The sequence below is a fragment of the Bifidobacterium asteroides genome, assembly GCF_003202695.1.
Lineage (GTDB): Bacteria > Actinomycetota > Actinomycetes > Actinomycetales > Bifidobacteriaceae > Bombiscardovia > Bombiscardovia asteroides_G.
Genome location: NZ_QGLL01000001.1, coordinates 1 through 57671, shown reverse-complemented (window position 1 = coordinate 57671; position 57671 = coordinate 1). Strand labels below are relative to the sequence as shown.

The following is a 57671-nucleotide window of genomic DNA, read 5'->3' as shown; positions in this document are numbered from 1 at the left end:
GCCCGCCAGGGTGCTCTTGCCGGAGCCCGAAGCGCCAACCAGCCCCACACGCCCCTTGGCTGGCAGGTCGAAGTTCAGGTCAGTCAGGGCCTGGAAGCCGTCAGGATAGGTGTAGGTCAAATCGCGAGCGCGGATGCCCGACGAATCGTCGTCAGACATATCTGCCTGCGCCGAGCCTGATTGCACAGAACCAGTATTCTGCATCCTGGCATCGGTTGAACCCGATGCAGGAATATCGGCAGAACCCGGTGCAAGAATTTGGACATCACCCAAAGCAGGTTTCGAGACAGATCCCTGTGCAGGCATTTGGACAGTATCCGATGCAGGTTTCAGAGCAGGCTTCGAGGCGGATTCCGTGCCAGACTCCCGAACTGCTTCCTCAGATGTTTCAAGACCCGCTTCCTTAGCCGCTTTCTCAGATGCCCCCAAAATCGTTTCAGAAGCCGCTTCCTCAGATGCATCCAGAATCGGTGCTGGAGTCGTTTCCAGAGCCACTTTCTTGCACGACTCAGGGGTCGTCCCTGGAGCCGTCGACTTCTCGTCGCCCCTCTGCCGTTCTTGGAGAATATCGTCGATGGCCTTGCCCTGCTTGATGGCGACCATGCCGGAATGCATCATGTAGACCAGCTGCCGCTCAGGAGCGAAGAGCCGGACCCCGGTCAAAGCAACAACCAGGCAGGACAGCACTCGAGCGGGTCCGCCCTGCCCGATCAGGACGGTGGTTGCAACCGCCAGAATGAGGCTGGTGTAGATGACTACGTCGGCCTTGATCAGCGAGCGCAGCTGGCCGCCAAGAACCCCCATGGTTATCCGGCGGAACCCCTCGGACTCCTCGGCCAGATCGTCGGCCTGCCGCTGGTCTGCCCCGAAGATCTTCAAGGTGTTGAGCCCCCTCAGGGCGTGCTCGAAATGGACGCCGACCTTGTCGTACTTGCGTAGTTGACCCAGCTGTACCTTGATGTTTTCGCCCATAGTGGGCTTGGAAGCCAGGGGCAGGGCCACCATGCCAATCACGACGATCACAGCAGCCAGCGGGCTGACAGGCAGGAGGACGGCCAGGGTCACGACCAGCATCAGGCCGGTCTGGACCAGGGCCGGAAGGTAGGCCGTGAAGTAAGAGACGACCGATTTGACCCCCTCGGTCGAAAGCCTGGCGAAGGTCTGCGCTGGAACGCCCAGGTCGTCCTCCTGCCTGTTGGGGTCGAACACGGATAGATACAGGGCCTGGGAGAGCGCCTTGCCCATCCCCTCGGCCAGCCGGGCGCTGACGAACCTGGCGACCGCCTGGGTCAGAAGCCGAACCAGGATGAGCCCGCCTATCAAGACCGCCAGGGGTCCGGGCCGACCCGGCACCCAGGCAAGGGCATGAGGAACAGGCAGACCAAGGGAACGGCCCACGGCCGCAATGGCCACCGGCAGGAGGAGAATCTCCGCCAGCGCGCCGATCGTCTGCAGGAAGGCCAGCAGAAGGCTGGCGCCCATCCTGGCTCCCGGTAGATGAAGTAGTCGCTTGCTGATCATGCCTGTCCTTCGTGCCGCCTTTCTGATACGCACCTCTCAGTGGACCCTAACAAAGTCCCTGCGCGCCAGGCAATACCTTTATTGTGAAGCCCTGGCAAGAGACATAAAAAACTATCATTTACTTTCCCGCGCAGTCCTCCTAGAATTGACGGCGCAACCTGACATCGGCGGATATGGCCTAGAGCCGAGCGACCGCCACCCAGACGGGAGCGATCCTTTATGAAAGCACTGAAGACAAAAGACCTGGTCAACGTCGGCATTTTCACGGCCCTCTATTTCGTCAGCATGGCGATAGGCAACTTCATCGCCGTCTTCCTGGCGGGCCTGGTCATGCCCGGCCTGTCCTCCCTCTTCATCCCCGCTGTGGTCGGGCTGGTCTCCGGCCCGGTCTACATGCTGATGATCCGCCGCGTGCCCAGGTTCGGGGCCATCACCATTGTCGGCGTCATCATGGGCCTCTTCCTGCTGGTCTTCGGCCACTTCGCCCTCTCTTTCATCCCCTACGCCTTCTGCGGCCTGCTGGCTGATCTGGTTCAGTCCTCGCTCGGGGAGAGCCGTCCCAACCTGGCCCGTTACCTGAGCTACGTCATCCTCACCTTCGGCTGCACCGGCCCCGTGCTTCCCCTCTGGTTCATGAAGGATGCCTACGTGGCCAGCCTGGTCCGTCGAGGCAAGAGCCAGGAGTACATCGACGGGGTCTTCGCACCCATCACCGGAGCCACCTTCCTGGTCTGCATTCTGGCCACCCTGGTCGGCGCCCTGCTCGGGGCATGGATAGGCGCCCGGATCGTTGACCGGCATTTCAACCGGATACCCGCCAAGCAATGAGGCCCATCTCCATCTACACCAGATTCCTGCTGGTCATCTTCGCCAATGCTCTGATCTTCGTCACCCTGCCCACACCCTTGGTTCTGGCCATCAACATCTACTTCTGCAGCTTCCAGGTCATCGTGGGCAGAGTCAGGAAGGGCCAGGCCTGGCTTATGGTCTGTCTGGTCTTCGCCCTGGGCGCCTCCCTGGCCATGGTCTTTCCCGAGAATCTGCCGGGGCATTACCTGCTCTTCCTCTTCGTCGGCGTGGGCAGGATTCTCCCCTTGATGCTGGTCGCGGCCTTCATGATGGGCACCACCAAGGTCTCGGAGCTGGTCTACCTGTTGCGCAGGATCCATGCCCCCCAGTGGCTGGTCATCCCCGTAAGCGTGCTCTTCCGCTTCTTCCCGACCGTCAGGCATGACTATGCCCAGATCAGACGGGCCATGAAGTTCAGGGGGATCGCGGTCACCACCGGCGATATGGTTCGGCATCCGATGCGAACCATGGAGTACATCTACGTCCCCCTGCTCAACAACGCCACCAATGTGGCCTCCGACCTGACCTCGGCCGCCCTGACTAGGGGGATCGGCGACCCCGGTCCCAAGACCTCCATCGAAAGAATCGCCTTTACCGGGCTGGATGCGCTCATGTGCGCCCTGGGTCTGGTCCTTATGGGATGTGGAGCCTATGTTGCAATGCACCAGGCTTAGCTTCACCTACGAGGATGCCAGCAGACCATCCCTCAAGGAGGTCTCCTGCCGGATAGGCCAAGGACGGCTGACCGTAGTCACCGGGCCGAGCGGCTGTGGCAAAACCACCCTGTCCAGGGTCATCAACGGCCTGATTCCCGAACTTTACGAGGGCAAGCTGGAGGGAGAGTGCCTGATCGGGGATGAACCCACCACGGCCCGGCCCATCTACCGGCTTTCAGAGCAGGTGGGATCGGTCTTCCAGAACCCCAAGACACAGTTCTTCACCACCGACGTCCGCAGCGAGCTGGCCTTTCCCTTGGAGAACACCGGGGTCCAGCCGGAGGCCATCCGGGAGCGCATAGACCAGGTGGCCGACCTCTTCGGCATCGCCCCGCTTATGGAACGGGACATCTTCTCCCTGTCCGGGGGCGAGAAGCAGATGATCGCCATCGCCTCCTCCTGCATGATGGACCCGCAGATCCTGGTCCTGGACGAGCCCTCCGGCAACCTGGACGTCGAGGCAGTGGCCAGCCTGGCGCAGATTCTGCGCCGCCTGAAGGACCAGGGCTTGACCATGGTCCTGATCGAGCACCGCCTCTACTACCTGGACGGCCTGGCCGACGACTTCCTGGTCATGAAAGACGGCAGGCTGGCGGAGCACCTGACCCCGGCCGCCATGAGGGGGCTGGATGGTCCGAGCCGTCAGGCCATGGGGCTGCGGGCGCTGAACCTGGATGCAACCGAGAATGCGAGCGCCCCTGCCAAGGTCATCACCGAGAAGGCCTCCGACCTACTCCGGGTCAGGAATCTTAGCTATGCCTACCACCACGACCGGGCTCCTGCCTTGGATGTGGACGACCTGACCCTTTCCAGCGAGGACATCACCGGCATCATTGGCCGCAACGGAGCCGGTAAGAGCACCTTTGCATCGGTCCTGACCGGACTGCTCAAGCCTGGCGACAGGTCGGAAATCAGCCTGAATGGGACGAAGCAGACAGCCAGGGAGCGCGTCGAAGACTCCTACATGGTCTTTCAGGATGTCAACTACCAGCTCTTCAGCGAGACCGTCGAAGGCGAAATGCTCCTTGGAGCCAGGCGGACCGATCTCTTCAATGAGGTGGCGCGAAAGCTGGACTTGGAGCGGCTCCTGGGCCGGCACCCCAACACCCTCTCCGGCGGAGAAAAGCAGCGGGTGTCCATCGCAGCCGCCATACTCTCGGACAAGCGTCTGGTCGTTCTGGATGAGCCCACCAGCGGCCTGGACCTGCTCCACATGAACCAGGTGACCGGGATGATCCGCTACATGCGCTCCCTGGGGGTCATGGTGATCGTCATCTCGCACGACCAGGAGTTCCTGGCCCAGACCTGCCAGCGGTTCATCACCTTCCGTCAGGGCAGACCGGTCAGAGACAGCCGCAGACTGGGCAACCTCCTGCAAGCCCTCTGAGCCTCCGAGCCTTTGCCAGGTCGGTAAACATGACGCCTCCCGGCAGGCGGTTCTCCTATGCTCCGGACCCCGCAAACGTATACAGTAGTGGGGAACAGAGCATCAGGGGGCGTCCCTCGCGTCGGACGGCCCCGCCGCGCGGCCAGGGTTACGAGAGGGCATGATGGGCTATATCGACGTCATCGGAGAGACGAAGCGGTATGCGACCGGCGAGACGACCATCGTGGCCAACAATGCCGTCACCTTCTCCATCGAGAAAGGCGAGCTGGTGGTCATCCTCGGCGCCTCAGGGGCGGGCAAGTCGACCGTGCTGAACATTCTGGGCGGCATGGACACCTGCAACGAGGGCCAGGTGATCGTGGACGGGAAGGACATCGCCGGCTATGACGCCCGGCAGCTGATCACCTACCGCCGCTATGACGTGGGCTTCGTCTTCCAGTTCTACAACCTGGTGGCCAACCTGACCGCCCGGGAGAATGTGGAACTGGCCTCGGAGATCGTGGACAACGCCGCCGACCCGGTCCAGACCCTGATCGACGTGGGCCTGGGCGATCGGATCGACAACTTCCCCGCCCAACTTTCCGGCGGCGAGCAGCAGCGCGTGGCCATCGCCCGGGCCGTGGCCAAGAACCCAAAGATCCTGCTCTGCGACGAACCCACTGGCGCCCTGGACTACAGGACCGGCAAGCAGGTGCTGCGCATCCTCCAGGACCAGTGCCGCAAGAAGGGCGCCACCGTGGTCATCGTCACCCACAACGCGGCCATCGCTCCCATCGCCGACAGGGTCATCCGCATGCACGATGCCCGGGTCCAGGCCGTGCAGACCAATGACAGCCCTGAAGACATCGAAAACGTGGAGTGGTGAGGATGCAGCCCGTCAGGAAGGTGCTCTGGCACGACATCCGGGTCTCCCTGCGCAAGTCTCTGGGACGGTTCATCTCCATCGTCTGCCTGGTGGCGCTAGGCTCCTTCGCCCTGGTCGGACTGAGCGTGACCGGGCCGGACATGCGGCAGGCCGGCAACGCCTACCTGTCCAGCCACCATCTGGCCGACCTGATGGTCATCAGCAGCTACGGGCTGGACCAGGAGGATCGGGATGCGATCGATACCGCCCCTGGCAATTCGGGAATCGAATACGGGTATCTGAAGGATGTGGTGCTCAAGGGGACCGACGAGAGCCTGCGCATCTACTCCGCCCCCGGCCGGATCTCCACCTATGAGCTGGTCGAAGGATCCATGCCGGCCAGGCCTGACCAGATAGCGGTCGACACCGCCCTGGCCGAAAGCCACCCTATCGGCAGCAGCATCCAGGTAGACGAAAAGGCCGACCAGCTGGGCAGGAAGGTCCTGAGACACCACAGGCTTCGCGTGGTGGGCACAGTCAGGTCAACCGAGATCCTGAGCAAGGTCAACATGGGCCCCTCCACTGCTGGATCCGGGTCCCTGGACTCCTATGCTGTGACCACGCCCGGGGCCTTCGATTCGGACGAGTACATGATCGCCCGCCTGACCTTCAAGGACCTGGACCGGATCAGGGACCACTATTCCGACCAGTACATCCAGGCCCTGCAGACCCACAAGGACGATCTGAACAGGATTTTGTCGGTACGCCCCACCGCGAGACTGAACGCCATCAAGGCCCCTCTCAAGAAGAAGCTGGACCAGGGGCAAGACCAGGTGGATCAGTCCAGAGAGGAGCTCGAAGGGAACCGGCAGCAGCTGGACCAGGCCAAAAAGGATCTGGACCAGGGTGCCCAGAGCATCCAGTCCGCCAAGAACCAGCTAGCCGCCAAAACAGAGCAGGCCCAGGCGGCCATCGACCGAGGGCAGCAGGAAATGGACCTAAGCTCGGCTGAACTGGACCGAGAGCAGAAGCAATACCAGTCCTCCGCCAGTCAATTGACCCAGGGCAGACAGCAAGCCGATCAGGGACAGCAGGCCATCGACCAGGGACAGGCCAAGCTCGATAGTTCCCGTCAGCAGCTGGAGGGCGGCAAGGCCCAGGCTGACCAAGCCGTAGCCCAGGCCCAGGAAGCGCAGAAGCAATGCAGACAGGGCATTGCACAGGTCACCGGCCTCATTCAGACCATTGACGCTCAGCTGGCCACGCCCGGGCTGACCTCCCAGCAGCAGGACGAGCTCAACCGCAAAAAGGCCGAGCTTCAGGCCCAGCTGGCCGAGCTCAACCAGCAGGCACCGCAGATTGATGCCCTGGCAGCCAAGGCCAAGACAGGCCGCGATGCCTTTATGACCAACCAGTACGCCCCCGGCATGGCACAGGTTGCGGCCAACCAGCAGACCCTGGATACAAAGCGCCAGGAACTGAACCAGGCAAGAGCCAAGGTGGATGAGGGCGAGCGCCAACTGGCCCAGGGCAAGGCACAACTTGATCAGGGCTCAGCCCAGTTGGCCCAGGGCAAGGCCAAACTGAACCAAGCCCGGCAACAGCTGGCTAGCAGCCGCACCTTGGCCCAGGAGCAGATCGACCAAGCCCAGGCCACTCTGGACCAGAAAACCGCGGAATACCAGACCAAACTGGACAAGTTCAACAGGGAGAGCCCTGACGCCCAGAAGAAGATCGACGACTCCCAGAAAAAGCTGAATAAGGCGGCCGATCAGCTGAGCCGACTGGAAAAGCCGGTCTACGCCCTGGACTCACGCCGTGAAGCGCCCGGCTCAGAGGGCTACAAGGTCTACGCTTCCGTCTCCTTCATTGTGGACTCGCTGGCCAGGATCTTCCCCTACTTCATGTACCTGGTGGCTGCCCTGGTCACCTTCACGACCATGACGCGCTTCGTGGACGAGGAGCGGATCAACGCCGGAACGCTCAAGGCCCTGGGCTACAGAGATCGGGATGTCATGGCCAAGTTCCTGGTTTACGGTGGCGCGGCCTCGGCCCTGGGCGCTCTTCTAGGCATCATCGCGGGCCACACCCTCCTGCCCTGGATCGTCTACCAGGCCTATGCCCATGCCTTCGATATGCCACCCATCCGCTACGGCTTCCACCTGCCTATCACCCTTCTGGCCTGCCTGCTGGCCTTCCTGAGCGCCGTAGTTCCGGCTTTCCTGAGCGCCTGGCGAGAGCTGCGCGAGAAGCCGTCGGCCCTCCTCCTGCCCAAGCCGCCCAGCGCCGGTTCGAAGATCTTCCTGGAGCGCATCCCCCTGATCTGGAACGGACTCAACTTCACCCACAAGGTCACCGCCCGGAACATCTTCCGCTACAAGCAGCGGATGCTGATGACCATTTTCGGGGTCTGCGGGTCAGTGGCCCTCCTGATGGCCGGATTCGGCGTGCAGGGGTCCATCTCGGCCATCAACGAGCACCAGTTCGGCCAGGTGATCCGCTATGACCTGATCGCTGCCGAGAACAGCCAGGCCACCACCGACCAGCGCCAATCCATCAAAAAACAGCTGGAAAAGCCCGATGTGAGCCGCTCTCTGAACGTGCGCTACGAGGAGATGAACAAGACAGCCGGGCACAACGCCGACAAGCAGTCCATCACCATGATCGCGCCGGCCAGCGCGGACCACCTGGACGGCTTCATCCGCATGGACACCCGGTCTGGGCACAAGCCCCTGAGCCTCAAGGGCGACGGTGTAATCCTCTCCGAGCGGATCGCTCAGCTGACGGGGACCAAGGTTGGCGACAGGATCACCCTGCAGGATTCAGGCGGCAGGGACAGGACCATGCGGGTGGACGGCATCTGCGAGATGTACCTGGGGCACTTCGCCTTCATGAGCCCATCGACCTATAGGACCGTCTTCCATAAGGACTTCTCGCCCAACGCCCATCTGGTCACCTTCAAGGACTCCAGCGCCGAGAACACCAGAAGGCAGGCTGCCTCCTTCATGCGCATCGACGGAATCCAGGGGGTGGTGCAGAACACGACCCTGATGAGCCAGATCGACACCGTGGTCAGGTCCCTGAACATGATCATGCAGGTACTGATCATCGTGGCGACCCTGCTGGCCCTGGTCATCCTCTACAACCTGACCAATCTGAACGTGGAGGAGCGGATTCGCGAGCTGAGCACCATCAAGGTGCTGGGCTTCTACGATCGCGAGGTGACCATGTACATCTACCGGGAGACCATCCTCCTGTCGGCCATCGGCGTCCTGGCCGGGTACGGATTCGGGGCCTGGCTGCACCACTACATCATCACCACCGTTCCGCCGGACAACGTCCTCTTTGACCCCTCCATCAGCTGGGTGGCTTTCGTCGTGCCCTTGGTCATGATTACCGTCATCACGGCCGGCCTAGGCTGGATGGTCAACAATAAGCTCAAGCATGTGGACATGCTGGAGGCTCTCAAGTCGGTGGACTAGGCCATATCGGCATTTACCCATGCTGATGGCGTAAGCTGGCACTTCAAGGGTCCATGAGCCCATGCCATTGAGAATCCAGAAAGCGGAGGACGACGGTGCTGCAGATCGAACACATCTCCAAACAATACAAAACAGGGGACTTCGTCCAGCAAGCTTTGAACGATGTCAGCGTCAACCTGCGCGACAACGAGTTCGTTGCCATCCTGGGCCCCTCCGGCTCCGGCAAGACCACCCTGCTCAACATCATCGGCGGGCTGGATCGCTACGACCAGGGCGACCTGATCATCAACGGCACCTCCACAAAGAAATACAAGGACCGGGACTGGGACTCCTACCGCAACCACACTGTGGGATTCGTCTTCCAGAGCTATAACCTGATCCCCCACCAGAGCATCCTATCCAACGTGGAGCTGGCCCTGACCATCTCGGGCGTGCACCGGCAGGAGCGGCGGAAGCGGGCCAGGCAGGCCCTGGAGCAGGTGGGACTGGGCCAACACGTGAACAAGCGGCCCAATCAGCTCTCGGGCGGGCAGATGCAGCGGGTGGCCATCGCCAGAGCCCTGGTCAACAACCCTCGCATTCTCTTGGCCGACGAGCCCACCGGAGCCCTGGACTCCGAGACCTCTGTCCAGATCATGGACCTGCTCAAAGAGGTGGCCCAAGACAGGCTGGTGGTCATGGTCACCCACAACCCCGAGCTGGCCCACCAGTACGCCACCAGAATTGTAGAGCTGCACGACGGCTCCGTGATCAGCGACTCCGACCCCCTGCCCGAAGACCAGGTGCCCATCCGCGATGCCCGGCACCGCACCTTCGGCAAAGCCTCCATGGGATTGCTGACCTCCCTGTCACTGAGCTTCAACAATCTTCGGACCAAAAAAGCGCGGACTGCCCTGACCTCCTTCGCCGGATCCATCGGCATCATCGGCATTGCCCTGATCCTGTCAGTGTCCACCGGGGTCAACCGCTACATCGACAAGGTGCAGCGGGAGACCATGACCTCCTACCCGATCACCATTCAGGAGCAGTCCTTCGATCTGAACAAGATAGTGGACTCTGCCCAGGAATCCCAGAAGGAGGCCAAGGCTCACAAGGATCTCAAGGCCATCCAGCCGGACGACTCCAGCATCAAGGGGGCCTCCAGCCTGACCAGCAGCATCACCCAGAACAATCTGACAGACTTCAAAAAATACCTGGACAATCCCAAGAGCGAGATTCATCAATACGTGGGATCCGTGGGCATCCAGTACTCCTATGCCACCAAGTTCTCGGTGTTCGAGCACGACCCGGATGGCAAGCTGGTCTCTGCGGACAATGTGACCATGAGCGGGCAGGACAATGCCAGCTCCACCGCCAGCCAAATGGCCACGGCCAACACCGACAGCGACATGGGCGACATCCAATCCATGCAGATGTCCTACCTGACCGGCAAGACCGAGAAGAACAAGGCCCCGGAGATCTTCGGCGAGATCATGCCAGGGGCCGATGCCAAGACCACCATCAGCAAGGTGGTGACCGACAACTATCAGGTGGTGAATGGCACCTGGCCCAAGGCCAAGGATCAGGTGGTCCTGGTGCTGGACAAGAACAACCAGATGCCCGTCACCAGCCTCTACAAGCTGGGCATCCTCCCCTCCAGCCAGTACACCGACATGATGAACAAACTCAACAGCGGTCAGAAGGTCAAGGTCGACACCAAGCCCATCGAATACGCCAAGGCCATGGACCAGAAGCTCTCCCTGGTGCCCGCCGCGAGCCAATATGCCAAGGGGACCGACGGCCACTACCACTACATCGGCGACAGCACCGACCAGATGACCAAGGCCGCCGACCAGGGCCTGCAGCTGCACATCGTCGGCATCGTCCGCCCCAACCAGGGGGCCAAGGCCACGCCCCTCAAGGTAGGCGTCGGGTATACCCGCCAGCTGACCGACTACCTGATCGACCAAGCCAAGACCAGCCCCATCGTCACCGACCAGGAAGCCGATCAGGGCCACAGCGTCCTCAACGGGATGGCCTTCGCGCCTGCCGACGATGCCGCAAAGGCCAATGATGCCAAGGCCTACATCGCATCCCTGGGCGTCAGCCAGAAAGCCAGCATGGCCCAGGAGATCATGAAAGGTTCAGCAGCTATGGCCGGGCAGGAAGCCCAGGGCCGGGCAGGAGCCGCTGCAAGAGCCCAAGGTTCTGCAGGCATCCCCACAGGAGCATCAGCTGAGCAACAGACTGCCCAGGCCTTCGACCAGTACATCGCCACCGCCCCACAGGACGCCCTGGTCGCCATATACAACCAATACGTCTCTACAGGCACCTACGCCGACAACCTGAGCGACTTCGGCCTGATCTCCCGGGATGCCCCCTCCCGCATCAGCATCTACACGGACAGCTTCGAGAACAAGAATTCCGTAGGCGACTCCATCAAGCACTACAACGACAAGGCAGCAGAAAAGAATAGGATCGTCTATACCGACTACGTCGGCCTGATGATGAATTCGGTCACCACCATCATCAACGTCATCACCTACGTGCTGATAGCCTTCGTCGGAGTATCGCTGGTGGTCTCCTCCATCATGATCGGCATCATCACCTATATATCGGTTCTGGAGCGGACCAAGGAGATCGGCATCCTGCGCGCCATGGGCGCCTCCAAGCGCAACGTCTCCAATGTCTTCAACGCCGAAACCGGCCTCATCGGGCTTCTGGCGGGCCTGCTGGGGGTGGGCATCACCCTGCTGCTGATCATTCCGGCCAACAGCATCATGCACCACTTCATGGGTACCACCGAGGTGAATGCGGCCCTGCCTGCCTCAGGAGGGATTGCTTTGGTTATTCTGAGCGTGATCCTGACCCTGATCGGCGGCCTGATCCCCTCACGTAAGGCGGCCAAGCAGGATCCCGCCACCGCTCTGCGCACCGAGTGAAGCTGAGCGACACTGGCAAAAGTAGTGAATTCCCGCACAGTAGGCCCCTAAGGGCGGCCCCTCTTTACTCGGGAATGCCATAATGAACCCCGTGAATGAGCAACCCAATCAGATAACAGATCAAAAGAACAGACAGCCCCTCTTCCCCGGACGGGCCTTCATCAGCACCGTCCTGGATGTGGTCGAGAGCAAGAAGACCATGAGCGGCGCCCTGACCGGCAAGTACATGCAGCGAGCCACCATGGCCGGCCTCTTTGTGGGTATCTTCTTCACGGCCTTCTTCGTCATCATGGGCCAGGCCGGCCAGAATCCCGCCGACCACGGCCTGATCCTGGCAGGCCGGGTCCTGGCAGCAACCACATTCGGCTGGGCCTTGGTCCTGATCTACTACACCAACTCCGAACTGTTGACCTCCAACATGATGGTGGTCACTATAGGCGCCTATCATAAGCGCCTGGGCTGGCTGGCATCTCTGCGAATCCTGGTTCTTTGCCTTCTGGGCAACCTGGCCGGAGCTCTGATTGTGGCCGTCATCCTGCGCTTCTCATCCATCGTCAGCGGTCCGACCCTGGACCAGATGCTGGCGGCCGCGGCGACCAAGACCGGCTACGTCTCCGGCGGCCCTATGGGCTTCGCCGACCTGTTCGTGCGGGGCATCCTGTGCAACTTCTGCATCAACATCGCCATGCTTATGGTCTATAACGGCAAGCTTTCCAACGACTTCACCAAGTGCATCATCATGGTCGTGGCCGTCTTCGTCTTCGCCTTCTGCGGGTTCGAGCATTCGATAGCGGATTCGGCCCTCTTCCTCATCCTGGGCGTCTTCGGGCGGGTCAACGCCTGGAAGGCAATCCTGGTTGTTCTGGTGGCCATGCTGGGCAATTATATAGGCGGCGGCATTCTGATCGGCCTGAATTTCGCCACTATGAACGACGAGCGTCACTTCAAGGCCTGAGAGCCTCCCGTCGGCCACCATCCACCAGCCGACCGTGATCTCAGACGCTCTTACGAGCCTGAGCGAAGACTTCTATCATGAAAAGACTCGAAAACCTATGTACAGACAGAAAGCAGAGGTACATGATGAGCGAGGATAAGACAGCAGCCAACAAGTCCCTGGTGCAGGAATTCTACGATCAGGTTTTCAGCCGGGGAGATACCAGCAATATCGACAGGTTCATGCGAGACGACTACATCCAGCACAACCCCACATGTGCTGACGGGAAAACGGGATTCCTGGAGTTCATCAAGGGGTTTCTGGCTCTGGGACCGCAAATCGACATCATCAGACTGAACGGGGAGGGCGACATGGTCTACGTCTTCTTCAAGTGCACGCTACAGAACGGCCATGTCAACAAGGTTTGCGACATCTACCGGCTGCAGGACGGCCAGCTGGCTGAGCATTGGGACATCATCGAACACAATGTGGAAGACATTCAGTCCCGTAATGACAATGGGCTCTTCTAACCCTCCAATTCGATGAAGGGCCGGCTCTGCAGCATCACTTGCCGCAAGGCTGGCCCCTCCCCATTTGTTTCTGTGGAGACTACACCTTAATCTTCATCAACCACACTGCTTTACTCGAGCCCTATTCCCCTTATCTGATGCATCTGTAGTCTCTCTAACTGCATATCGCCAGATTCGCTCACCAGCTTTAGCGAGCGCAGCCCGGCTGACGGATAGTTATATACGCTGATCGCTTGTCGGCCATTATTGATGAATACTTCGATTGATCCGCGATCTATATACACATGAAGGTCAAGCTTGCCGGAGGCCAGCTCCTCTGACGTAAGCGGTGCGGACCGATAGCCTCGATCGCCTCTGGACACTGCCATCCTATCTACGACGACACGTCGGCTTTGGTCATCATAACCCACGAATACAAAGGATCCGTCCTCAGTTGCGTGCACTTTCAGTCCGCAACGCTCAGCTGTAGACCTTTTCAGGTCGATGGTCAATTCGACCTCTTCTGCCTCGGCATCATCCAGGAGTATTCTCTCCTCATTGGTTGCGAGAGTCGAACCGCCCAGGTCGTTATCGTTGATTCGCAGATGGTCGATCTCCTCTACTGGTACCGTGTGCAAATCTCCATCATCGCCCAGGAAAACTTCACGTGGAAGCGTCAGCTGTCCGCACCAGCCATCACGCTCCATGGGAATCGGTGGAGTGAAAGGACGCATCCACCCATACATGATCCTACGTCCGTCCGGAGCTAGGAATGACTGTGGTGCATAGTAATTCTGACCCCAGTCCAAAGGTTTGAGCTCTGTCTCCGGCTGGAAACGTTCACCAGGCTTCCAGCTGCCAATCATGTAGCAGGCATTACTGGTATTCCGGTTCATATAGCCTTTTGGCTGTGCACCCATGGCGGAACAAACCATAATCCACTTTTCCTGGTCGCCAGGAGTCTTCAGTGGGAAGAAATCAGGGCATTCCAACATGAACACGTCTTCATCCGGGCACTCGAACAGTACCTGATCAAAGGTCCACTCCTCCATGTCCTGAGAATGGTAGAGCCAAAGCTGGCCGCGCTTGTCTGCTGAACTGACGCCATGCACTAAATACCAGACCCCATCCTGTTTCCAAACCTTGGGATCACGAAAGTGCGAGTCCACCTTCTCTCGAGGACAGTCAATGATCATGCCTCGCTTCAGCAGCTCTCGGGCATCGTCATCCACAGCTTCGGCCAACATCTGCACCTGCCATTGGCCACCGCTCCGGTCCTTGCCGTTCACCCAACGATTAGCCGTGTAGTAGAAGCGTAGCTTGCCATCGTCACCTACCACAGCTGAGCCCGAATACACTCCGTTGCGCTCCTCTTCCAGGCTCGGTGCCATGGCGATGGGCTCCCGGCGCCAAGTAACCATGTCAGCACTGGAAACGTGGCCCCAGTGCATTGGTCCCCACTGAGTTCCATAAGGATGAAGTTGATAGAAAACATGCCAGCGGCCGCGATAATAGCATAAGCCGTTGGGGTCGTTGATCCAACCCCCATCTGATGCAATGTGGTACTTCGGGTACCAGCGATCGTTGCGGGTGGCAGCCAAAGCATGGACCCCGGCTTCGGCCTTGGACAATTCTACCTGATGATTCTTGACCGGGTGCAAAGCCGGTTCGTATGTGCTACCCATTTTTATTTCTTTCTGTTAATTAATTTGATTGCGGTTTTGAAATTGCCTGTTGATACAGCAAGGCAGAGCTCAGGCATCGATGCCCTTGGCGTTTTTACTATCCCGGATAAAAGGGTCACCATTTACATCGACGTCATCCTTCTTGAGAATGAAGTAACCATAAATCAGGGCCACCAGTACTATGGCGGCGATAATTAGGAAGGTAACACGATCCCCGGCAGCATCATGAAGCATGCCAAGCGGAGTGGAGAGGATGCTTTCACCTATCTTTGATGCAACGTGGAAACCAACCAAGTAGAGAGTTGCTGACAACTTGGTATCAAAGTGAAGAGTGAAGTAACGGAAGGTAGGCAAACTGAACAACGGTACCTCGATGGCATGCAGCATCTTGACGCAGGACACGGTGTATGGATCGTGGAAAACACCACAAAGACCTATTCGTACGAACATCACTGTGGCTCCCAAGAGCAACGAATTCCTTACTCCAATTTTCCGCATTAGAATTGGAACAAGGCCCATCATCGCCGACTCGCAAAAGACCTGAATGGAATTAAGAATCCCATAAGTCGAATTCCCAGTAGCCTGTGAGGCAAAAAGACTCGTGTAATAAGTCGGGAACATTTGCTGATCGAAGACTGTGTAAAAAGTATAGGTGAACATGATCAGGACAACCATGAGCCACAGAGACGGCATCCGCAGCACCCCCGTTATTTCTTTCAGCGTTGGGGTACTCCTTGGCGAATTCGGATCAGCTTCTTGTCTAAGCACTTCCTTCTGTTCCTGCGGCCGCCAGAAGATATATACAGCAAGCATGCCGCAACCAAAAATCGAGCCTAGCCAAAAATTGTATAGAGGATTCACGTTGAAGAGGAAACCGGCTACTAGAGCCACAATGGCATAGCCGAAAGAACCCCAGGCACGAGACTGACCATATTCGAAGTTAAACTTTCGACTGTAACGCTCAGTAATAGCTTCAATCAATGACGATGCAGACATGAATCCTGCAGACAGCACGATTGACCCAATCACTATGCCTGCCCAGCGATGAGGTCCAGAAATCATCGGAGCGTAGATAAACTGTACGAAAGGCCCAACTAATGCTGCCACGGCAGAGACAAATATAGCCAAATGGCGCTTGATGCCCAATTCATCTTGGGCAATGCCATAGATAAACATTATTATGAGTGATGCAAAGGAGTTAATTGAATAAATCTGACCGACTTCTGTGTTAGTAAGATGTATGTCGGCCACCAGCCAGCGCTGGAAGAAAGACCACCATATACCCCATGCGCAGAAGAACATGAAAATACCCATTGAACTCTGCATATAGGACTCATTCTTAGATAATTGTTTGAATTTATCCATATCGCATCCTAACTGAGCAGGGCTTCTATGACCTACCCCTATAAAGAAAACAACACTTCATTATGTTGTCATATATTATGATATGACATACACAGATAGTACTATTTATTAATGTCCATATTCTGGATTCGGTAGACAATATAGAGTTCAAGTTTATATAAAAATTAGATTTAATAGGCAATAGAAAAGCCCTAGCTGAGAACTATCTCAACCAGGGCTTTGTTAGGTGTTGTGGCGGCGGTGTGCTACTCTCCCACACTCTTCCGGGTGCAGTACCATTGCCGTGCTGGGTCTTAGCTTCCGGGTTCGGAATGGGACCGGGCGTCTCCCCCAGGCCATGACCGCCGCGAATCTTCAATTCTGCCGATCCCCTTGCAAGGATCGGGGGCTTCTGGCGGCTTGGGGACCGGATGGCGGACGCGTGTTTCGTTTCGATCGCCTGCGAATGTTCGTGCTCATTGCCGCAGGCAGGATGCGCAGCAGGGTTGATGCCGCCGCCCCTTACGGGGGCGGGTTGTTGTGTTGTCTTCGACCATTAGTGCCGGTCGGCTTCGCCCCTTGCGGGGTGTCCACGTCCGGTCTATCGACCATGTGTTCTGCATGGGGTCTTCAGAAGCCGTAGGGCTTCATGGAATCCTTATCTTGGAGGGGGCTTCCCGCTTAGATGCTTTCAGCGGTTATCCCATCCGAACGTAGCCAACCGGCCGTGCCGCTGGCGCGACAACCGGCATACCAGAGGTTCGTCCACCCAGGTCCTCTCGTACTATGGGCAGGGCTCCTCAAGATTCCAACGAGCGCAGAGGATAGAGACCAAACTGTCTCACGACGTTCTGAACCCAGCTCGCGTGCCGCTTTAATCGGCGAACGGCCGAACCCTTGGGACCTGCTCCAGCCCCAGGATGCGACGAGCCGACATCGAGGTGCCAAACCATCCCGTCGATATGGACTCTTGGGGATGATCAGCCTGTTATCCCCGGGGTACCTTTTATCCGTTGAGCGATGCCGCGTCCGTACGCCGGCACCGGATCACTATCTCCGACTTTCGTCCCTGCTCGACCCGTCGGTCTCGCAGTCAAGCTCCCTTGTGCGATTGCACTCAACACCCGATTGCCAACCGGGCTGAGGGAACCCTTGGGCGCCTCCGTTACTCTTTGGGAGGCAACCGCCCCAGTTAAACTACCCGCCAGGCACTGTCCCTGGCCGGGATGACCGGCCGAGGTTAGAGGCCAGATGAGGACAGAGCGGTATTTCACATTGCGGCTCCACGGATGCTGGCGCACCCGCTTCGAAGCCTCCCGCCTATGCTACACAGTCCGCACCTAACGCCAATACCAAGGTATAGTAAAGGTCCCGGGGTCTTTTCGTCCTTCTGCGCTTAACGAGCATCTTTACTCGTACTGCAATTTCGCCGAGCTCCTGGTCGAGACAGTGGGGAAGTCGTTACGCCATTCGTGCAGGTCGGAACTTACCCGACAAGGAATTTCGCTACCTTAGGATGGTTATAGTTACCACCGCCGTTTACCGGGGCTTGAATTCACCGCTGCCCCCCCGAAGGGGATGACGGATCCTCTTAACCTTCCGGCACCGGGCAGGCGTCAGTGCATATACAGCGACTTACGTCTTCGCATGCACCTGTGTTTTTGGTAAACAGTCGCTACCCCCTGGTCTGTGCCGCCCCCACCGGCTCCGCGCGCAAGGCGCCTCACCGGCAGGGGCCTCCCTTATACCGAAGGCACGGGAGTGATTTGCCGAGTTCCTTGACCAGGATTCGCTCGATCGCTTTGGTATACTCTACCTGACCACCAGTGTCGGTTTAGGGTACGGGCGGCGCCACTCCTCACGCCGAAGCTTTTCTCGACGGAACGGCACACCGGATTCGGGGCACAAGACCCCCCATCATCACACCTCGCGCTCATGCCGGGCGGATTTGCCTGCCCGACGCGCCGCATGCTTGACCACGGATAACCACCACCGCGGCCCGGCTCCCGTTCCGTGTCACTCCTGCGCTACCCGCCACGCATCCACACGCCGGTCCCGCCACATCGGCAGGTCCGAAGACCAGCCTCCGAAGCAGGTAAGGGCATGCTTCCGCGTCTTGGATTGGACGGCTTGACGCCGGTAGGAGAATATCGACTCCTTCATCCATTCGACTACGCCTGTCGGCCTCGCCTTAGGACCCGACTCACCCGGGGACGACGAACGTGGCCCCGGAACCCTTGGTCATCCAGCGGACGGGATTCTCACCCGCCTCTCGCTACTCATGTCTGCATTCTCACTTCCACGCGGTCCACGGCCGGCTCACGCCGCCGCTTCGCCCCACGCGGAACGCTCTCCTACCCAGCACAGCAAACTGCGCTGCCGCGTCTTCGGTGGCGTGCTTGAGCCCCGCTACATTATCGGCGCGGAACCACTAGACCAGTGAGCTGTTACGCACTCTTTCAAGGATGGCTGCTTCTGAGCCAACCTCCTGGCTGTCTATGCGACTCCACATCCTTTCCCACTTAGCACGCGCTTAGGGACCTTAGACGACGATCTGGGCTGTCTCCCTCTCGACGACGGAGCTTATCCCCCGCCGACTCACTGCCGCGATACACCTCGCACGTATTCGGAGTTTGGCTGCTGTCGGTACCCGATACGGGCCCTCAAGCATCCAGTAGCTCTACCCCATGGAGGCACTCACGCGACGCTGCACCGAAATGCATTTCGGAGAGAACCAGCTATCACGGAATTTGATTGGCCTTTCACCCCTAGCCCCAGGTCATCGGCCCGGTTTTCAACCCAGGTCCGTTCGGTCCTCCACGCGGTCTTACCCGCGCTTCAACCTGCCCAGGGCTAGATCATCCCGCTTCGGGTCCAGGACACGCGACTGGAACGCCCTTATCGGACTCGCTTTCGCTACGGCTGCCCCACACGGGTTAGCCTCGCCACGCACCACTGACTCGCAGACTCATTTTTCGATAGGCACGCCGTCACCCCGAAAGGCTCCGACGGATTGTAGGCACACGGTTTCAGAAACTCTTTCACTCCCCTCCCGGGGTGCTTTTCACCTTTCCCTCACGGTACTCGTACGCTATCGGTCAGACAGGAATATTCAGGCTTACCCCACGGTCGGGGCCGATTCACACGGGATTCCACGAGTCCCGCGCTACTTGGGAACAAGAACCGGCAGGCGGCGCGGCTTCGGCTACGGGGCCATCACCCTCTACGGCCGGGAATTCAATCCCGTTCGCCTCACACGCCGCTTTATCACTGCCGCCGGGCCCGTCGGAGCCCGGACGCCAAGTCCCACAACACCCATGCCGCAACCCCCGACGGGTCTGACACGGCACCGGTTTGGCCATCATCCGCTTTCGCTCGCCACTACTCACGGAATATCCTTTCCTGCAGGTACTGAGATGTTTCACTTCCCTGCGTACCCCCCGCACGAATGCGGTGCCGGCCCATAACAGCCGGCGGGTTACCCCATTCGGACACCCTCGGATCAAAGCCCTGTCGGCGGCTCCCCGAGGCCTATCGCGGCCCCACGCGTCCTTCATCGGTCCTGTCTGCCAAGGCATCCACCATGCGCCCTTGCCGACAACACGACCACAGGCCATGCCACGACAACAACAACTGCGAACTGCCAGACGACAAATCATCACACTAAACGATCACAAAACGATCGACCCGAACCCACTAACAACATAGGCTCGGACGAAACAATACAGCAGACAGCCAGCCCAAAGCCAGCCATCCGCTCGCGTCCACTATCCAGTTCTCAAGCCACCAGCGCGCCGCCAAGACCCGCCACGGGGCAACACCCCACGCAGGAACCAGACGGGCGACGGGAACACCACCCAAACAAGGTGGCGATCCGGGAACCCAACAGCGCATCCATGCCACAGCCTCAAGACCGTTCCACGCCAGCACGCCCACGCCATCCGGCCAGACAGCCGGACCCGCAGACACGACCCCCGCGCAGACCACGCAGAGGAATTTCATAATCTCCGTAGAAAGGAGGTGATCCAGCCGCACCTTCCGGTACGGCTACCTTGTTACGACTTAGTCCCAATCGCGGACCTCACCTTAGACGGCTCCCCCCCAAACGGGTTGGGCCACCGGCTTCGGGTGCTGCCCACTTTCATGACTTGACGGGCGGTGTGTACAAGGCCCGGGAACGCATTCACCGCGGCGTTGCTGATCCGCGATTACTAGCGACTCCGCCTTCACGGAGCCGGGTTGCAGGCTCCGATCCGAACTGAGACCGGTTTTCAGGGATCCGCTCCATGTCACCATGTCGCATCCCGCTGTACCGGCCATTGTAGCATGCGTGAAGCCCTGGACGTAAGGGGCATGATGATCTGACGTCATCCCCACCTTCCTCCGGGTTAACCCCGGCGGTCCCCCGTGAGTTCCCGGCATGACCCGCTGGCAACACGAGGCGAGGGTTGCGCTCGTTGCGGGACTTGACCCAACATCTCACGACACGAGCTGACGACGACCATGCACCACCTGTGAACCGGCCCCGAAGGGAAGCCGCGTCTCCGCAGCCGTCCGGCACATGTCAAGCCCAGGTAAGGTTCTTCGCGTTGCATCGAATTAATCCGCATGCTCCGCCGCTTGTGCGGGCCCCCGTCAATTTCTTTGAGTTTTAGCCTTGCGGCCGTACTCCCCAGGCGGGATGCTTAACGCGTTAGCTCCGACACGGAACCCGTGGAACGGGCCCCACATCCAGCATCCACCGTTTACGGCGTGGACTACCAGGGTATCTAATCCTGTTCGCTCCCCACGCTTTCGCTCCTCAGCGTCAGTGACGGCCCAGAGACCTGCCTTCGCCATCGGTGTTCTTCCCGATATCTACACATTCCACCGTTACACCGGGAATTCCAGTCTCCCCTACCGCACTCCAGTCCGCCCGTACCCGGCGCCGATCCACCGTTAAGCGATGGACTTTCACACCAGACGCGACGAACCGCCTACGAGCTCTTTACGCCCAATAAATCCGGATAACGCTTGCACCCTACGTATTACCGCGGCTGCTGGCACGTAGTTAGCCGGTGCTTATTCGAAAGGTACACTCACTCTCGCTTGCTCCCAATCAAAAGCGGTTTACAACCCGAAGGCCGTCATCCCGCACGCGGCGTCGCTGCATCAGGCTTTCGCCCATTGTGCAATATTCCCCACTGCTGCCTCCCGTAGGAGTCTGGGCCGTATCTCAGTCCCAATGTGGCCGGTCGCCCTCTCAGGCCGGCTACCCGTCGAAGCCTTGGCAGGCCATCACCCCGCCAACAAGCTGATAGGACGCGACCCCATCCCATGCCGGTAAACCCTTTCCCACGCCATCATGCGACAGCGCGGAGCATCCGGCATTACCACCCGTTTCCAGGAGCTATTCCGAAGCATGGGGCAGGTTGGTCACGCATTACTCACCCGTTCGCCACTCTCACCGCCAAGCAAGCTTGGCGGATCCCGTTCGACTTGCATGTGTTAAGCACGCCGCCAGCGTTCATCCTGAGCCAGAATCAAACCCTCCACAAAAAACCATGAAGAAGCCGAAACGACTCACATCAATAATTGACGGGCCAGCTTCCATAAGGAGGAAACCAACCCACGAAAAACCCCGACACCCCTCACAACGCTCCCACGTACCCGACAACAGCCGGGCGGGCATCGGACTGGCAATCAAAAAGCTATAAGTAGCACAAACACGCTCTTGAGTTCTCAAACCACCACCACACCAACAAATCCAAGCACTCCGAAAAGTCCTCATCACTGCCGGGCAGCAAGAGATAAACTTACACGAACCCGAGTTGTTCTGCAAGTTGGCATAGAAAAATCTAGGAGGAGCTCAGTGATTCCGGGGATTCTACGGCGTGTTGATCTTCACCGACACGGTCCCCGTTTCATCGACCTTCGCCTATCCAGGCACCCCGCGCACTCTTCAGCGAGGCTCAAACCAATATCTTCCAATAGTCATATTAGTAGATTCAGCTCCTCGCAGGATGTATTTCCACCATTTGGATGAGCACGGACGACGAGGCAGCCGTTACTTATTAATCAAGCGCTACAGGCAGATGGCTTTAACCGTTGCTGCGAATCGGTCAGGCTCATCCCATTGCGGGCAGTGTCCGGACCGATCAAAACGGATGAACCGATGCGGGCTCTTCAACCCTTCGGCAAACTGCTCAACCAGCTTGCCTGGCAGATGACGGTCATACCTGCCGCTGATGAAATAGACAGGCGCCCCGAAAGAGGTCTGCCCGCTGAAATCGACCTGCTCCAGTTCAGTATTCAAGCGCGCCCGGGATTGAGACACCCCCTTGGCATGGTTGAGCAGACGTGACCAGTTGTAGTACGGCGAGCGCAGGTAGGTCATGATCCGTCCCAGGGATCCGAACAGCATGGCAGCTCCGCCGCGAGACAGCAGTTCATCGACCATCAGCACCATGTCAGCGGCCCCGCTCTCACTACTGACTATCGAACCGAGCCGAGGGCCCAGGCTCTGTCGCCCCCAATTTCGCCGTAACCGGAGAGCGGCACGCATACTGACGACCTGTCCGAGACCGATGTAGCTGCGGATAAGGGAGGGATACCGCTTCACCATTTCCAGTCCCAAGACGCTGCCCCAGGAATGACCGATAAGAATCAGGGAATCCTGCATGTAGGCATGAAGAAGCTCTAGCACAAACTGGTGAACATCTTCGACCATCGAATCGATGGTCACTGTCTCGTCAGGCGCAAAAGGATGGTAGGACAGCCCACTGCCCCGCTGGTCCAGGTTGATAAAACGAAAATCACGTTCCAAGGCCGCGTTGTACTGCATGGTCAACGGAATGCAGGCATCGCCTGGGCCACCATGCAAATAAAGAATGATGGGAGCACGGCGAGGCGCCGGATTCATCGAGAAAACCAGGTGCGTGCCATTGATCTGCGCCCTATACAGACGGGAGCTGCTGGGAACTGCCATGGTGCGACCAGTCATGGAATCATTCTATCTATATCTCATCCAGCATGCTGAAATCACCTTCAATAAGATGAAACCAGGCGTATAACGTGCACAGTCCGCATATTTCTTGATTCGCCTATTAATTTCAATATTAATGACCATTGCCTGAGCATATTCGTAAACCAGCGGATCAATCATCGTCGAAGCAGAGCTGGCTTCCTTCCCTGAAATTACCTAATCTTCCTTCCTCTCCTCCCTCCAATGGCTTCGCAAATAGCTAGCTGCATCTAGATAGTGAGAACGTTATCCAGATGTTGAGGACTCGATACAGAACGTGATATATTTTAGGCGACATAAGGCTTTATCATCTACGAATATTTGACGATAGAACGTTTTCATAATATGCTATTTCCTGTCGTGTCGATGATGTCACCGGCAAAAATCCACTAAGAAGGACGAGCAATAAAACGAAAGGAGCCTTGTACTTATCAACGCACCCCAGCCGATTATGACCTTGCTGTTGAGGATCAGACGGCCAACGCGTGAACAATGAAGTTCTTGGCATCGCTCACTCGGATCCTGAACCGTCCGAATCGAGCAATTGCCTTGCATTCCGATGGAAGAAACGCATTATGGGAAAATACCAGACATTTTTAGCATTGGCAGCAAGCGCAAGCCTACTGGCCGGAACATGCGTCCTGCCGGCAGCTTACGCCGATGAAGCCAAACCAGCACAAGTCCTCAAAGTCGATATGGGCAAGACAACTGGAAAGTTCCTCGGCGGAGCCTCGGGAACCCTGTACGGCTTAGGCGACGAAGGATCGCCGACAGATGCCATTCTTGATGGCGCCCGTGTGGAAAATTCCTCGCAGAAGCCGCCAACAGGCTCCCAACACCCAAGCGGGGACGCCCTAGCCTTGGAGAACCAGTTCTTTGCAAATGGAGGACGGGAGCTGGCCGTATACATGCAGGATTATTACCCGGATTGGTCCTATAACCATGGTTCACGCCCAGGAGATGACCGATCCTATGTAACTGACGTTCCTGTCAGCGATCCCAAGTACGGCACCTACACTGATCAGCCCAATGGGCGCTGGGATTATGGCGAGGTCGTCGAAATCGTCGTCAACAAAATCCTGTCCCAATCAGAGCATCCTGACCAATACACCTTCATCCCCTTCAATGAGCCGGACGGCGGCAACTGGTACTACACCGGCGACGATGCTCAGAACCCGCTGTTCAAAACAACCTTCCTGAACGACTGGGACGCAGACTACCAACTGATACAAACCATCTGGCAGCAATACAAAACCGGCGAAAAACCAAGCAAGGTGCGCCCCACAGCCGCGCACGCCCGCATAGCCGGCCCGGGGGATTCATCCTTCAGGCAGAATAGATCAGAGGCTTTTCTGCGCCACACCAAGGAAGCGGGAACCCTGCCGGATATCTTCGTCTGGCATGAGCTGGGCAAAGAGAGCCTGCAGAACTATCGCACCCACTACGCAAATTACCGAGCCTTGGAACACGACATCGGCGTGCCTGCCAGAAAGATCAACATCACCGAGTACGGAGAGCTACGCGACATGTCTGTACCAGGTCAGCTGGTGCAATGGATGAGCATGTTCGAGGACACCAAGGTCCAGGCCGAGACCGCCTACTGGAACTATGCAGGCAACCTATCAGACAATATGGCCAATGCCAATGCCGCCAATGCAGGATGGTGGCAGTTCAAATGGTACGGAGACCTGCGAGGAGATCAGACTGTTCAGGTGGATTCCGATCACCGCGACAAAATCGACTCGCTCCAAGGCATCGGGGCATTGGATACCGCCAACCATAAGGGAACGGTCTTATACGGAGGCGCCAACGACGAGAACGCCGATCAAGTGAAGAATACCGGAGCCAACATTCCAGTGACCGTGCGACTGACGGGATTGGACAAGGCAGGGTTTGGCTCCACAGTGGATGTCGAAGTACGCGAGAATGCCTTTACCGGGCCAGACGGGATCGCCGCAACTCCTCGCGTCGTCAATACGCTCTCAAATGCTCAAGTACGCAATGGCACACTCGACGTCACCACAACCAGCGTGGATCGGTATGCCTCATACCAGCTTGTGGTCACACCGCATCAGGACCGGTCATTGCGCACGGATGACCAGCTGGGCCGAAACCTCCAGGTTGCAGAAGCTGAACGGACCCATCTATCCGGTGGCGCCCGCGCTTATGACAAAACGCCTTCAGGCAATGGATGGAGCTATTTCATGACATCCGGCAACGGCGATGTCGGCAACTTCAAGGACGGGGCCACAGCAGACTGGGAGGTCCAAGCGCCTGCTGACGGCAGGTACAGGCTACAAGTGATCAGCGGCAATGCAGGATTCCCGGGCACCAATCAGGTCAGCGTGGATGCCAAGACTGTCGGCGAACTAAACTACCATGCCGAGCTGGCCATGAAGGACGCAGCAAAATGGCTGTATAGGGGAAGCGCCCAGCTGGAGATGAACCTTACTCAAGGACGACACACCATCAGCATTCATGGATCTACGGCGCTGGACAACACCCTTGACAAGTTCCTCCTGTACAGGGTTCCTGGAGATCGCGACGGAACCAGCGATGCCGTAGATTACCCGGCTGCACAGCTTCGTCTTGTCGACGGCGCATCGCTCGATTTCTCCAGTGAAGGCACTCGCGGGTTCGCTGACCTTCGATCAGGCCATGCTCGTGCCTTCATCCACGCCTGGTCCCAGGGATACCACACAATCAGACTCGTCTATCGGGCCGCCAAGGGGACACCGGTTGCGGTGAATCTGAATGGAAAAGCCCTCCCAGGAATCACTGCCGCTTATTCGGGCCTGCAATCCACCAGCCTGCAGGTGGCGCTCAGCGAGGGCATCAACAGTCTGGACCTCTCTGGGTCAGGTGTGAGTCTACGCGACGTCCAGGTTGCCGCGTCCAAGGATCTGCGTCATTCGGCGATCGCCCTTCAAGCGGAGGACCAACAATTGAACGGCGGTGCAAGCGTCATCACCGAGAATTCGTCCAATGCCGAGAACCACCAGTACGTGGCCGGTCTGGGAAACCAGTTCGCCACTACTGAAAGCGGACCAGCCGGATACGGCGATCGCACCCGTGTAGTAGTTGCGGACAGCAACAACAAGCCGCAGGTGAATACGCACAATGTCGGCGTCATGACCATTCCGGCAGGCGCGGTTCCTCGTGGCGACTATATGGTGGCAGTCAGATTCTCCAACGATGCCTTCATCGGCAGGCACGACTACAACCCGCAAATCGTGGACCTGGGACTTCAGATCCGGCAGGGTAATGCTCACGGGCCCGAACTCGCCAGAGGTTCGTTCCGGTATACCTATTCCGACACAAGCTTCCTGAACCGTTCGCTGCAGGTATCCACGGATGGAGGGGCCTTGTCACTGGGCAATTGGGATCCGGCAGGAACAGGCAAAGGCGCTGTCTCCTGGGGAGTGGCGCCGAATATCGACTCCCTGGTTTTCTACCCTGAGACTATCGGGACACCGACATCTGAAGACCTGGAGTCACGTCCATCAGAACCCGGTTCAATCACTATCCATGCGCCCGGCCTGGCTCAGGGCCAAATGACGCTTCGCAAAGGCCAGAAATCGCAGTTGACTGCTGTAGCATCCGCATCGACATCCATAGGTTCGAAGGAATCATCTGATGCCTCCATTACCTGGACCACATCGAATCCACGCATCGCAACGGTAGACCCCCAAGGCATGCTGTCCGCCCTTGAAATTGGCAACTGCACGATCACAGCGAGTCTCGGAAAGGCTAGCTCGTCCTTCCGTCTTCAGGTGATTCCAGCGACATCGGAGAGCGGCTTGACGCCGGGAACACCCGGACATGCATCGTCTGCGAACGATCCACAAGCCAAACCAGGGCCGGGCGCGAAAGCAGAAGGACGAAAAGATCAGGCATCCCGACTTTCATCCACCGGATCCGCGGTTATGCTGATCCTCATTGCAACCGTCGTGTTGGCAGGAATCTCCATTCCGGCCTTCTTGGCGGCTCGGCATTCTCGCGGCAAGCGATCATGACACACTGCCGATCATGACACACTGCATGGCTTTGTCGGATTAGCGGCTTTCTTTGGCCATCCCTTCGATGGCCAAAGAAAGATCCGCTTCACACGCAAATGCACTCGCAACTCGGGCTGGAACGACACGCCTGATTGACGCGATAACGTTTTCAAATTACTCTGTGATTTAGGAATTGGCCTTCGCGATCATCGGGATGCGAACATCCTTCAGACCGCAGGGACGATCGGCAAATAAGCAGGGAAGGTTGTTTGCGGTTATCGGCCATCACGATCTCCACCGGCATCTGACCTGGCTGCAATCATATGGCAGAGGACATCATGACACATGACTTTCAATGGGGCAATAATCGTCTATCCTTGTTCTTTCATTGGGATGATGACGCCCCGGTCAGCATAGGTCGGATCACGTCTGACGATGTGGACATGAGAATCGACGACAATCTGCCCCTTGTGGAGATTACGGCAGCCGGCTTCGGCCATTGGATTGCCTGCGACAGGCTGGTCAGCACTTCAATAGGAGCTGGCATGCGCTATGTCTCTCATTATTCTGGAAAAACTGAAAACGATATCAAAACACTAAGCGTGCGTATGGAGGACAGAACCGCCGGCCTTCAGGCTGACGTGACCTATCAGCTCCCCTCCAATCAGACCATGTTTCGGACCTTTGCAACAGTAACCAACATCGGAAACCACCCAATCAGCCTTGAATCAGTCACCAGCTGGGTCGGTCTGTTCGGATCCACGCCTGGAACGGAACAGGATGCAGGAAGCTGGAAGCTCCTTCATGGCGACTTCGCCTGGTTAGGAGAAAATCGCTGGCACGCCGAAAAAACAGAAGAGCTCTTCCCTAAGCTCTCACAGGAGCTGACCGGCAACAATCCACGCAATGAATACAAGGTGATCTCCACCGGCACCTGGTCAACAGGTCACCAGGCCCCGCTGGCGGTCCTGTGCAACAAGAACCATACAGCCACTTGGATTTTTCAAGTTGAGCACAACGGAGCCTGGCGATGGGAGGTTGGCGACTACACCGTCGATGGTTACATGGCCTTGTCAGGACCCACAAATGAGGATCATTCCTGGTCAAAACGCCTTGCACCAGGACAATCCTTCACGTCCGTGCCGGCATCGGTCACTCTGGCCCCTTCCTTTCAGTCGGCCTACGATTCCCTGATCGCTTATCGGCGGACCTTCGGCACGCATGTGGCCAAAGACCGATATCCGCTAGTGGTCTTCAATGACTACATGAATACCATCAACGGCGACCCGACCACCGAGAAGCTGCTTCCCCTGATAGACAGCGCGGCCGAAGTGGGCGCACAGGTCTTCTGCATCGACTGCGGCTGGTATGACGATTCCGGCGACTGGTGGCCGTCAGTGGGCGAGTGGAAACCCTCCACGACGCGCTTCCCAGGAGGATTCGCCGAAGTGATCGATGCCATCATCTCACGTGACATGGTTCCCGGCCTGTGGATGGAACCCGAAGTCGTGGGCGTGCGCAGCCCTATCGCCGCGGCCCTGCCGGACACGGCCTTCTTCCAGCGAGATGGTCAGCGGATTGTCGAACAGGACCGTTATCTGCTTGACTTTCGAACTGATGAGGCTCGCAAGTATATGGACTCGGTCATAGACAGGCTTATCGGCGAATTCGGCATCGGCTATTTTAAGTTCGACTACAACGTCTCTCCCGGAGCGGGCACCGACAACCAAGCCGATAGCCTGGGCGACGGACTTCTAGGACATAATCGTGCTTACTGCGACTGGTTGGATGCCTTGCATGAGCGTTATCCGGATCTGATTCTTGAGAACTGCTCGTCGGGAGGCATGCGCGAAGACTACATGCAGACCAGTCACTTCCGCGTCCAATCAACTTCGGACCAGCAGGACTATCGTCTCTATCCGCCGATCGCAGTGGCCTCACCAATGATGACGGTGCCGGAACAGACAGCCAACTGGGCCTATCCACAAGCTTCAATGAGCTTGGAGGAAATCGCCTTCAACCTGAATACCAGCATGTTGGGAAGGTTCTTCATTTCTGGATTTCTCAATGCCATGGACAAGGACCAACGCAGCCTGATTGCACAAGCCGTACAGGCATACAAGCTTCACGTCCAGCCCATCGTTTCCAGAGCTATTCCTTTTTGGCCTATGGGACTGCCTGGGTGGACAGACAAGACAATGGCCCTGGGTCTTCGGTATGACCAAAGCGTCCTAGTGACGGTGTGGGCCAGAGATCCCGCTGCCTCGGAAAGTGATGTGATCCTGCCCCTACCTGATTTCGCCGAGTCAGGCGTTGACGTTCACACCATCTTTCCAACGAGCGAACGATTCGCATCGTGGAAAATCCTTTGGGACCAGAACAATGCCAAGTTGCATTTGCAAGCGCCAGAGCATCAATTCACGTCCCGAACCCTATTGATCACAAGAAAGGGGGAACAAAGCCAAAGTCGCCTATAGGGGATCACCGGCGGGCGTCAACACCTCCGAGCCGGGGTTTCCGATTAGCCATTCATGATGGGCAGAAAGCTCCGCGAAGGATCGCGGAACACAGGAAAGGAATTTCAATGAAGATATTCAACGCAACCCGAGTCGGCGCGGCCATCGCTCTGACCGGCGCCATGGTTTTCTCCCTGGTCGGGTGTTCGAATCCCTCGACTGGAGGCAATGACAGTGCCGATACGACATCTAAGGATTACTGGCCTGCAGCGACGCAGAAACTCGACGGAGTCCAGCTGAAAATGTGGGTGGCTCAGAATTCCAACAAGATCCCGCTGAAAGTAGTCTCGAACTTCGAGAAGGCTACTGGTGCCAAAATTGATGTCCAGACCATCCCCGATCCATATGAGCAGAATGTCCAGACGAAGATCACGACTGGCGATACACCCGATCTGGCCTTCTGGCAACCCACCAAATCCATGTTGGCTGGTTTCATCGCCCAGAACAAGTTGCAGAAGCTCGACAACGCGCCTTGGGTGAAGAACTATACCCAAGGCATCGCCGATGCTGGCGGCGTGGTGGACGGCACCCGTTATGCTGCCCTTTTCTCCACCCCGCCGGTTGAGGGCGTCTTCTACAACAAGGAAGTCTTCAAAAAGGCCGGTATCACAGAGACGCCTAAGAACTGGAACGACTTGGTCGAGACAGCCAAGAAGATCAAGGCAGCCAATGTCCCCGGCGTGAACTCCCCTCTGTTCGAAATGGCAGGCTCACAATGGGGCACCCAGTACGCAGTCTCCGTCCAACTGGCCGAGGCAGCTCAGAACGGCCTTTGGGACCGCGTCAATACCGGTAAAGAGAAGTTCACCGATAAGACCATTCAGACCGCAGTCGACAACTACAAGCAGCTCTTCGACGAAGGTCTCTACAACAAGGATGCAGGATCAGCCAAGGACACTGATCAGGCTGCAGCTCTCTGGGACGGCAAGACCGGAATGATCATCCAGGTCAATTCGCTCTTCAATGCCGTGGCGGCTCTGGCCAAGAACGACAAACAGGCCTTGGATGAAAAAATCGGTTTCTTCCCCATTTCCAAGGATGGGAACATCGGAACCATCATCCCTGAACAGAACAACGCACTGGTGGCCTTCAGAAGCAAAGACAGCAAGAAGGAAGCCGCATCCCGTCAGTTCATCAACTACTGGATGAGCACCGGATACGCAGACTTCGTCAAGGATCAGAAGATCATCTCCGTGCTGAAAGGGGTCAAATCCCCTGATTCGGTTCCTCAGGCCCTGGTGGATTCCGCAGCCGCGATCAAGACCGGCGTCGGCTCCATGCAGTCTCTGGCCATAGCAAACCCTGACCTTTACATCAATTTGGCCGATATGGTCAACGGCACGAAGTCGCCTCAGGATGTGACCAAGGCGACCCAGGACCAGTTCGCTCAATTGGCTAAAGCACAAGGAGCCAAGAACTTCTAAAGACTCCTGTCTTTGTCCTGCTTCCGGTAGCTGCATGTATCACGACAACAGCCGGAAGCGGTCATCATGCACGGCATCTGATGAGCATCAGGACCGGAGCTTCTGATCCTGATGCCCATCTCATGGAAGGAAAAGCAGATAAGTATGGTAAACCATGCAACCGAGGGGGTCACACCTCACGGAGGGCGAAGAAGGAACAGATCGATCACCCCCGTCAATCCCATCAAAACGCTCATGAAGCAGAACTACCCGCTGCAATTCGTCATTCCGGCATTTGTAGTCTTGCTGATTTTCTTCTTCATCCCGACGATCATGAATTTCATCTACGCATTCACCAATTGGTCGGCCTTCGGCAAGACGATTGATTTCAACGGGGTAAGCAATTTCGTCGATCTGTTCCGTTCGGGCACCCTGATGCGGGATCTGCGCATCACCCTGGTCTATGCCATTCTCGTAGCCATATTCCAGAACACTTTTGGTCTGATCCTGGCGGTCTTTCTCGAAGAGGACACCCGTATCAACAGATTCGCACGGGTCATGTTCTTCGTACCGGTCATCATGTCAGCCTTGGCCGTCGGCTACATATGGCAGGCTGTGCTCAAATCCGACGGCGCCCTCAATCAGATTCTCTCTTTCTTCCTGGGACAGACAGTCGACGTGGCCTGGCTGGGCAACACCACATGGACCATCGTGCTCGTCGCAGCCATCCACGGATGGAAATGGATGGGCTTGTCCATGCTGATCTTCCTGGCTGGGCTCAAAACCATCGATTCGGACGTTCTCGAAGCTGCAAGCATCGATGGTGCAAGCAAACGCCAGATATTCTGGAAGATCAAGTTCCCGCTGTTGGCACCGGCCTTTACTTTCAATGTCGCCACGTCACTCCTGGGTTCCATGAACGGCTTCGACATCGTCCAGGCGACCACAGGAGGAGGACCTGGCGGATCCACAGAGATACTGAACATCTTCATTTGGAGAACCTTCGGCCAGGGACTCTACTCGCAGTCGACAACCATGAGCCTGGTCCTGTTTGTCATGGTGATGATCATCGCCATCCCCCTGATCATCTACCTACGGAGAAGAGAGGCAAAAATCCTATGACATCGGCAACCTACACGCCGGATACAACCACCCCGGCTCAAAGCAGCGCGACGTTGAACAAGCGATCGAAAACCGGAGCGATCATCCATGCAGCGCTGGTGGTTCTGGTCATGCTGATCCTTTTAGGCGTCCCCTTCTGGCTTCTGATCGTTACTGCCGGCAAAAGCCAGGCCGAGGCGATCCGCCCCACAATGAGTCTGCCCAGCCATTGGCAGCTTTTGCAGAACTTCTCAACCGTCATCACCGACGGCAAAATGATCAAGGCCTTCTTCGGATCGGTGATCGTAACAGTGCCCTCGGTTTTTCTGGCCCTGTTGCTGGGCTCTATGGCATCCTGGGTACTTGCCCGTCGAGCCACCAAGCCAATGACTGTGGTGTACGCCCTTTCCATCTCCGGCCTTGTTCTGCCTCCGGCAGTAGTGACCGTTATGATGCTGCTCAAGATCATCGGCCTGTCAGGAACGGCTCTGGGAATGATCGGGGTCTACGTCGGAATCTACCTGTCCACGGTCATCTTCTTCGTCACTGGATTCATCCGCACAATACCGATTTCTCTTGAGGAGGCCGCACGCATGGACGGAGCCAGCCCCATGAGGATATTCTTCACGATCATCCTTCCCCTCCTAGGACCGACGCTCGCTACGGCGACCATTCTGGTCACTCTCTATATCTGGAACGACGTCTTCTACTCGCTCTTCATACTTTCCGGCAAGATGGATCTGCTGCCGCTGAACCTTTACAACGTTGCCTCTGCAGGTCTGTACTTGAACAACTGGCATCTGATCTTCGCCTACATCATTCTGATGAGCTTGCCATTGTTGATCATCTTCGCTCTGGCACAGCGTAAGATCATCTCGGGCATCACCGGTGGAGCAGTGAAGTAAACCAAAACAGGAGGCCGGACGCTGGCGGCAGGGTATCAGCACAACGCCGCCCGCGTCCGGCCTCCCCATGTACTATAAAAAGTGGCCGTAAACCAGTCGACAGCGGCGGTCGGCCAAAAGGACGGACAAACAGATGCCGATCCGTCAGTCTGATTCTGCAGATATGCATCCATCTCATCCGATGGTCAGACATGAGACGGGCATATGGGTATGGGAGTTGGTATGGCTAGGACGGTCGATCACAATAAACCGGCATCCATCAAAGATGTCGCTGTCCTGGCCCAGGTTTCGGTCCCCACCGTGTCCCGGTATCTGAACAGCCCAGAACGGGTCAGCAAGGAAAAACGCGACAGAATCGCCAAGGCAGTGAAACTCCTGCGCTATCGACCCAATCCCATCGCTAGAGCCTTGGTCAAGGAGCGGACCAAGACCATCGCTGTTCTATCGACAAATACCACTTTATTCGGCCAGTCTCAGACCATCTTCGGCATCGAAGAGAGAGCGCAAAAGGCAGGATACACCCTAAATATCGGTGTCCTTAGCACAGAGGCTGGCGAGCAGTCACGCCAACGCATCCAATCGATTCTGGACCAGAATCCAGCAGGCATTGTGCTCCTTGACTACGACCAAGTCAGCGACGATGCTTTCGCCTATATAAACAAGGACCTGCCCATCATTCTCATAGCCGGCAACCGGAAGCCGGATGTCACTCAAATTTCCATGCAGGAGCGCGATGGAGGGTATGCGATGACCTCCTATCTCTTAGGGCTGGGGCATAAAACCGTGTATCACGTCAGCATTCCCGGAGGCGCTGGCGGGTATAGCCGCTTGGCAGGTTGGAGATCCGCCTGCGAGGATGCCGGAGTGCCGGCGCCAGCACCCATAAAGGCTGATTGGGATCCTGATTCCGGCAAACGCATAGGGGCGGCATTGGGAAGGAAGCCTGACGTAACCGCCATCTTCGCCGGCAATGACGAGATCGGCATGGGCATCATCCGTGGACTTAACGATGTGGGCCGTCGGGTGCCCGAAGATGTATCAGTAGCAGGCTTCGACGACCATCCTATCGCCAAGATATGGAACCCCTCTCTGACGACGATCCACCAGGATTTCTTCAAGGCAGGGGAAAAGGCCTTTGATCTACTGAAAACGGAAATCGACGACATTGATCAAGGACGCGGCCGGACTGCTGACTGGAACAAGCTGGTGGAGCTGCCAGGCCACCTGATCGAACGCGAATCGACCGGAATCTTGAAAGCAGAGTGATTTCTGGGATCAGAAAATCCGTTCCCATGACATAGGCCTTTATGAGCGCCGGATTTGCGATTCCTTCTCTAGGCGCCGGTCACATATGGCATTGCATATTCGTCAACATACATCGCAAATCAGATCAGGTTATGCGGCAAATTCGACAATTCACGCATGTACTGCCATAAAAAAGCTCATGAATGGTTGACTGGAATCGTGGCATAAAGGCGTGTCGATGCAGCTGAAGGTCGCTCGCCCACCCAGGAGGCGGATCACAGCTCAAATGCTCCGTCTACTTCGTGACCGGTCCATAGTCGTGACCGGGTGAAGCTTCGGCAGAGAACGGAAGAAAGTAGCGAACATGCTCAACATTAATCTGAGCGATGTGGTCGCCGTACTCAAGTCGCTGATTCCGCAGTTGACGGTCATCGGCGTCTTTCTGATACTGGCACTGCTGATCACAGTCGCAGTGAACAAGCACACCGTCAAAAACGTAGCCAACCGGAAGATGATCCACTCCCAGTCCTGGCTGGTGGCCTTCGTAGCTGTCGTTGTGGCTCTGGCGACCATGCTTCTGGGACCCCTGTCCAACCTGATCACCAAGTCCACCAGCAAACATGAGCTACAGCCTGCGACGGTGACTGCAGCCAGGAATTTGGCCAAGAATATCCAACGCGAGTCAATCACCCTGCTGCAGAACACCGATCATGCGTTACCTCTGGAAGAGCAGAAGGTCAACGTCTTCGGCTGGGCCTCGACCAACCCCGTCTACGGCGGCACAGGATCCGGCTCCATGTCGGCCGATAATCCCACCACCAGCCTGCTTGACGGTCTTCACCAGTCAGGTTTGAAGACCAACATCGAGCTGTCCGACTTCTACAAGCACTACCGTGCCGACCGACCGACCGTAGGCATGTTCGCCCAGGATTGGACACTGCCGGAACCAGACGCTACAAAATATTCCAAGAAGCTCATGGACAATGCTGCGCACTTCTCCGATACCGCCATCGTCGTCATCGGCAGAGTCGGCGGAGAAGGTGCCGATCTTCCGATGAACATGAAAGCCAAGGGCATCACTTACCATGACAACGATAAATCTGCTCCCGATTTCAAAAACGGCCAGAGCTTCTTGGAGTTGTCCAAGCCCGAGAAGGACATGATCGCCAAAGTTACCGGTACTTTCGACAAAGTCGTTCTGGTCTACAATGGCGCGAATGCGTTCAATCTGAACTTTGTGGGTCAATATCCCCAGATCAAGTCCGTCCTCTGGTGCCCGCCCCCGGGGCAAGCTGGATTTACGGCTTTGGGCGAAGTAATCAAAGGCACAACCAACCCTTCGGGAAGGACTTCAGACACTTTCGTGCGCGACCTGAGCGCAACACCGACTTATCATAATTTTGGTTCATTCACATATACCAACATGGATGACCATCAGGCTACCTACACCGGATTCACTGGCAAGCCACAAACCGTTACTCCCACCTTCGTCAACTACAACGAGGGCATCTATGTCGGGTACAGGTTCTGGGAAACAGCCGCCAAAGAAGGCCTGATCAACTACGACCAGATGGTCCAGTACCCCTTCGGATATGGCCTGTCATACACGAGCTTCACCCAGCGTATGAGCCCCATCAAACACGACAACGGGAAAATCTCTTTCGATGTGACAGTAACCAACAAAGGCACAACGAGCGGCCGTGACGCAGTCGAAGTCTACTTCGATCCGCCATACACCGATGGCGGCATCGAGAAGGCCAGCGCAAACCTGATCTCCTTCAAAAAGACCAAGGTCCTAAAGCCTGGAGAGAGTCAGACCATTCCTATCTCCTTCAAGGATGAGGATATGGCCTCTTACGATGCCAACCAGGAGAAGGCCTACGTACTTGATCAGGGGAACTACGAAATCTCGATCCGCTCTGATTCCCATCGACCCATTATGTCGGACGCTATTGCAATCAATAAATCCGTCATCTACAACCAGAGCAATCCACGTTCAGTCGATAAGGTCGCGGCAACCAATCATTTCGGCGATTTGAAAGGCAACGTGACCTACTTGTCGCGTGCTGGTCATTTTGCCAACTATGCAGAAGCCACAGCAGCGCCAAAGAGCACTGACATGCCCGAGCAAGCAAAGGCCAGGTTCCTGAATAATGACAATTATCATCCCAAGAAGCTGGATAAGGCCGATGACGCAATGCCTACAACGGGAGCCCGCAACGGCATCAGGCTTTATCAGCTGCGCAACAAGTCCTATGAAGACCCCATGTGGGAAAAGCTCCTGGACCAGCTCAGCGTCAAGGACATGGATAGCCTGATCGCTATGAGCGGGTATGGGACACAACCGGTCAAAGGCATCGGCAAGATCGAGCTAACTGATGCCGATGGACCTGCTGCGCTGAACAACAACTTCACTAAGGTCGGATCTCTGGGCTTCCCGTCTTCAACTTCCATGGCCTGCACCTGGAATCCGGACCTGGCCTCTGAATATGGCAGGATGATTGGCACCATGGCCCATGACATGGATGTTTCCGGTTGGTATGCACCAGCTTTCAACATCCACCGCAGCGCCTTTGCCGGCAGAAACTTCGAATATTTCTCAGAGGATCCGCAAATCAACGCCGTCATGGGCTCCAACGAGGTCGCCGGAGCCAAATCCAAGGGTGTCTATGCGTTCATGAAGCACTTCGCTCTAAACGAGCAGGAGACCAACCGCCTCAACATGCTAGCTACCTGGATCAATGAACAGACCATTCGCGAGATCTATCTGAAGCCCTTCCAAATGGCTGTGGTCAATGGCGGTGCTCAGGCTGCGATGAGTTCACTCAACTACATCGGCACAACCTATGCCGGAGCCTATGCGCCACTGATGAAGGAGGTGCTGCGCGGCGAATGGGGCTTCCGTGGCATGGTGCTGACCGACTACTTCGGCGTCTACGGATATCAGAACGCCGATCAGCTGATCCGCAACGGCAACGACGCTATGCTGGCTACCACGGATGTAACCAACCACGTCAAAGACAAGAGCGCCACCTCGGTCAAGGCCATGCGCCAGGCCAGCCATAACATCCTCTACACAGTCGTGCATGGATACAAGTACGCCAGCGGCGACCCGAAGGTACAGACCCCGACCTGGCAGATCGCCCTTTATGTGGCGCTTGCTGTGCTGGCTCTGATCTTCCTGGCCCTGGAGTACCTGACCTTCAGAAGATTCAAGGCACGGCGCAGCGCTGTCGATGTGAGCACGCTGAGCGACCTGGCGGACGATGCCCGACAGACCCGCGCCCAGGATCCGGCCAGCATGGAGACCACGCCGTCGGAGAATAGCCCTGACCATGGGCCAACGGCCTGATCTCCACCTCAGTTGATTTGCCCCCCGCCGGAAGGACTTATACACCTTCCGCCGGGGGGCGGATCAGCACACCTGTTGGCGTACAGACAGCGCACCCATGCCGGGAAAACAACAGGTTATGCAACCCGCCCGAACAGACCTCGGCAGTCGGCGAATAATGAAATCCAGCACCAATTCGAGGCCGATCGTGGAAGCAACGAGGGCTCCCGCCGCAGGACTAACCCCCGTCACGGAAAAGGAACACTATGGAAGTCAAGGATCTAACAGTTCTGGAACGGGCATCGCTGCTCTCCGGAAAATCCACTTGGGCGACCCGCGCCCTGAAGAGGGCAGGCATCCCGAGCATGGTCCTGAGCGACGGCCCGCATGGTCTGCGCCGCCAGACCGGATCAGGGGACAATCTGGGCATGGGCAAGTCCAAGCCCGCTACCTGCTTCCCCACAGCCGGCACCGTGGCCTGCTCATGGGATCCGGAGCTAGCCAAGACCATGGGTCAGGCGCTGGGCAACGAGGCCAGAAGCTTGGGCGTCAACATGGTCCTGGGCCCGGGCATGAACATCAAGCGCAACCCCCTGTGCGGCAGAAACTTTGAATACTATTCCGAAGACCCCCAAGTGGCCGGTCGTATGGCTGCAGGCCTGATCGAAGGCATCCAGTCCCAGGGCGTGGCCGCCACCCCCAAGCACTTTGCCATGAACAGCCAGGAGCTGCGCCGACAGGCATCCGACTCCGTAGTAGATGAGCGCACTATGCGTGAACTCTATCTGACCGGATTCGAGATCGCCGTGCGCCAGGCCCACCCCTGGGCCATCATGACCTCTTACAACATGGTCAACGGTACCTATGCCAACGAGAATGCCCACCTGCTCAAGGATATCCTGCGCAACGAGTGGGGCTTCGACGGAATGGTGGTCTCGGATTGGGGCGGCTCCAACAGTGCTGTCGCCGCAGCTGCCAATGGCTCCTCCCTTGAAATGCCTCAGGCCGGATACGACTCCGTCCGCCAGATAGCCAAAGCCGTGCAGGAGGGCAGCCTGGACGAAACCGACCTGAATGCCCGGGCCGAAGAGGTAGCGCAATTGGCCAAGCTGACCTACCACGCCGACATGGACTCCGATGGGAGCCTGACCACGGACCAGATACAGGACCACCATCAGGTGGCAAGGAGCATCGCCGAAGGATCCGCGGTTCTTCTGGCCAACCAGAAGGGATGCCTGCCACTGGCCGCCGGCACCCGGGTCGCCCTGGTCGGGGATATGGCCGAGACTCCAAGGTTCCAAGGATCCGGATCTTCCAAGGTCAACGCAGCCAAGCAGGAAAGCATGCTGGATCTGCTCAGGCAGGGCAACGGCGACGGATTGGAGCTGGCCTCCTACAGCCAGGGCTACGAACGCCATGGCGAGAAGAACCGGTCTTTGATCGACCAGGCCGTGGCTGCGGCTGGCCAAGCTGACGTGATTGTCGCCTGCGTAGGCCTGGATGAGCGCAGCGAGTCAGAGGGCCTAGACCGTTCCCACATGGACATTCCCGGCAACCAGGTCGACCTGATCAAGGCCCTGGGCGCAACGGACAAGCCCCTGGTGGTCGTCCTGGTGGCGGGCTCCCCCGTCACCACCGACTGGTTCGATCAGTGCGATGCCGTGCTCTACATAGGACTGTCCGGACAGGCTGGGGCCTCAGCCACCCTGAACATACTGACGGGTCGGGTCAACCCCTCCGGCCACCTGGCTGAAACCTGGCCCAAGTCCTACGCCGACTGCCCCAGCGCCGACTGGTACCCAGACCCTGCGCACGAGTCGATCTATCGGGAGGGCCCCTTCGTCGGCTACCGCTATTACCTGACCGCCGACGTAGAGGAACGCTTCCCCTTCGGATACGGCCTGTCCTATGCACACTTCACCTACGCCGATCTGTCCGTGGACGACGAGGGGGTCACCTTCACTCTGACCAACGACTCGGACAGACAGGGGGCCACTGTCCCCCAGCTCTACGTCCAGGCGCCCAAGGGTGGTGTGCTCAGGCCAGTCCGCGAGCTGAAGGGCTTCAAGAAAGTCAGCCTGGAGTCCGGTCAATCAACCCAGGTCCGCATCGACTTTGATCAGACGACTTTCCGGCACTTCGACACAGCCAGCAACTCCTGGCAGGTCGAGTCCGGCGACTGGACCATCATGATCGGGTCTGACGCCCGCAACATGGAGCTGAGCGAGCATCTGACGGTCCAGGGCACCGTCGATTCGCAGAGTCCCGACCCTGCTCTGGGCGCCTACCTGACCGGCCGAGTCAAGGATGTCGACGATGCCGCCCTAGCGGCCCTCTTCGGCCATCCGGTGGTCCGACAGGGCGCCGTCAGCACCTTCGGGGTCAACGACCCGCTCTCATCCTGGAAGGACTCCAGAAGCGCCCTGGCACGGTTCGTGGCCAGCTTCCTGACCAAGAGCGAGAGACGCCACGAAGCCAAGACCGGCAATCCCGACCTGAACACCCTCTTCCTGCTCAACATGCCCCCCAGAGCTATGGCCAAGATGACCAACGGGCTGATCGACACGGCCATGGTCGAGGCCATCGTGCGCATCCCCAATGGCCATCTATGGCGGGGACTGGGCGGATTCATCGCCGGATTCTTCAGGAACATGTCCGCCAACCACAGGACCGGAAAGGAGCTCAATCATGAGTGATCAGCACAGCCAGCAGGCCGGACAGCCGACCCAGGGGAAGGCGACGACGGCCTCGCAGTGGGCGATCGTCCGCTGGTGGCGCCGGTTCAGCGATCGGCACACCACTCTGGCCCAGTTCATCGTCTTCTTCATCCTGTCCAACGGGGTCACCGTCCTGCAGCTGGTGCTCATGCCCGTGCTCAAGGCCATCTTCAACGGGACTTCCCTGGTGGGCACCAACTTTCAGATCTGGCGCATGGGTACCGTCGGCGGCAAACCCTACTACTTGTTCGACTACGCGGCCGGATCCATCGGCCATGGCGGCGGAGGCGGCCTGGCCTACTTCCTTGCTGTGGAGATCACCCTGCTGATCGCCCAGATCATCAATTTCTTCCTCCAGCGCAACATTACCTTCAAGTCCAATTCATCGGTCTGGAAGGCGGCTTTCTGGTACCTGGTAGCTTACGTGATCATCACCATCATCGCAGCGGCGCTGCAGGGCTGGTACAAGGACCCTATCTATGGCTTCTTCCAGCACACCCTGAACTGGGGCAGCCTAGGGACCACCATTGCTGATCTGGTCACCATGATCATCAACTCGGCCATCTCCTTCTGGGTCTTCTTCCCCATCTTCAAGGTCATCTTCCGCCAAGAACCCACAGAGTCCGAGGCCATCGACCAGTAAAATTCCGGCCCTGATTCCCTGACTGCCAATGAACCGGCATACATCGGCAGCCAGAGGGGCGGGGCCTTTCCTTCAGACCAATCATGTACAGTGGTCTCATACCACGGCCGCCGGCGGAATTACGGCAACCCCGCCGACATACCCGCCGACCCATTCTTTTGCGAAGTGATCGTTCATGACAGCTGACCGACCGGCCTCCACAAGCCCACCTGTTCTCACTTTTATCGTGCCTGCCTATAACATGGCCCAGCATCTGCCGACCTGCCTGGATTCGCTCCTGAGCCGAGAGGGAGACGATCTGGAGATCATCGTGGTCGATGACGGATCCACAGATGCCACAGCGCAGGTGGCGCAGTCATACCGGACACGCCATCCGCACACTGTCCGTCTGATCAGCCAGAGCAACAAGGGCCATGGCGGCGCAGTCAACACCGGCCTGGCAGCCACCCGGGGCTGCTACGTCAAAGTGGTCGATGCCGACGACTGGGTGGACCCGACCTCTTTGAGTCTGGTTCTGGACCAGCTGCGCGACCAGTCGCGACGTACGAATCCGGTGGACATGGTAGTCACCAACTACGTCTATGAAAAGGAAGGCCGCAAGCATAAGCGGGTCATCAACTTCCGCAGCGTCATGGACCCGGGGCAGGTGCTGGACTGGAACCATCTGCGGCGGTTCGGGCTGGCCCAGTACATGATCATGCATGCCCTGATTCTGCGAACCGAGGTACTCCGCCAGGCTCATACCCGTCTGCCCGAGCACACCTATTACGTGGACTTCATCTACTCCTATCAGCCTCTGCCCTGGGTGCACACCCTGCTCTACCTGGACACGAATTTCTACCGTTACCACACCGGGCGCCAAGGTCAGTCGGTGCAGACCTCGATCATGATCGCCCGGGTTTCGCAACTGCTGCTTGTCAACGGGCTTATGGCGGATTCCACACCTGATCCGGGGACGGTTCCCCATGGACTTTATCGTTATATGATCCACTATCTGTCCATCAACTGCGTGGTGACCTCGGTTTTCCTGATCCTCTCTCGCAAGCCCAGCAATTATCAGAACAAGGACATGCTCTGGAGCAGGCTGGAGCACCGCTCCCCCGTCATCGCCTCCGACGTGCGCTCCACCCTGCTCTGCAGGATGATCAACATGCCAGGCAGGCCGGGCCGTCTGGCCATCCGTCTAGGTTATAAGGCTGCTGAGGCCGCCATGGGCTTCAACTGATCGCCCTCCCTCGGCAGGAGCACGCAAAGACTAAACCAGTGATGCTCAGTGCGCAGGGTCATCTCCCCCTGGTATCGGTGAGCTATATGACGGATGGACTTGACCCCGTACCCGTGCAGGCCATCGTCGGTCCTGGTCTTGGTGGTGGCCAGCTCACCATTGCCCTTCCAATTCAGGGACGAGGCGAAGTAGTTTTCAATGCGGATCACCACGAACTGTCCCCGGGCATACAGGGCCACCTTGATCAGGCGGCGGTCGGGTTCCTTGACCTTTCTCAAAGCCTCAATGGCATTGTCCAAGGCGTTGCCGAAGAGAGTGGAGACATCCATGGGCGACATCCCCTCCAAGAGCGAGCCATCGGCCACCATAGTCAGGGTGATCCCCTCTTCGGAACAGATGCGCTCCTTGATCGACATGACCACATCCAGGATAGGGCTGCCGGTGTGCTGCTGGGACCCATATCGTCCGACCGCAGCCTCGAGCTCCTCGAAGTCCTGGGACTTGTGCTCAGGATCCATCTGCGAGCGCAGGGCGGCGATCTGATGCTTGAGATCGTGGGCAAGCCTGCCCATGGCCTCCAGATTCTCCTTGGAGCGCATGTACTCCCGATGCTGGCTGTAAGCCCGAGCGTTGATTGATGCCAACTCGGCGCTGGTATGGCTCTCCCGCAGCTGTTCCTGCTGGGCATAGAGCATGGCGAACCCGCACAGGTCCACCAGGGTGCGGATGTAGAAGACCTCCAGGCCGACCCGACCGGAGAAGGGGGTGTTGGTAGAGACGAAGCTCAGGTTGGACATGGCAAAGGTGACCACCGCGATGACTGCAGCTATAAAAACGCTTCGACCCGGCACAGAAGGCTGAGCGTTAGCGAAATTGCGCCGCTCTGCCATCCAGGCCAGCAGCCCTACGCCACCGTAGATCAGCACCAGGAGGATCAGGGAGGCCGGGTCGTACAGGCTGTGGCTGGCAGGCCGCATGAAGGAGTCCAGCTGCCAGTGCAGGGAGGCGACCAGCTCAGCCAGCACAAAGGCACGAGCCAGCAAATAGGCCCCATCCAGCGCGCCCAACCCTGAAGCCAGCATGATGATGGCATACATGCAGGCCACGGCCAGGCACATGCTGATGATCCAGAAGGCGATCGGCAGGGTGCCAGCCCAGTACTGAACTACGATCAGCACTGCCAGACCAGGCAGAAGGACCGATGCCATCCGCAAACGAGAGGCTCTCGGACCGATGGCCAACAGGTAGACCAGACAACCTAGCCACTCGCTGATGGCCGTATAGAGCCGGGGAATATCGGGCAGGGCGTTGAGGATGTGGGTGGCTGTCATGGCCGACCTGCCACGTAAGCAGTAAGAGCCGTCATAAAAGACTTCTTGCGGGGTCGACTGACCCGCAGCCGCTGACCGGTGGACATAATGCAGTCCTGGTCTTCCATGCCCGTTACATGGGCCAGATTGACCAGATAGCAGGAGTTGGAGCGGAAGAATCCCCGCTGGTCCAGCTGGCCCTCCAGACTCTTCAGAGTGCTGTTCGTAGTCAGTGAGGAATCCAAGGTGTGGATGACGCTGCTGTGGCGGACGGATTCGATGAAGACGATGTCCTTGAGAGGGATCCGGGTGGATCGGGCGCCCTCGGTAATCAGAATGGACAGATCCACGCGGCCGCACACCTGAGCGATGGATCGATCCAGCTCCTGGGAGAAGGCGAACCAAGGCAAGGGCTTGAGCAGATATGACAGAGCACCGACCTCATAGCCGTTGATGGCGTACTGGGGGGCGGAAGTGATGAAGACGATGACCACGGACTCGTCACGGGCGCGTACCCTGCGAGCTACTTCGATCCCGTCCATGGGGGTCATCTGAATATCCAGAAGAAGGATGTCGTACACAGGCCGGTATCCATCTGCGAAAGCCTTGCCATCGGTGAAGACGCTGACTGTCAGTTCTTCCTGACGCTCCTTGCGATAACGACTCAGGTAATTGACCATGGTCCGACAGCTGATGGAATCGTCATCCACCACTGCGATTCTGATCATCCTGGTGCACACTCCTTAACCCGTCGGCCAAGGACTCGTGGCCGCCGTTATCACCGTTCTTCCATGATATCGGAGATGTCCGCATGGCAGACCCTGATTACCCAAAGTCGAACGCAAACAAACTGCGATCCACAGCCCGATTTCAGTGGTCTTCAACCACACGTATGCGCTAGAAAACCTTTACCTTGCCATGATGGGCTGGTTTGAGAAAAGCGAACAACATGGCTTGCACTGCTCGCTTTTTCTTTTACGATCGGCCGGTCTGCACGCCTACGTGCACAGACTGGAAATATGGTGCTGCCTGAGTCCAGATGCCATCTTCGTGGCATAAGTCAGCGCAGAGTCCAACAGTCGAATGGACGGATGGCGGGTTTTGCGAATCGAGTCTCACTTGTGGACGGGCACGATTAGAGTCAAAACATGTCTACCTTCGCACCCTCTTCGTCCTGGAAACCCTCCACCTGGCTAGCTCGTCTGATGCTGCTGATGGCCGCCGCCGCCTGGGGAGCCGGATACACTTTCGAAAAGGTTGCCATGGAGACCTTGACCGTGCGTTGGCTGATGGGCATTCGTATTCTGTGTGCCATCGTCATCATGACGCCCTTTTTGCTGCCACGGCTGCGCAGAACCGGGGCCATACACACCCTGGTCCCTGGTTTGATCCTGGGGGTCAGCTACTGGGCGGCCTTCAGTCTGCAGATGATGGGGCTGACCACCATCGCTCCAGGCCGCAACTCCTTTCTTACGGCGACCTACTGCATCTTTGTGCCCTTCCTGGTCTGGATCCTGGCACGTCGACGGCCGGCCCTGCGCCACTTCGTCGCGGCTGCCATCTGCATTCTGGGTGTGTCTCTGATCTCATTGCCGGCTCACGGCGGGGGACAGGGGCTGTCTTTGAGCACTGGTGACCTGCTGACTCTGGCCGGCGCCCTGCTCTATGGCGTCAACCTGGTCATCACCGGTTTCCTGACCAAGAAGTTCGATGCCCCCACGCTGACCTATCTGGAGCTGCTTTTCGGCGGTATCCTCTTCCTGGTCTGCGCGCTGATCTTCGATCCCCTGCCCAGCGCGGCCGACTTCACGCCTTCGACCCTGGGCTCCATGATGTATCTGACGCTGATCTCAACCCTGATGGCCCAGAACTTCCAAAATATTGCCTTTTCCAGGGTTCCTGCCGCCCAAGGCTCGCTGATCCTGTGCTCGGAGAGCCTGTTCGGGATGCTGGTCTCGGTCCTGGTCCTGCACGAAGAGCTGACGGCAACCCATTTGCTGGGCTTCGCCATCATCTTCTCCGCAATCATCCTGTCCGAGGTCAGGCTTCACCCCCGCCGGTCGACGGCGGATTCCTCTGCACCTATATCTTCCTCTCGGTAGGCTGTCCCAGGCAAGAGGTCGTAGGGCATCTGCCGCTTGATCAGATAGAAGACCAGCAGGAGCAGAGCCAGGATGCGCGTTGCAATCTGAACGCTGCCGGTCCAAGGGCCGAAGACGGCTAGGATGACTGCAGTCCTGAACAGATAGAAGAGGAAGCGGGACCACCCATGCCGCTGCTTGGTCTCAATTGTCATGTGAGTGAAGGTGGCGCCCAGTGTCCGTCCACGACGGGGCAGGGGGATGAGCAGTTCGAAAATCAGCAGCATGGCCAGATTCACCACAGTTCCGAACGCATCCAAAGCGGATGGGGAGATCAGCAACCCGCCAAAGCGGTAGTGGCCATCCAGCTGATAGGTGCCCAGGCGATGGATCGCATAGGTCACGCCCATCCCCAAAGACATGGACAGGATGGTGGCCAGGAGCAGATCCAGAGCCAGGGAAACGGCACGGTGTATGAACCCTGGGTTGGTGACCAGCTGAGCGGCGTCAGCCTGACGGGTGGGAACCAGTTTGTTGGCCACCATGGCCACCAGGTAGCCAATTATGGCGCCTGAAGTATTCCAAATCAGGTCGTCCACGTCAAAGAGTCGGTAGGCGCAGCCCACGATGCCGAAAACCCCGGTCAGCTGGGCCGTCTCGATGAAGAGGGAGACCAGGAGAGCGACCGGCAGAGCCAGGATGAAGCGCCAGCGGAAGACCCGACCCATAATGAAGCCCAGAGGCAAGAAGAAAGCCACATTGAGCAGGATCTGCAGCAGGGCCATCCGCCCGCCTGTGCTCAGGTCGGTGAGGAACTGCAGCGGGTTGAGCTGGGGATTTAAATGATGGGTGGCGCAGAAGGCGGCACGGTCGTCTGGCATAGGCCAGAGGGTGAAGAAGACCAAGGCCAGCAGGTATAATACGGTCAGATAGGCTGCCATGGCTGCTGTCAGTCGAAGCCGGTGATAACGGTTGTAGATCAGGGCAAGAATGGGCAGGGTCAGGATCAGCGAAGCCAGGGGCCAAAAGACCAAAGATATGCCGAAGGATCCGCTGAAGTAGTCCAAGTATGTCGAGAGCACAATCCCAGTCTAAATCGCTCTCGGTTCTATCGACCGATTGACTGCGCTGACGAAGAGCTCAGTCGTCGCCCAAGGTCACGTGGATGCCACCCACCAGGGAGCTGACCAGGTTGTAGAGGAAGGCGAAAATGGTGACCAGAACCACTACTATGACAATCTCAAAAATAGAGAAGATGGTCACCGAACTCAGAACCGTCCCTAGGCTCAGCACTTGGCCCAGGTCGAAGCCGCCCGCATCCAGGCCCGTCTTGGAGATGACTTGGGTCAGATTATCAAAGAGCCCCATGGCGTTGAGCAGGAACCAGAGCAGGGCAGCGGCCACCACCTGAATGATGCCCCCGGCGATGGCCAGCAGGAAGGTGACTTTAGCTACTGACCAAGGCTCCAGCCGGGTCAGGGACAGCTGCATACGCCGGGCCCGGGGCACATGGGGACGTGTATCCGAGGATACCTTGACAGGATCGGCAGCCGAAGCTGTGGCTCTTAGAGAACGTCTAGATGTCGTTCTGCTGGCTGCAGAAGTTGGAGGAGTGGCCGGTGAAGAAGACCGAAGGGACTTCTGTGCGGATTCATCGGCCTTGGTCTTCCCCTTCTGGGGCTTTCTGACACCTTGATTGCCGGCCTTGACCTGCTTCTGATCATCCTGGCTCATCGGCACTCCTTGATCCTTGCTTTCAATGGCCCGCGCCTACCGCCGCTAGACCTGCATGACTTCTTACGAGGCTATCAGTCTTGTCAGACTGATAGCGGACCACTCAGTCCCCTTGAGCCAGGCTCTGACCGTCGCCGGTTCCGGTGGTGGCGATGGGCTGATCCTTGGCCGCTAGGGGAGCTGCGGAAGCCAGGTCGGTCTGACTGGCATCCTCCTCCTGATCGTCACGCTCGGCATTGCGGGCGATGGAGAGAATCTCGTCGCCCTTGTCAGGCTTGGCCAGGGTTACCCCTTGGGTGTTGCGTCCGGTTCGCTTGACCTCGGCCACATCGGAGCGGATGACCTTGCCGGACTTCATGATGGCCATGATCTGATCGTCCTCGTTCACCACCAAGGCGCCAACCAGAGAACCACGGCCTTCGACCATGGCAATAGCCTTGACTCCATAACCGTTGCGGCCCTGCAGGCGGTACTCGCTCAGAGCGGTTCGCTTGGCGAATCCCTCGTCGGTGACCACCAGCAGGTCATCCTCGGACTCCTTGGCGATCACATCCATGCTCAGCAGCTCATCACCGGGACGGAACCGCATGCCCTGAACTCCTGAAGTCTGCCGTCCCATGGGTCGCAGGGTGGAGTCGTCGGCCGGGAAACGCACGCTCATGCCCTTGCGGGAGACCAGGATGATCTCGTCATCGGCATTGCAGAGGGCAGCACCCACCAGCTCGTCGCTCTGAGGCACCTCATGCCCGTCTTCGTCTGTGACTGTACCCAGCTCCATCAGCCGCACGGCGATCAGACCACCTTGACGGGGCGAATCATACTCGGCCAGACGGGTCTTCTTGACCCGCCCGGTCCGGGTCGCCAGAACCAGATAGTCGGCATCGTCGTAGCCATGCAGGGAAAGGACCTGTTCGATCCGCTCGCCCGGGCCCAGCTGCAGCAGATTGGCCACATGCTGTCCCTTGGAGTCGCGGGAACCCTCAGGCAGCTCATAAGCCTTGAGCCGGTACACCCGGCCCTTGTTGGTAAAGAAGAGCAGCCAGTTGTGGGTGCTGGTCAGGAAGAAGTGATCCACCACATCGTCCTCGCGCAGCCTGGCCCCGCGGATGCCCTTTCCGCCGCGGTGCTGCGCCCGGTACTCGTCAGCCTTGGTTCGCTTGACGAAACCGGAGTGGGTAACAGTGACCACCACTTGTTCGTCGGCGATCAGATCCTCAACGTTCATTTCACCCGAATAGGGAACGATACGGGTACGCCGTTCATCACCGTACTTGTCGACGATCTCATCCAACTCGTCGCCCACGATGGTGCGCTGGCGCTCGGGGTGAGCCAGAATGTCGTTATAGTCGGCAATCTTGCGCATGAGATCCTCGTGCTCGTCCAGGATCTTCTGCCGTTCCAGGGCAGCCAGACGGCGTAGCTGCATGGCCAGGATGGCATCGGCCTGAACCTCGTCCACGTCCAGCAGCTCCATCAGGCCGGTGCGGGCTGTCTCTACATCCTTGGAGGCACGAATCAGCGCAATGACCTGGTCGATCATGTCCAGGGCCTTCAGATACCCCTGCAGGATATGGTCGCGATCCTCGGCTTCCCGCTTCAGGTAGCGGGTACGCCGCTCGACCACATCAAGCTGGTGTTCCACCCAGTGGCGGATGAACGCATCCAGACTCAGAGTCCTCGGGACCCCGTCCACCAGGGCCAGCATGTTGGCCCCGAAGGTTTGCTGCAACTGGGTGTGCTTGTAGAGGTTATTGAGAACCACCTTGGGCACGGCATCACGCTTAAGGACCAGAACCAGACGCTGGCCGGTACGACCCGAGGTCTCATCGCGCATGTCGGCGATGCCCTGGATCTTGCCGTCGCGCACAGCCTCGCGGATGGAGGAGGCCAGCCGGTCGGGATTGACCTGGTAGGGCAGCTCGGTGACCACCAGGCACATCCTGCCGCGGATCTCCTCGGTATTGACCACGGCCCGCATAGTGATTAGGCCACGTCCGGTCCGATAGGCCTGTTCAATGCCCTTGTGGCCCAGAATGGTGGCGCCAGTGGGGAAGTCCGGTCCCTTGATGATGGCTATCAGAGCGTTGAGCAGTTCCTCCTTGGAGGCCTCGGGATGCTCCAGGGCCCAGTGCACACCCTTGGATATCTCGCGCAGGTTGTGCGGAGGAATGTTGGTGGCCATGCCCACGGCGATGCCTGCCGACCCGTTGACCAGCAGGTTGGGGAAGCGAGAAGGCAGAACCGTTGGTTCCTGGGTCTTGCCGTCGTAGTTGGGGATGAAGTCGACCGTATCCTTGTCGATGTCGCGCACCATCTCCATGGCCAGGGGAGCCATGCGGCACTCGGTATACCTCATGGCGGCTGCCGGGTCGTCGCCGGGGGAGCCGAAGTTGCCCTGGCCGTCCACCAGCGGGTAACGCATGGACCAGGACTGTGCTAGACGCACGATAGTGTCATAGATAGCGGAATCGCCGTGGGGATGGTACTTGCCCATGACATCGCCCACTACGCGCGAGCACTTGTTATAGCCACGGTCGGGCCGGTATCCGCCGTCGTACATGGCATAGATGACCCTGCGATGGACCGGCTTCATGCCGTCGCGGACATCGGGCAAGGCCCGCTCCACGATCACGGACAGGGCATAGGACAGGTAGGATTCCCTCATCTCCTGCTGGAGGTCAATGGGTTGAATCCGCTCGCCCTGGAGAAGACCATAATCGGTGTTGTCCATCTCCTGGGGGCTGAGCGGCTCTCGAGACCCATCAGGCAGGTTGAGGCCGTCCTGGTCCGAGCTTTTATCGTTGTTGTTATCGTCTGCCAAAATCGATCCTTAGCTCAAATGGTGAAAAGGGGAGGCTTCTGCCTCACGCGTCGATGAAGCGGGCGTCGTGGGCGTTGCGTTGGATGAACAGACGCCGGGGCTCTACCTCGTCGCCCATGAGCATGGTGAAAGTCTCGTCGGCCTGTTCGGCGTCATCAATATGGATCTTCTTGAGGATGCGGTGATCCGGATCCATGGTCGTCTCCCAGAGCTCTTGGTAGCTCATCTCGCCTAGACCCTTGTAGCGCTGGATCCCTTCCCCCTTGGGCAGCTGCCGGCCGGAGGCCTTGCCCTCGGCCAGGACCCTGTCACGTTCTGCATCGGTGTAGACGAAGCTGTGCGGTCCCTTGGTCCACTTGAGCCGGTAAAGCGGCGGCATGGCTACGTAGACGTAGCCAGCCTCGATCATAGGCCGCATGTAGCGGAAGAAGAGAGTCAGATTCAGGGTGGCTATATGGGCGCCATCCACATCAGCGTCGGCCATGATGATGACCTTGTGGTAGCGCACCTTGTCGATGTTGAAGTCCTCGCCGTATCCCCCGCCCACGGCTGTGATCAGGGATTCGATGGTGTCGGATTTCATCATGCGGTCCAGGCTGGCCCGCTCAGTGTTGAGTATCTTGCCGCGCAGGGGCAGGATGGCCTGGGTCATGGGGTTGCGGCCCTGGATGGCTGAGCCGCCTGCAGAGTCGCCCTCCACGATGAACAGCTCGCACTCCTCGGGATTGCTGGACTGGCAGTCCTTGAGCTTGTCTGGCATGCCGGCCGTCTCGAAGATGGACTTGCGCCGGGTGTTCTCGCGGGCCTTCTTGGCAGCGATCCTGGCTCGGGAGGCCTCCATGGCTTTCTGGATGATGGCCTTGGCCTCGCCGGGATGGGCGTCGAACCAGTCACTCAGCCGCTCGGTCATGACCCGCTGAACGAAGGTCTTGGCCTCGGAGTTGCCTAGCTTGGTCTTGGTCTGGCCTTCGAACTGGGGGTTGGTCAGCTTGACGGAGACTACGGCGGTCAGCCCCTCACGCACATCGTCGCCCGAGAGGTTGTCGTCCTTGTCCTTGAGGATGCTCTTGTCCCGAGCGTAGCGGTTGATCATGCTGGTCAGGGCCGCGCGGAACCCCTCTTCGTGGGTGCCGCCCTCGGTGGTCGCAATGGTATTGGCGAAGGTGTGAACCGACTCCGAGTAGGCGGTGGTCCACTGCATGGCCACTTCGGCGGAGATGCCCAGTTTCAGGTCCTCGGCCTCGAAGTCGATGACCTCGGACTCCACAGGCGTAGCCTTCCTGACCTTGACCAGGTAATCCACATAGTCCTTGATGCCATTGGCGTACTGGTAGCTGACGGACTGGCCCTTCTGCTCCGGGGTCTGCTCCTCGCCCGTCACCTCGTCGCCGGCCTGATCGTTGGGGCGCAGGTCGGTCAGGGTAATCCGCAGACCCTTGTTGAGGAAGGCCATCTGCTGAAAACGGCTGCGCAGGGTTTCGAAGTCGTAGACCGTGGTCTCGAAGATTTTGGGATCGGCCCAGAAAGTCACCGATGTGCCGGTGTTCTCTTCCGGCCCCATGGCCTGATCCTTGGACAGGGGAGCCGTGGGTTTCTGGTTGCGGAAGCTCTGATGCCAGTGGTAGCCCTGTCGGCGCACCTGGACATCGATCCGGGTGGACAGGGCGTTGACTACGGAGATGCCCACGCCGTGCAGGCCGCCCGAAACCGCGTACCCGCCGCCGCCGAACTTACCTCCGGCATGTAGCTTGGTCATGACCACTTCGACGCCGCTCTTGCCCTCGCCTGGCACTTCGTCCACAGGGATGCCACGACCGTTGTCGTCCACTCGGATGCCATTGTCGGGCAGGATGGTGACTTCAATATGATCGGCATACCCGGCCAGAGCCTCGTCAACCGAGTTATCGACGATCTCATAGACCAGATGATGCAGGCCCCTGGGGCCTGTTGATCCGATATACATGCCGGGACGGACGCGAACCGCTTCCAGCCCCTCCAGCACTTTCAGGTCGCTGGCGTCATAGTGCTCGGGGGAAAGCGAGTCATCCAACTGTGCATCGTCCAGCCGATCCTGGCCCGTCATGCCGTCATCCTGAGGCTTGTCCTCCTCTTGTTCCCGGCCCTCTTTCGGGTTCCGGGACGGGTCAGTATTGAGATCTGCCACGGATAGTCCTTTCTGCACCCCCATCGTCGGCCACTGACGACAAAGCAGCTTCCGTTCGTGGCCGAGCGGGGGGATCGAGTCATGGTCACCAGGTTCCAAATCGTCCATAAAGGGGCCTTGGAAGCGTTTGACCCTCTGACCTATAGATTACCAGCGCTAGGGGACTTTAGGCTTACAGAAAGCTGAAAAGAGAGTATTCGCCGATTATGGGTTCACCCATAGGTGTCGCGCACTCCTCGACCAGGCGGATCGAACCGCGAACGGCGAAAACTATAGTTGTGAGGACCAGTCACTCGGATCTGCTTGACCGGCATACCCAACCGCTTGACAATGGTCGCCTTGAGCTGAGGGACCAGGTAGGTCAGCTGGGTGGCCCAGACCGTGGTCTGCGCCTGGATGATCAACACGCCCTCCCGGTAGGAGACCACTCTTGAATGGGCGGCGATGCCGGGACCCACCACACTGTCCCACTGGTTGCGCAGCCGGGCCACCTTCAGATGGCTGGTCCACCCGCTCCCGGCCGCCAAGCTGGTCACCACGCCTCCAAGTTTGGCTGGGTCACGTCCAGGTTTGCCGAATGCATACCAAGCCTTACGGGAGTTGTCCTCCCGCTGCCGACGAGTGGCAGCCCGTCGCGTGCAACCCTCGAAGACTAGGGACGGCAATAGGCGCTGGTCCAGATGCAGAGTTTCAACCATGGGCGCTTTCACGACTGGTCATCCTTTTCAAACCCATTCGGCATAGCCAAGTCGCCGTGAACCGTCGCTCTGGATCGGCGCAGGTCCTGCATGGCACTGGCAATGGCCGGGTCTTGGGCAGCTGGATCGGATGGCTGCGAGGACCTCAGTCTGGAGACATCCACCAGCCTGGTACCCTGCAGAGAAGGAACGTCACTGTCGGCGGCCACAGTGATCAGCACCTGATCCTGCTGACGGGCAAAATCCAAAATCTGATCCCTGCGGTTTCTATCCAACTGGGCGAAGACATCATCCAGAATGACGATGGGCTCCAGAGCACGACGATCCTTGACTACCTGCAGCAGAGCCAGTCTCAGGGCCAGGGCCAGGGTCCACATCTCACCGTTGGAAGCAAACTCCCGGGCAGGCATGCCGTTGAGGGTGAAGACCAGATCATCGCGCTGAGGACCGATCAGATTGCTACCCCGGGCCACCTCTCCCGGGTATATCCGTTGAAAGTGACGGCTGACAGCTTCGGCGACCTCGGGTCCTGTCTGTCTATCGGGTCCGATCTCCTCCAGGGAGGGCCGGTAGATCAATCGAGCATCCTGATCAGAGCCTGCCAGCTGACCATAAAGATCGCCGAAGGGCTGATTCAAGACCTCTACTAGAGCCGCTCGTCGTCGACTCAGTTCCAGCCCGGTACGAATAAATTGCCCGGTCCAGACCTCAAGGCCGGACAGGGCGGCATCACGTCCATCACCCAAAGGGTCATGACCCGCCTGGGAGAGCTGCTTGAGCAAGGCCGCGCGCTGCCTAGCCACATGACGAAAATCCTGCCGGACTTGGAAGTAGTCGGCATCGAGCTGACTGCCGGCCTGGTCCAGCACGGCCCGCCTGGCCGCAGGCTCTCCGGAAACCATGAGCTGATCCTGCGGGCTGAAGGTTACGCAGGGCACCCGACCCACCAAGTCCCGTTGATAAAGCGAGGGGCCGCCGTTGATTCTTCCCCGATTGGCTCCCTTGGCGACAATGGTCAGCTGATAGTCGGTAGCAGTTCCGTCCTGCTCCAGTCTGGCCCTGACGGTGGCCTTGGACTGCCCACGTTCTACCAAGGGCATTGAAGATGACGTCCTATGACTGCCGCCGGTGGACAGGACCTCGATGGCCTCGACCAGGTTGGTCTTGCCCAAGCCGTTGCGACCCTCCAGAATGGTCACACCGGGCTCCAGATCGAGGACGCAATGCTCCCAGGAACGAAAGTGATCCAGAACCAGACGGGAGATGTGCACGGCGATCGTTCCTCGAACCAGCTCGGGGTCAGTTGTTGAAGCGCATGGGTACCAGCAGGTAGCGGTAGTCCATGGACTCCTCGGAGTCCTGTTCCTGCTGGCCGTTGAACTCTACGGCCTTGACCGCCGAAGTCATCTTGATGCGGACAAAGGGCTCAGCGATAGCACCCAGCCCGTCGATCAGGTAGCTTGGATTAAAAGCTACTGTAATGTCCTCACCGTCCATATCCGCCTGCAGAACCTCATGGGCCTGAGCTTCGTCCGCCGTGCCTGCGCTTAGGGTTACCTCGTTGCCGGAGAAGACCATGCGAATGGGGGCATTGCGTTCGGCCACCAGGGCCACGCGCTTGATGGCATCGATCAGATCCTGTCGGGCGATGACCGCCTGGATGGGGTATTCGTCCGAAAAAAGGCGATCCACGGCCGGAAATTCTCCGTCGATCAGCTGGGTGGTGGATATTTTTCCGGCATTTTCCACGCCCATGATGGTGGGGTTGTCAGCCTCATAATCCATGGTCACGTTCTGGTGCTCATCAAGGGAACGGGCAATGTCACGCAGTAGTGAGCCCCGGATCAGCATGGAGGCAGAGAAATCGGCATCGCGAGGAGTCCAAGTGAAACTCGAACGGGACAGCCTGAAACGGTCAGTAGCGGTCATGACCACCTTGTCACCGGTGATCTCGGTCTTTACGCTGGTCAGGACGGGGCGGCTCTCTTCTCGGGAAACAGCAACGGTGGATTGTGAGATGGACTGGATAAAGGTCTGAGCATCTACCTGGCCCATAGGTTGGGGAGCGGCAGGAAGGTCGGGATACTCGCTGTCAGGCATCAGCTGCAGGGAAAACGTGGATTTGCCCGAGGTAATGGTCATCTTGGATCCCTCGGTCGACAGATAGGTCTTCTCAGATGGCAGAGATTTGGTGATGTCTGCCAGCAGTTTGCCCAGTACCAGGGCTGTTCCGGACTCGTCGATGCCCGCTTCGATGTGGTTCCTTGCTGAAACCTCATAGTCGAAAGCAGAGAGTTTCAATGTTCCGTCAGAGGCTTCCATTCTGATGCCTGCCAGAATCGGTGAAGCTGGTCGGGAAGGGATAATGCGGGTGGTCCAAGCCACTGCATCCGAGAGTGCGGATGAATTCACTTCAACTTTCATGGGAGCCTTCTTGTCGATGAATGAACTGGATTCATTCTATCCAATCGGTCAAGCGATGTGGTTGGAGTGGGTAGATGCGATTGAGTGAGATGGTGATTATTGCATAAATATACATAGAGTCATCGTAATAAGCCCGGTGGATGGTGTGGATAAGTTCGCAAAACCTTGCAACGAGGTGGATAGACCTCAGGAGAGCGCTGTGGATAAGTGGTGAAAAGAATGTGGCTAAAAAGCCAATTTATCCACAAAAGTAGATTTTTGCTGATTTATCCACAAAATTCTAGTGGTTATTCGCTGATGATCCACCACTTGTCCCCGGAAAAGCGGTGGGTTAATCCCAAGGTTTGCCCACACTCGGGGATAAGTAGGTGGATATCTTTTTCTGCGGATCCACATAAGCGTCTGCGTGTCGTATCAATTCTGCGGTTGCTTAAGCCGGACGGTCAGCTCCATGACGTAGTTGTAGATCTCCCGTTTTTCCTGCATCTCATTGGAGATACGCGTGTAGGCATGCATGACCGTGGTGTGGTCACGACCGCCGAAAACCTCGCCGATGTCTACCAGGGACATGCTGGTCATTTCTCGAGCCAGGTACATGGCGATCTGCCGGGCTAGGGCAATGTTCTTGGTGCGCGTGCGGCCGACGATATCGTCAAAGGTGAGGTGGAAGTACTTGGCCACTTGGGAGATGATGTCAGTGGGTTTGATCTCTACGTCTGTAGAGAAGAAGTCCTGCAGGGTCTGTTCAGCCAAGGCTGTTGTTACAGGCTGATTATTGAGACTGGCCACGGCTGTGACGCGGGTCAGAGCCCCTTCGAGCTCTCGGATGTTCTCGGTGAAGCGTTCCGCTATGAGATCCAGGACCTCGTTGGGGATGCTGACTCCGTTCATGGAGGCCATCATTCGCAGGATGGCCACCCGGGTCTCTCGGTCCGGCGGCTTGACATCCACAGTCAGACCCGAGTCGAAGCGCGAGATCAGTCGCGATTCGAAGCCTTTCAGATTCTTGGGGGCCACGTCCGAGGCGATGACGATGCGCTTGTTGGCATCATGCAGGGCGTTGAAGGTATGGAAGAACTGGTCAAGGGTGGCTTCCTTGCCCCCCAGAAACTGGATGTCATCGATAAGGAGCACGTCCACCTGCCGGTAACGACGGTTGAATTCCGCGATCTGGCCCGACCCTTGGGTGGAGTTCTGCAGGGCGTCGATGAATTCGTTGGTGAATTCCTCCGAGTTGACGTATCGGACCTTGAGCGAGGGATCCTTGACCAGAGCATAGTTTCCGATGGCGTTGAGCAGATGGGTCTTGCCCAGGCCCGAACTGCCGTAGATGCACAAGGGGTTGAAGTCCTGGCCCGAGCCTTCGGCAACGGCCAAGGCCACAGTCCTCGCAAAGCGGTTGGAGTCGCCTGGGACGAAAGTGTCGAAGGTGGCGTTCTTGTTCAGGTGAGTCTGAGGGTCGCGCTCCACCCTGTTCTGACTCATGGGGAAGCGGGGCACAGTGAATGAGGAGGGCCGGGATGCGGTCCTCTCTGCCTCGTTCTGCTGGTCGGCATCATCGACTGCCGCTGACCTCATAACAGAGGAAGGTTCGGACAGTTCGGCCTGCATGTCCAAGGTCATGGGCACATAAGTGCCCTGATGAAAGTCATTGATGGAAACAACCGGGGACTTGGAGGTCGCACCATTCTCTGTCCGCCAGTCCGAGTGAGCCTCCGAGCCGGAGGATTGGTCAACGCCGGTCTGACGCTGGTAGTCGCCGTAGACATCCTGAGCGGAACTGGGAACTTGACGAAACTCGCCACTACCCGGGGCGGACCCGGTCATGGCGGATGCACGTTGGTCACTCTGCTGATCGACCGGCATCTGTTTGGCCAGTTGCTTTGGATAGACGATTTTGATAGCAGGGAACATTTCCTGGTTGGTGACCAGCTGCAGTGCGTTGAGGATAGGCTGGCTGAGCGGTCCCTGTACAGCCTCCTGGGTGGCCTTGGAGGAGACCCGCAGAACGATGGTAGTGCCGAAGACCGCCTCAGGGGTGATGTCCTCCAGCCAGCCCTTGTCCCTTGAGGTCAGCGAGCTGCTGTAGCGGAGCACCTGCAGGACCGAATCCCAGATTCTCTTAGCCTGGGCAGCGGCATCCAGCGGATCCTGCGCCAT

At 58.0% G+C, this 57671-nt stretch carries 33 protein-coding genes and 3 rRNA genes (1 of these 36 running past the window's edge); 19 read left to right on the top strand and 17 right to left on the bottom strand.

Features of this window, described 5'->3' with window-relative positions:
• Positions 1 to 1521, bottom strand: partial view of an ATP-binding cassette domain-containing protein gene (locus DKK75_RS00180; protein WP_110451467.1) — the 5' portion only. 594 nt of this gene lie to the left of the window's left edge; only the first 1521 of its 2115 coding nucleotides appear in the window; the start codon lies at positions 1519 to 1521; its stop codon lies beyond the left edge, outside the window.
• Between the two features lie 219 nt (positions 1522 to 1740).
• Between DKK75_RS00180 and DKK75_RS00175 the strand changes: the two genes are divergently transcribed.
• From DKK75_RS00175 to DKK75_RS00140, 8 genes are all read left to right on the top strand, one after another.
• Positions 1741 to 2349, top strand: coding sequence for an MptD family putative ECF transporter S component (locus DKK75_RS00175; protein ID WP_110451466.1), 609 nt, complete (start codon positions 1741 to 1743; stop codon positions 2347 to 2349).
• Complete coding sequence (locus DKK75_RS00170; protein ID WP_110451465.1) at positions 2346 to 3044, top strand: energy-coupling factor transporter transmembrane component T; 699 nt, start codon at positions 2346 to 2348, stop codon at positions 3042 to 3044. Before DKK75_RS00175 ends, DKK75_RS00170 begins: the two co-directional genes overlap by 4 nt.
• On the top strand, positions 3022 to 4473 hold the full coding sequence (locus DKK75_RS00165; protein WP_181414369.1) for an ABC transporter ATP-binding protein: 1452 nt from the start codon (positions 3022 to 3024) through the stop codon (positions 4471 to 4473). Before DKK75_RS00170 ends, DKK75_RS00165 begins: the two co-directional genes overlap by 23 nt.
• Positions 4474 to 4636: 163 nt before the next feature.
• Entirely contained in the window at positions 4637 to 5338 is a 702-nt protein-coding gene (locus tag DKK75_RS00160) for an ABC transporter ATP-binding protein (protein ID WP_110451762.1), read from the top strand.
• Between the two features lie 2 nt (positions 5339 to 5340).
• Entirely contained in the window at positions 5341 to 8799 is a 3459-nt protein-coding gene (locus DKK75_RS00155) for an ABC transporter permease (protein ID WP_110451463.1), read from the top strand.
• Positions 8800 to 8894: 95 nt separating this feature from the next.
• Entirely contained in the window at positions 8895 to 11720 is a 2826-nt protein-coding gene (locus DKK75_RS00150) for an ABC transporter ATP-binding protein/permease (protein ID WP_110451462.1), read from the top strand.
• A gap of 82 nt (positions 11721 to 11802) precedes the next feature.
• A complete protein-coding gene (locus DKK75_RS00145; protein ID WP_110451461.1) occupies positions 11803 to 12675 on the top strand; it encodes a formate/nitrite transporter family protein in 873 nt (290 codons plus the stop codon).
• Between the two features lie 122 nt (positions 12676 to 12797).
• On the top strand, positions 12798 to 13184 hold the full coding sequence (locus tag DKK75_RS00140) for a nuclear transport factor 2 family protein (RefSeq protein ID WP_258333088.1): 387 nt from the start codon (positions 12798 to 12800) through the stop codon (positions 13182 to 13184).
• Between the two features lie 110 nt (positions 13185 to 13294).
• On the opposite strand, the gene DKK75_RS00135 is transcribed toward DKK75_RS00140, so the two are convergent.
• From DKK75_RS00135 to DKK75_RS00110, 6 genes are all read right to left on the bottom strand, one after another.
• Positions 13295 to 14848: a glycoside hydrolase family 32 protein gene (locus DKK75_RS00135; protein ID WP_110451460.1), complete on the bottom strand. Its 1554-nt coding sequence runs from the start codon at positions 14846 to 14848 to the stop codon at positions 13295 to 13297.
• Between the two features lie 69 nt (positions 14849 to 14917).
• Positions 14918 to 16213 (bottom strand): MFS transporter, encoded by a 1296-nt coding sequence (locus DKK75_RS00130; RefSeq protein WP_110451459.1) that lies wholly within the window; start codon positions 16211 to 16213, stop codon positions 14918 to 14920.
• Between the two features lie 232 nt (positions 16214 to 16445).
• Positions 16446 to 16562: ribosomal RNA gene (gene rrf, locus DKK75_RS00125) — 5S ribosomal RNA — on the bottom strand.
• Between the two features lie 167 nt (positions 16563 to 16729).
• Positions 16730 to 19797: ribosomal RNA gene (locus tag DKK75_RS00120) — 23S ribosomal RNA — on the bottom strand.
• 408 nt (positions 19798 to 20205) lie between these two features.
• Positions 20206 to 21730: ribosomal RNA gene (locus DKK75_RS00115) — 16S ribosomal RNA — on the bottom strand.
• Together the 16S, 23S and 5S rRNA genes form the textbook arrangement of a ribosomal RNA operon.
• 526 nt (positions 21731 to 22256) lie before the next feature.
• Positions 22257 to 23174 (bottom strand): alpha/beta fold hydrolase, encoded by a 918-nt coding sequence (locus tag DKK75_RS00110; RefSeq protein ID WP_110451458.1) that lies wholly within the window; start codon positions 23172 to 23174, stop codon positions 22257 to 22259.
• A 623-nt stretch (positions 23175 to 23797) separates the two neighbouring features.
• Here DKK75_RS00110 and DKK75_RS00105 point away from each other — a divergent pair.
• From DKK75_RS00105 to DKK75_RS00060, 10 genes are all read left to right on the top strand, one after another.
• Complete coding sequence (locus tag DKK75_RS00105; RefSeq protein ID WP_219997295.1) at positions 23798 to 27211, top strand: Ig-like domain-containing protein; 3414 nt, start codon at positions 23798 to 23800, stop codon at positions 27209 to 27211.
• A 320-nt stretch (positions 27212 to 27531) separates the two neighbouring features.
• Entirely contained in the window at positions 27532 to 29670 is a 2139-nt protein-coding gene (locus tag DKK75_RS00100) for an alpha-galactosidase (protein ID WP_258333087.1), read from the top strand.
• Positions 29671 to 29777: 107 nt separating this feature from the next.
• Positions 29778 to 31133, top strand: coding sequence for an ABC transporter substrate-binding protein (locus DKK75_RS00095; RefSeq protein WP_110451456.1), 1356 nt, complete (start codon positions 29778 to 29780; stop codon positions 31131 to 31133).
• Between the two features lie 234 nt (positions 31134 to 31367).
• Positions 31368 to 32234, top strand: a complete 867-nt coding sequence (locus DKK75_RS00090; RefSeq protein WP_110451759.1) for a carbohydrate ABC transporter permease — start codon at positions 31368 to 31370, stop codon at positions 32232 to 32234.
• 53 nt (positions 32235 to 32287) lie between these two features.
• A complete protein-coding gene (locus tag DKK75_RS00085; RefSeq protein WP_258333085.1) occupies positions 32288 to 33118 on the top strand; it encodes a carbohydrate ABC transporter permease in 831 nt (276 codons plus the stop codon).
• Positions 33119 to 33340: 222 nt separating this feature from the next.
• Entirely contained in the window at positions 33341 to 34384 is a 1044-nt protein-coding gene (locus DKK75_RS00080; protein ID WP_110451454.1) for a LacI family DNA-binding transcriptional regulator, read from the top strand.
• A 343-nt stretch (positions 34385 to 34727) separates the two neighbouring features.
• Complete coding sequence (locus DKK75_RS00075) at positions 34728 to 37715, top strand: glycoside hydrolase family 3 protein (RefSeq protein ID WP_110451453.1); 2988 nt, start codon at positions 34728 to 34730, stop codon at positions 37713 to 37715.
• Between the two features lie 245 nt (positions 37716 to 37960).
• Positions 37961 to 40390 carry a glycoside hydrolase family 3 C-terminal domain-containing protein gene (locus DKK75_RS00070; protein WP_110451452.1) on the top strand — a complete coding sequence of 810 codons (2430 nt, stop codon included), beginning with the start codon at positions 37961 to 37963 and terminating at the stop codon, positions 40388 to 40390.
• Entirely contained in the window at positions 40383 to 41054 is a 672-nt protein-coding gene (locus DKK75_RS00065) for a hypothetical protein (protein WP_219997294.1), read from the top strand. The genes DKK75_RS00070 and DKK75_RS00065 overlap by 8 nt, the downstream gene beginning before the upstream one ends.
• Before the next feature lie 175 nt (positions 41055 to 41229).
• A complete protein-coding gene (locus tag DKK75_RS00060) occupies positions 41230 to 42279 on the top strand; it encodes a glycosyltransferase family 2 protein (RefSeq protein WP_110451451.1) in 1050 nt (349 codons plus the stop codon).
• Here the strand turns inward: DKK75_RS00060 and DKK75_RS00055 are convergent.
• Both DKK75_RS00055 and DKK75_RS00050 read right to left on the bottom strand, forming a co-directional pair.
• A complete protein-coding gene (locus DKK75_RS00055; protein WP_110451450.1) occupies positions 42243 to 43610 on the bottom strand; it encodes a sensor histidine kinase in 1368 nt (455 codons plus the stop codon). The genes DKK75_RS00060 and DKK75_RS00055 overlap by 37 nt on opposite strands.
• Positions 43607 to 44317 carry a LytR/AlgR family response regulator transcription factor gene (locus tag DKK75_RS00050; RefSeq protein ID WP_110451449.1) on the bottom strand — a complete coding sequence of 237 codons (711 nt, stop codon included), beginning with the start codon at positions 44315 to 44317 and terminating at the stop codon, positions 43607 to 43609. The genes DKK75_RS00055 and DKK75_RS00050 overlap by 4 nt, the downstream gene beginning before the upstream one ends.
• Before the next feature lie 420 nt (positions 44318 to 44737).
• Here DKK75_RS00050 and DKK75_RS00045 point away from each other — a divergent pair, with 420 nt between their 5' ends.
• Positions 44738 to 45691 carry a DMT family transporter gene (locus DKK75_RS00045; RefSeq protein WP_110451448.1) on the top strand — a complete coding sequence of 318 codons (954 nt, stop codon included), beginning with the start codon at positions 44738 to 44740 and terminating at the stop codon, positions 45689 to 45691.
• Here the strand turns inward: DKK75_RS00045 and DKK75_RS00040 are convergent.
• The 8 genes from DKK75_RS00040 to dnaA form a co-directional block, all read right to left on the bottom strand.
• The gene (locus DKK75_RS00040) at positions 45637 to 46752 is read right to left on the bottom strand and encodes a VanZ family protein (protein ID WP_110451447.1); all 1116 of its coding nucleotides are present in this window, start codon (positions 46750 to 46752) and stop codon (positions 45637 to 45639) included. The genes DKK75_RS00045 and DKK75_RS00040 overlap by 55 nt on opposite strands.
• A 58-nt stretch (positions 46753 to 46810) precedes the next feature.
• Positions 46811 to 47404: a DUF3566 domain-containing protein gene (locus DKK75_RS08105; RefSeq protein ID WP_181414367.1), complete on the bottom strand. Its 594-nt coding sequence runs from the start codon at positions 47402 to 47404 to the stop codon at positions 46811 to 46813.
• 103 nt (positions 47405 to 47507) lie between these two features.
• A complete protein-coding gene (gene gyrA, locus DKK75_RS00030; RefSeq protein ID WP_258333111.1) occupies positions 47508 to 50135 on the bottom strand; it encodes a DNA gyrase subunit A in 2628 nt (875 codons plus the stop codon).
• A 133-nt stretch (positions 50136 to 50268) separates the two neighbouring features.
• Entirely contained in the window at positions 50269 to 52308 is a 2040-nt protein-coding gene (gene gyrB, locus DKK75_RS00025) for a DNA topoisomerase (ATP-hydrolyzing) subunit B (protein ID WP_219997302.1), read from the bottom strand.
• A 293-nt stretch (positions 52309 to 52601) separates the two neighbouring features.
• Positions 52602 to 53099, bottom strand: a complete 498-nt coding sequence (locus tag DKK75_RS00020; protein ID WP_110451445.1) for a DUF721 domain-containing protein — start codon at positions 53097 to 53099, stop codon at positions 52602 to 52604.
• Positions 53096 to 54358: a DNA replication/repair protein RecF gene (recF, locus tag DKK75_RS00015; protein ID WP_110451444.1), complete on the bottom strand. Its 1263-nt coding sequence runs from the start codon at positions 54356 to 54358 to the stop codon at positions 53096 to 53098. Before recF ends, DKK75_RS00020 begins: the two co-directional genes overlap by 4 nt.
• Before the next feature lie 28 nt (positions 54359 to 54386).
• The gene (dnaN, locus tag DKK75_RS00010; RefSeq protein ID WP_110451443.1) at positions 54387 to 55511 is read right to left on the bottom strand and encodes a DNA polymerase III subunit beta; all 1125 of its coding nucleotides are present in this window, start codon (positions 55509 to 55511) and stop codon (positions 54387 to 54389) included.
• A gap of 414 nt (positions 55512 to 55925) precedes the next feature.
• Complete coding sequence (gene dnaA / locus DKK75_RS00005) at positions 55926 to 57671, bottom strand: chromosomal replication initiator protein DnaA (RefSeq protein WP_110451442.1); 1746 nt, start codon at positions 57669 to 57671, stop codon at positions 55926 to 55928.

Bases quoted from the DNA above. Each gene is read 5' to 3' on its own strand.
- DKK75_RS00175 (WP_110451466.1), top strand. From the start codon at position 1,741: ATGAAAGCACTGAAGACAAAAGACCTGGTCAACGTCGGCATTTTCACG.
- DKK75_RS00170 (WP_110451465.1), top strand. From the start codon at position 2,346: ATGAGGCCCATCTCCATCTACACCAGATTCCTGCTGGTCATCTTCGCC.
- DKK75_RS00165 (WP_181414369.1), top strand. From the start codon at position 3,022: ATGTTGCAATGCACCAGGCTTAGCTTCACCTACGAGGATGCCAGCAGA.
- DKK75_RS00160 (WP_110451762.1), top strand. From the start codon at position 4,637: ATGGGCTATATCGACGTCATCGGAGAGACGAAGCGGTATGCGACCGGC.
- DKK75_RS00155 (WP_110451463.1), top strand. From the start codon at position 5,341: ATGCAGCCCGTCAGGAAGGTGCTCTGGCACGACATCCGGGTCTCCCTG.
- DKK75_RS00145 (WP_110451461.1), top strand. From the start codon at position 11,803: ATGAACCCCGTGAATGAGCAACCCAATCAGATAACAGATCAAAAGAAC.
- DKK75_RS00140 (WP_258333088.1), top strand. From the start codon at position 12,798: ATGATGAGCGAGGATAAGACAGCAGCCAACAAGTCCCTGGTGCAGGAA.
- DKK75_RS00135 (WP_110451460.1), bottom strand. From the start codon at position 14,848: ATGGGTAGCACATACGAACCGGCTTTGCACCCGGTCAAGAATCATCAG.
- DKK75_RS00130 (WP_110451459.1), bottom strand. From the start codon at position 16,213: ATGGATAAATTCAAACAATTATCTAAGAATGAGTCCTATATGCAGAGT.
- DKK75_RS00110 (WP_110451458.1), bottom strand. From the start codon at position 23,174: ATGACTGGTCGCACCATGGCAGTTCCCAGCAGCTCCCGTCTGTATAGG.
- DKK75_RS00100 (WP_258333087.1), top strand. From the start codon at position 27,532: ATGACACATGACTTTCAATGGGGCAATAATCGTCTATCCTTGTTCTTT.
- DKK75_RS00095 (WP_110451456.1), top strand. From the start codon at position 29,778: ATGAAGATATTCAACGCAACCCGAGTCGGCGCGGCCATCGCTCTGACC.
- DKK75_RS00090 (WP_110451759.1), top strand. From the start codon at position 31,368: ATGAAGCAGAACTACCCGCTGCAATTCGTCATTCCGGCATTTGTAGTC.
- DKK75_RS00080 (WP_110451454.1), top strand. From the start codon at position 33,341: ATGGCTAGGACGGTCGATCACAATAAACCGGCATCCATCAAAGATGTC.
- DKK75_RS00075 (WP_110451453.1), top strand. From the start codon at position 34,728: ATGCTCAACATTAATCTGAGCGATGTGGTCGCCGTACTCAAGTCGCTG.
- DKK75_RS00070 (WP_110451452.1), top strand. From the start codon at position 37,961: ATGGAAGTCAAGGATCTAACAGTTCTGGAACGGGCATCGCTGCTCTCC.
- DKK75_RS00065 (WP_219997294.1), top strand. From the start codon at position 40,383: ATGAGTGATCAGCACAGCCAGCAGGCCGGACAGCCGACCCAGGGGAAG.
- DKK75_RS00060 (WP_110451451.1), top strand. From the start codon at position 41,230: ATGACAGCTGACCGACCGGCCTCCACAAGCCCACCTGTTCTCACTTTT.
- DKK75_RS00055 (WP_110451450.1), bottom strand. From the start codon at position 43,610: ATGACAGCCACCCACATCCTCAACGCCCTGCCCGATATTCCCCGGCTC.
- DKK75_RS00050 (WP_110451449.1), bottom strand. From the start codon at position 44,317: ATGATCAGAATCGCAGTGGTGGATGACGATTCCATCAGCTGTCGGACC.
- DKK75_RS00045 (WP_110451448.1), top strand. From the start codon at position 44,738: ATGTCTACCTTCGCACCCTCTTCGTCCTGGAAACCCTCCACCTGGCTA.
- DKK75_RS08105 (WP_181414367.1), bottom strand. From the start codon at position 47,404: ATGAGCCAGGATGATCAGAAGCAGGTCAAGGCCGGCAATCAAGGTGTC.
- gyrA (WP_258333111.1), bottom strand. From the start codon at position 50,135: ATGGACAACACCGATTATGGTCTTCTCCAGGGCGAGCGGATTCAACCC.
- gyrB (WP_219997302.1), bottom strand. From the start codon at position 52,308: ATGACGGGCCAGGATCGGCTGGACGATGCACAGTTGGATGACTCGCTT.
- dnaN (WP_110451443.1), bottom strand. From the start codon at position 55,511: ATGAAAGTTGAAGTGAATTCATCCGCACTCTCGGATGCAGTGGCTTGG.
- dnaA (WP_110451442.1), bottom strand. From the start codon at position 57,671: ATGGCGCAGGATCCGCTGGATGCCGCTGCCCAGGCTAAGAGAATCTGG.